Here is a 57,671-nt window from a genome sequence, read left to right as displayed (position 1 = left end):
TCCATCGTTATTGTATTAGAAAGGTTAACGGGGTTAAAATCTCCTTCTCCACCGCCGCCCCCTCCGCCACCACCATTACCCGGGTCTGTGGGTGGATCTGGAAACCATTGATCTTGACAAACTGTTATTTCACTTGAATCAATTAAGCTATAATTGCTTCCACAGTTCCCTTGTGGCCAATTACAATCAGGACTATAAATAATATGTACTGTGCCTGAATTACAGTTAGTTGGCCCATCAGAAGCCCATGTGCAGTATTTTAGTTCTGTATGACATATAGATTCCCAATATGAAATTTTATTTGGGAAAGCTATAGATTCCCTATTTAAGGCAAGCATTTTTCTTTTTTGGTAACTTTGACTGACCTTGCCTTCAACATAATCGAGCAAATAACTTTTTCCATTTTCAAAGTTTGTTAAAAGCAGATTACCTGTGAACTTATCAATGGCTAACTTTGAGGAATTGTTTGGTGCTTTAGCCTGGTAATAAAATGCCTTGTAAAATTCTTTTTCGTTTTTTACAATCAAATAGTGTGCAGATCCAAGTTCAATTACAGTCTTAGTTACATTATTCTCTTTTACATAAGCTATTAAAGGGAAGAACACATAAGAAACAGTATCGTTTACAACTTGTGAGCTAGGATGTTCCCAATCGGGTATCCAAGAGTATTTTTGATTAACATTTGCAATTAGCTTTTGCTCAAATTTTGAACTATAAAACCTATCTTTAATGGCGCTAAGCCTCTTAAAATAGTCTGGTGAATTTGCCGAGAGGGTTTTACCAACGATTGCATCACTTACTAATCTGTCCTTTGCACATCTGGACATTATTAACGCAATTAGGCAAAGAAGAATGACTGAAATAGTTTTTACATTCGTTATCCTTCTCCGGAGAGGAACTATTTTTTTTTTTGTTTTCATAGTGCGGAGAATTGTTAACATTTCATATATAGACGTAAATATATACATTAGTGTCTATTTTGTAATATGTTAATCAAAAAATAATATATAGATTAGATCATTGCCTTTTACGAAGACTTTATGAATTCCAATTACAAATTATTAGTTAATGCTTCTAGTTCATCCCACTTTATTGCTAAATATATTTCTAAGTAATGCAAGATCTGATCATGAACAGCGAATCTAATTATCTGGTTTACGAGAGTTAAATTTCATCGTTAATGAACACAAAACCACTGTGTTTCAGGTTTGTTAATGTCGATTTATCTAGATTGCATCTGTTTTTTTGATTTCTCCGGCTCTTGGAATTGACAACGTTCTTCGTTAAGGGGTGTGATATTTTAAAGCAACTTATTTACAATTTATACAATTTCTGTGGGTATTGTTCTGCGTAATTTAGTATTAAATTTAAAATATAACTATTAGACTGGTAAGTGGATAGATCATTTTTAACTGTTGCCAATCCATCTGATAAATAATTTTTATCTGTAAAATAACCCATTCCATAGAATTTACCATTTTCTACAACTAAACAGCTAAACTCGTCCTCTTTTCTGCCATCATCTACCAATGCAAAACTTGGCTGTTGGTTTTGAACATCAATTAATGCTGCATTGAGTTTTTTATTATAAACGCTAACAGTTTCTATTCCACTGCATGCACCAAAACATTGGCCATTTTCATGCGCATAACATTTGGTCGCTGTTTTTTGTAAATAACAAAGCTTTGCACAAAGCTGGTATTTATTTATTAATTGATTTAAAAAATTGTACCCCTCCAGTAAACTGTTAAAACTTTGCAGGGCGTTATTGTTTTTTTTATGTTTATCTATCGCTAAGCGTAAATAGCCATTTTGATCTTCAAAAACATATAAATCATATTTATGCTCATAACGTTTCATTGCCCGGTTGTTTTCAGGCCAGAGACGTTTAATTTCATTGGCTTCTAAAATTAGCGCCATCAGTTCGGTGCCGCAAATTACGTGGTCTACATGATGGATGGTGCGTAAAAAATCCTGACGTTGGCGGTTAGGTGTATTACCGGTAAAGTGGCTGGTTACGCGTTTCTTCAGGTTTTTAGCCTTTCCAACATAAATGATTTTGCCTTTACTATCTTTAAAATAATATACACCTGGCCGGTCTGGCAATCTCAAAATAGAAGTTTTATCTAAATGCGGGGGTAAAACCTGTTCTTTCGATGTTTTCTTCAGCATGTCTGCTATGATGCCTTCCTGATCGTATTCTAGTAATAAATTGAACAATATACTGGTAGCATCTGCATCACCCGCGGCCCTATGCCGGTTTTGAATTGGTATCTGCAGCGCTGTACAAAGCTTTCCTAAACTATAAGAAGATTTACCAGGAATTAGTTTTCTGCTCAACCTTACTGTACACAACTTTTTGCATTGTAAATCATAGCCTGAAGCTGCTAAATGATGCTTTAAAAAAGAATAATCAAAGTTTACATTGTGTGCTACAAAAACCTTATCATTCAAGAGTTGATAGATTTGTAAAGCAACATCATCAAATGTTGGTGCGTTCATCAGCATGTTATCGTCAATACCAGTAAGCGCCGTAATGTAAACGGGGACCGGCTGCTTAGGATTAATGAGTGTAGTATAAGATTCAACGATTTTGTCGTCATCATGAATGTTAATGGCAACTTCGGTAATACCATTTGCTGAGGCATGACCACCGGTGGTTTCAATATCTACAACTGCGTATAACATTAAGAATAATTTGAATTACAAATTTATGCTAAAATAATTAGTATGGAAATTATTTTGATTATTTCTTTAGCATAAAAAAAGCGACTAAGTATTTAACGTAGTCGCTCTGCCTTTTTGTATGTAACCGTTATTTAAGTTTATTAAGCAATTTGCTTAAATTAGGTTTAATACCAACAGATATCGGTACGGTATTAAAAGTCCTGTTCTGGATTTTACTGAAACCATACATATAACTGGCTTCCACAAATAAATTAGCGCCACCAATATTATATTCAATACCGGCACCACCTTCGGCAATACCTAAACCATTTGATTTATTTTCCTGTATGACCTGTAAACTTGATGAATTAACTGATGCCTGAGGGGTAAGAATAAATCCTCCTCCAGCACCCGCAAAGCCATAAAATGCCCACTTGTTTACAATTTTACGATAACCTAATGCTACATTTAGCAAATAGGTGGTTGCCCTTCCTTTTTGCAAGGTATAAGTATATCCTGCATCGGGCGTAATCTGGTTAAAAGTAAAAGCATGCAAACTTACTTTCGGATAAAGAAATAATCCGCTATCGCCCAAACCCAGATTTAAGCCTAAAGATGTTGAAAACTTAGGCTTGAAATAGTCTGAGGTTTCACCCATGGGGAATGCAAATCCAATGCCACTCATCGAGTAGAGTTTGTCAGGCCTGTTTTGTGCCATTATTTTGGTTGATGCCAACATAAACAGCAGTAAAAGGGTTGTTAGTAGTTTTGGTTTCATATCTGTTTTTTTAGTTTTCCATTAATGCACCTACTTTTCGAAGTAAATCTGCAATGTTGAAGGGTTTTTGCAAATAATCATCAGGATGATATTTTTGAGATGTAATGTAATTTTCATCATACCTCGCTGATGCCATAATAATAGGTATGCCTGCTGTTTCAGCATTTTGTTTCAGTTCTTTAAACACGGCACGCCCATCCATTCCATTCAACATAATGTCCAGAATAATCAAATCGGGTCTAAAATCTTTAATGGTTTTAAAAATATACCGCGGCGAAAGTAGTGGGTAAACCTTATAATGTTCAGTTTCTAATACTTCCTGGAAAACTTCTAATACATCTGGATCATCATCCACAACCAACACTCTTTTCAAAACAGATCAATCAATTATTAATAAATAGATTATTCTAATACAATGTTTTGGCAGTAATGTTTCAATCTACTTCAAAATATAGAGAAGAAACTGATAATGGTTGGCCAAACACTACAAAATTGTACCTGGGTGAGGATTTTTCTGTAAGGAATTGTTCTTGAGAAAATTTGCAAAGGGTTCTATATAGCTTTCTGAAACTGTAAAGGATGTTTCACTGGAAAGCAGTACTTTATCATCAAGAACACTTTTAATGTGCTGCTTCGAAATCACAACAGTAGGCGTAACCTGAATAAATGAAGAATTTTCTTTCAATATTTTTAAAGTTTTGGTAAAGTTATATTTCGAACTTAAAAAAGTACTTTTTGTAGTTTTAAACTGAATATCTTCACCTATCTCTTCTGTGGCAATGAGCTCATTCAGATCTATTCTTATCAAATCGCTATTTTCGCCTTTTATCGGGATATAGAAGAAATGATCATCTAAAATTGAAAAAGGATGTTTTGCTTTTGTACCGGTTGGATAAAGGTTATTTATTGTTTTGGCTAAATGTATAATGGAGTAGGGTTTAAGCAAATAAGCATCAGCCTGAACTTTAAAAGCATCGATAGCATACCTTGAGTGTGCAGTGGTAAAAACCAGGTATTTCGTTTTTTGCCTTAATAAACCCGCCAGTTCTATTCCGGACAGCGAAGGCATTTCGATATCCATAAAAATAATGTCGACAGGATTAGATAGCGATATTTCTGCAAGGGCTTGGAGTGGTTCAGTAAAAGTTTGGATAAGCTTTAAATCTGGTAGCTTTTCCATATATGCCATTAAATTCTCCAGGCAATGATGATCATCATCAATAGCAATACAACTTATTGACATTTTTTATAGGTTTAATTATTGCAAAATACAATTTCATCAAGTAAAATGAAAAAAAAACACATTATGGAAGTACTTTTATGTATTTGAGAAACAAGATGGCTTTTTTTGGCAATGTATGATTGAATTTAGGGGCTGATTACGCTGCGAATGGTTTTAAACTTCATATTTTTTATTTTTATAGGGATCCCTTTTATGATAGCATCTGTTTTTTAGGTAAGAAACAGCACAGCGCAGAAAATTATTGAAAAAAATGTTTAATTAATTGATTAATAATATATTGTAATTTGGATAGTTGCTATTAATAGCTTATATTTAGTAAGCAGAATAATTATACCTAATTCTCTAAAACAACATTTCCATGAAAAACAGCATCCGTATAACGAACAGATTAAACGTATCCATTACAAAAAAGGTTATTGAACTCCAGGAACAAGGTTACGATTGCGATTTTCTCCTGCTGGCTAATGGTAGTTTGCTATGCATGCAAACAAACTTAAAGTATCCGGTAAGCACGGTAGCAATTAAGCAGAGAGAGCACGGCTACGATTTCTTCAGTCATTCTTACAAAAATGTGCACACCATAGAAACAGGTAATGGGGAAAGAGGAGTATTGCTTACTGAAAAGATATTTTAACCGACTATTTGTTAGTATTCTGATCCTTGGAGATTATTTATCATAAACGTTTACTCTTCGTTTTAGCATTTCACCTTACCTAACAATATAAATCTGGTGGTTAAGCAAAATTCGCTGTACATTTCCTGAAAAACTTTTCGTTCTTCTTTTTTGTTTAAGTTTTTATTAGATATATTTAAACAAAACAATGACTTACTCCATCGCAGATCTTGAGCAGCTTTCGGGCATTCATTCTCACACCATTAGGATCTGGGAGCAGCGTTACAATGCGTTGAGTCCGTTGCGATCTCAAGGAAATACACGGTTTTATGATGATCAGCAGCTCAGAAAACTGTTAAATATTGTAAGTTTAAATAAAAGTGGCTTAAAAATCTCTAAAATCTGCAGCCTTTCTGATAGCGAAATTGACGAACTTCTTGATCAACAGTTTTATTATTCTTCTGGCGATAAGGATGATGATTATTACGTAGGTGAATTGATCAGGTACGGACTAGCTTTTAATGAGCACGCTTTCAACCAATTAATTGATGAAAGTATTGACCAATTTGGACTTGCTGACTGCTACCGGAAAATAATTTATCCATTGTTATTACGCCTTGGATTAATGTGGAGAAAAGATGATATCTGCCCTGCGCATGAGCATTTTTTATCCAATATTATTCGCCAAAAAATATTTACCCATATCAATTATCTTTCCTTACATGGGCATTCTGGTCAGAAATGGCTGCTTTTTTTACCTGAAGATGAGGATCACGATATTGGGCTGTTGTTTGCCAGCTATATGCTGAGGATGCAACATCATCATGTTATTTTTCTAGGCAGCAAAGTTCCTTTGGATTCGATTAAGCGCATATTTTCAACCTTAAATGTAGACCATGTTATGCTTTTTATGATCAAATCGCGATTGGCGCCTGCAGCACAACATTATATAGATCGATTGTCTGAAATATGCTCAACCGCAAAAATCCATCTTGCTGGTAATAGTGAGGTTATCGGCAAGCTAAACCATATCGATCACATCAACTGGATTAAAACACTTGATGAATTTGAAAAAACTATAGCATCACCTCTTAATACATGAAAGAACTCTTTGATCAATTATCTGGCGATTGTAGCCGGCTTACCACTAAGTTATACAGCACCAGCTTTTCTTATGGCATTTATTTTCTTGGTAAAAAAATACGCCAACCCATACATGCCATTTATGGCTTTGTGCGTTTGGCAGATGAAATTGTAGATAGCTTTCATCAATATGACAAGAAATTTTTATTGGCAAAATTTAAGGAAGATACTTTTGAAGCCATTAACCTGGGCATTAGCTTAAACCCTATTTTAAATTCATTTCAAAAGGTTGTAAATCAATATCAGATAGATGAAGAATTGATTGTTCTTTTCCTGAAAAGCATGGAGATGGACCTTTCTACACAAAAATACACGCCAGAACTTTATAACGATTATATTTTAGGTTCGGCAGAGGTAGTAGGGTTGATGTGTTTAAAAGTTTTTACTCATGGAGGTGATGTAGATTATGAGTATCTGAAACCTTACGCAATGAAATTGGGTTCTGCATTTCAAAAAGTTAACTTTTTAAGGGATGTTAAAGCTGATCACCAAACACTTAGCCGAAATTATTTTCCCAATGTTAATCTAGCATTATTCTGCGATCGACAAAAAAGAGAAATAGAAAAAGAGATTGAGGCCGAATTTGCCATGGCATTAACCGGTATTAAGCTGCTGCCTGCTACTTCAAGAAATGGTGTGTATTTGTCTTATATCTATTATAAAAAATTATTCGCGAAAATAAAGCGCTTGAGTGCCGAAAAGATCATGACCGAACGGATCAGGATTTCGAATACCCATAAAGTGGGTTTGATGTTCGATTCGATTATCAGAAATAAGTTAAATGTAATTTAAATGGAAGAGCAAGTTATTCTGGTAGATGTGAATGATGTGCCGAAAGGGCAGATGGATAAAATGGAAGCACACGAAAAAGGTTTATTACACCGCGCCTTTTCTGTTTTTATTTTTAATTCTAAACGCGAATTGTTGCTCCAGCAAAGAGCGATGAGCAAATATCATTCGAGGGGCTTATGGACGAATACCTGTTGCAGCCATCCGCGGATCGGCGAAAGCAATATAAATGCAGCTAAAAGAAGGTTAATCGAGGAAATGGGTATGGATTGTGAATTAAACTTTCTGTTTAAATTTACCTATAAGGCATCATTCGAAAACGGTTTAACTGAACATGAAATAGACCACGTTTATTTTGGTATGAGTAATGAATTGCCGGTGATCAACAAAGAAGAAGTAGAATCTTTTAAATATATTGATTTGGATACTTTAAAAAAGGATATTGCAGTGAATCCAAGTGCCTATACACCGTGGTTAAGAATCTGTTTGGATGAAGTAATTGCACATGCATCAACGGCTAAACAAAAAACGGGCATATAGCCTAAGCCATATACCCGCATCTAAATTAACGCTCTCGAGGACAAATATAGGTCATGTTTAGAAAAATCCAAATATTTTAATTGAATAATAACATTTCTTTTACTTTAAGATTATAGTTCGTAGAACAAGTAGATAAGTCTTATTTGTTAATCTATTAGTATCTAGTGTTTTATGATTTAACTGCCGAAGACTTCATGCTGAAATATTTTTTGATTTATTTATAAATTTTCTGGCATTTTTCACAAAAATAAGTCTGACGGTGTGTTTTACCCAGTTCCTTTTTGTTTATTTTGTGCTTGAGAGGGCATTCTTTCTGACTATATACCTCCCAATGTTTACTTAATGCATTCTCCTTTTTCCATTTTAAAAAATCAAAACTATAATTCCTGGACTCATTAACCAATGCCTTCAATTTTGCAGTTGGTAAATCTTCAATTTTGTTTAAGGGATGTATACGGGCACGATATAAAACTTCATTTTTAATAATGTTGCCCACTCCACTAAAAACCTGCTGATCAAGCAATACGTCGCAAACCAGTGCGTTGGGTTTTTCTTTTAACTTTTTAATCGCTGTGCTGCTACTCCATTCATCAGCCATCACATCGTTTTGCCAGGTATAATGTTCGTTAACATTTCCTTCCAACAGGTCGACTTTGCAGGTGTAGAAATTTAATTCATCTTTTTTAAAGATAAGCCCCAGTTTTACGGCCGTTTTTTTACGTTCGTTAATTAAATAGCTGCCAAACAGCATAAAATGTATCCGGACGGTGAAATCGTTAAAGCAGATCAAAAAATGTTTTCCCCAGCTCTTAAAATCTTCAACCTTTTGATGGAGTAATCTATCCTTATCAAAATTTTTTACATTACCAGTAACTTCAAGCACTTCAGGCTTGCCCAGATGGAGCTCCTTGATTAAATCTTTTAATATTACGATTGATGGACCTTCGGGCATATTATTCTTCCTCTAGTTTCTGGAATTTATATTTATCTTTAATGTTGCTGTTAAAATATCGCCCTTTTGATCCAGATGCCTTTAACATCTTGTAAGCCTTTTCTGGAACATTTTGGTACAGATAAACCATGTTGGTTACAAAAATGATTTTTAATGTTTTTGTAACTTCATCATAACTGAAATATTTGATTACTGATGATGGCATAAAAACAGGTTATTACTATAAAACAGCAACCATTATAATTGGTTTCAATCATTTTTAAGTGCTGATTCTTCTTTTTGAACTTTGATTTTTTCTTTTTTCAAATCAATACGGATAATGTTATATAAACTCATGTAAACATTGGCCACCCATACTATCGAAAAAAAAGCAATGACATAGCCGCGCCAATCTGGATAAATTAAAGTGAATTTGGTAATAAAAAGCAAAATCAAGGTTACATAGTGACTAAAGCAGTATTCACATGTAAATACATAAAAAAACTTTCTTTTCACCAACTTATTGCAGTTTTTAGAACGGTCTACACAAAATTCGCGTGCCTCTCTGAAGATCTCTTCCTTGGTAACTGTCCAGGCGATACAGGCTACAGGCAAAGCCATAAAAAAAAGGTAATAAAGGTTTGTTTCCATAGTTATTTAATCGGGATATAAATACAACCTTAATCCCTTGAAAATGTTTAATTAGCCATAAACATTTTAACTATATTTATGTTAATTAGATTATAGCTAATTCATAATGTTATGGAAAGATCAGAAATCATATCTCTACTTGAGGTAATCAATCAACAGGTTAGTTCTTCTGTTTTGGGTGGGATGGAAGAAGAATATGAAGAATTAGAAAGTATGGGCTTAATTAAAATTAACCGCGAATCGGTGCAATGGTCATCTGCCATCACTCCTGCAGGCATTGCTTATTTGGGTCACGATTAAAATCGAATAGAATAATAAGATCATTGAGTTTGCAAAGCTATCAGTAGTTATTCATATCTGAAAAGGTTTAACTATGAAGAGGTGAATTAAAGGCCTTTGGTTCCTTAAGACATCGTCATTGTGAGAAGGCTTCGTCGTTCCTTCTCAACAGTGAAAATATTATTTAGTTATTATCGTCAATGGTAAGTATAATTATACGTAAAATAAGATGCCTGAATTTAATCGAAACCAATAGAAAATATTACTGGTTCAAAAATCCCCTTTAGTTCTTCTTTTAATTTCTAAAAGACTATTGAAGATTAGCCATTAGATTCCATTTAGGATCTTTACGACTAAACTTTGACCAATTTATTGTTGTAAATCTGCTAAATTTGCACCAAGTTTAGAATTGTGCATAAATAAATAAGTTACCATTCTATCTTCAAATATGAACGATTTACAACTTAGAACGGTAAATGTAACCAGATACGTTACGCCTTTGCGCGAAGGTGGCTCTATGCCTGCCATTGCAGAGGCTGATGATAACTTTTTATATGTACTGAAATTTAGAGGAGCAGGGCAGGGCACCAGGGCTTTAATTGCCGAACTGATTGGCGGCGAAATTGCCCGCTACCTGGGTTTGCGCGTACCTGAGTTGGTTTTTGCCAATTTGGATGAAGCTTTTGGGAGAACAGAGCCCGACGAAGAAATTCAGGACCTGCTAAAAGCCAGTGTAGGTTTAAATTTGGCATTACACTATCTATCGGGAGCAATAACATTCGATCCAACGGTAACTACAGTAGATGCCAAACTCGCTTCGCAGATTGTATGGCTTGATTGTTTTTTAACCAATATGGATCGCACCTGCAGAAATACGAATATGTTACTGTGGCATAAAGAACTTTGGCTAATAGATCATGGCGCTGCATTGTATTTTCATCATTCCTGGCAAAATTGGGAGGAACAGGCCATTAAACCTTTCATTTTGGTAAAAGACCATGTATTATTGCCATGGGCCTCTGAGTTGGAAAGTGTAAATGAAGAATTTCGTAAATTACTTAATCCTGAAAAGATAGCCGCCGTAATTAATCTGATTCCTGATGACTGGCTGGAAGGCGAAACGAACTTTGATAGCAAAGCAGCCCATCGCGATGCCTATAAACATTTCCTTTTGACGAGGTTAGCGCATTCAGACATATTTTTAAATGAAGCACAGCATGCAAGGGAAATTCTTATTTGAGTATGCTGTGATTCGCGTAATGCCAAGGGTAGAACGTGAAGAATTTATTAATGTTGGCATTATTTTATTTTGTGCCAGGCAAAAGTTTTTGAAAAGTGTTTTTGCCCTGGATGAGAAAAGAATAAAAGCTTTATCCGCGGAAATAGATCTAAATGAACTTCACGAAAATTTATGTGCTTTTGAAAGAATAAGTACGGCTGCTGCAGGATCAGGTCCCATTGGTCAATACGACCAGGCTTCCCGTTTTAGATGGCTTACGGCAACCAGAAGTACGGTAGTGCAATGTTCAAAAGTACATCCCGGCTTTTGTGATGATGCCGAAGAGACTTTACTGAGGTTGCACCAGGAACTGGTTCTGTAGCGCCATGCGCATGGCGCTAAGCGTTTGAATTAACTTTATGAACAACTATTTTCTGTTCCTGAACAATCTATCAATCTGACAATTAATCAGTTTACAATTGGCAGTCTTCAGTTATCAAGCAATCAATTTAACAATCAAGTAATTCAACAATTAAAGAGTTTCCACAATTAACACATCTACCCTTGCCAAAAGAATATTTTAAAAAGCTTCAGGATTTGCTTGATACCGAGCGGAACGAAGATTTACAATCATACTTAAAACTTACTGAAAATACTTCTGCCGCTGATAGGAGGGCTTTGGGTTTAACATGGTACCCCATTGCTATCAGAAATACTGAGATAGGGCGTGGCGATTATTTAACGGTAGAGCTGGAAAGGACTACCCATCAGGATTTTTCTCACCAGTTCCGTTTTGGTGCTGCTGTGGTATTATTTTCAAATCACGATGCCAAAGAAGATCGGCTGGAAGGAATTATCAATCATCAAAGTGGTAGCAGGATGAAAATCAGCTTCCGTGTTGATGAGCTGCCGGACTGGACGAGAGACGGGAAACTTGGTGTAGATTTACTATTTGATAATAACAGCTATGATGAGATGCAGAATGCCCTTAAGCAAGCCTCAAACTTAGCCGAAAATGAATCAGAAAATAAACTGATCCGCATTTTAACTGCAGGAGAGAAGCCGTCATTTCAGGGTGAGGAGAAGTTTATTATTCCCAATACGCTAAATGATTCGCAGCAACTGGCGGTAAATAAAATTATTGCGGCAGATCATCTGGCTGTAGTTCATGGCCCACCAGGTACCGGGAAAACAACAACACTGGTGCATGCTATAAAATCATTAATTAAACATAACGACCAAAAAATTCTGGTGGTAGCACCAAGTAATACTGCCGTTGATTTACTGACGGAGAAGTTAGCCGCCGAAGGACTAAAAGTAATCCGTGTGGGTAACCCCGCAAGAGTTTCTGAAAGATTGCTGGCGGCTACGCTCGATCATCAAATGGCCGATCATCCGGAGATGAAAACCATTAAAGCTTTAAAAAAACAGGCCAGTGAGTATAAAAACATGGCCCACAAATACAAGCGGAGTTTTGGCAAAGCGGAACGCGAACAACGCAAGGCCCTGTTTGATGAAGCACATAAAATTGGAAAAGAGGTAGAAAAAACGGAACAGTATATCATAGATAATCTGTTTAACAAAGCACAGATTATTACCGCCACTTTGGTAGGTGCCAACCATTATACGGTTCGGAATTTAAAGTATAATACCATTGTAATTGATGAGGCAGGCCAGGCTTTGGAGCCCGCTTGCTGGATACCGATTTTGAAAGCACAGAAAGTGATACTCGCTGGAGATCATTTCCAACTATCGCCAACCATAAAATCAAATGAGGCAGCCAGAAATGGCTTAAGTAATACATTATTAGAAAAAGCAGTAAATCTTCATCCTGAGTCTGTTGTGTTGTTGAATGAACAATACAGGATGAACAAGGATATTATGGGTTATTCATCTCAGGTATTTTATAAGAATGCTTTAAAAGCTCATCAATCTGTTGCAGATCGTTTATTGTTTACTGGCGATGAACCGATCCAGTTTATTGATACGGCAGGCTGTAGTTACGATGAAAAATTAGATGGAACCAGTACCACCAATCCAGATGAAGCCGCATTTTTGATTAAACATTTAACGCATCTGGTTGCAGGTTTAGGAGATCAAAGCTCAATGGAAATCTTTCCATCAATTGCCATTGTTTCTCCATATAAACAGCAGGTACAGCTATTAAATGCCTTGGTTCAGGAAAATGAAATTTTGATTCCATATCGCGATAAAATTGCTGTAAATACCATTGATAGCTTTCAGGGACAGGAACGGGATGTAGTTTATATTAGCTTAACGAGGAGTAACAGCGATGGAATTATCGGCTTTTTATCTGATACGAGAAGAATGAATGTGGCCATGACCAGGGCCAGAAAAAAGTTGGTTGTGATTGGCGATAGTGCTACGTTATCTAAATCAAATTTTTATGCTGAGTTTATCCGCTACACAGAAGATCTGAATGCCTACCATAGTGCATGGGAATTTATGGACTTATAATTTAAACTTTTTCCAGTTTCTTTTCTTCTTCAAGCTTGCCCGATATACTTGCACCTGCAATTAATAATTCGTGCGTAATGGTTTTGGTGTATTCCGTGATTTCAGATTTAAAATCTTTTACTGATGAACCGGAACGGATTTCTTCCAGTCTTTTTTCCCATTGGCCCGTAAGTTCTGCCTGTGCAATTTGTTTATCTTTTACCACTTCGTAAACAGCCAAGCCTTTATTGGTTGGTACAAGATTCCTTTTTTCCCTTGTAATGTATTCTCTTGTAATTAAAGTTTCAATAATGGATGCACGTGTTGCCGGTGTGCCCAAACCACTATCCTTCATGGCATAACGTAATTCCTCATCTTCAATCTCCTTACCACATGTTTCCAGCGCTTTTAATAACGAAGCCTCGTTATACATTGGCTTTGGTTTAGTCTGTTTTTCTAAAAGAGATTTTTCAGTAATAGGCAATTGTTCGCCAACAGCAACTTTTGGTAATGCTGCATTGTCTTCATCTTTCTTATCATCTTCAGGATCGTTAAAAACAGCGCGCCAGCCTGCAGAACGGATTACTGTTCCATTGGCTACAAAAGTAACGCCTGATTGAATGGTTATTTTGGTTAATTCCTTAATACATTCCTGGTGGAATGCCTCCATCATACGTCCTACAACCATATCGTATACCGCTTGTTTATCCGGGCTCAATCCATAAGCCTGTTCGCCTGTAGGTAAAACTGCATGGTGATCGGTTACTTTTTTAGCATTGACACTGCGTTTATTTAAAGCAATGGTTTGCAGGAATTGCGCCTGTTTTCCAAAATCAGCATGATCGGTAAATTTTGCAATCAGATTTGGTACCCCGGCAAAAACATCATCACCAATGTAGCGTGATCCGGTACGGGGATAAGAAACCAATTTACTTTCGTACAGGTTCTGCAGAATATTAAGGGTTTGATCGGCAGTATATCCTTTTTTCTTATTGGCTTCCTGCTGCAAACTGCTTAAATCATGCAATAGCGGAGGGGGTTCTTTTCTTGGTTTGGCTTCTACAGCTGTAATGTTGCCGCCCGTTGGAAAGCCAGATGCTACATCTTCTACCAGTCCAAATAACTTTTCTACTTCTTCCTTTTCCTTATAATTTGAGGTTGATATAGCTTTAAAAACCTGTTCATCTTTCGCTAATAAAATGCTGATCTGATAATAGGTTTGAGGAACGAAGTTTTTAATCTCTAAAAAACGCGCACAGATCATCGCCAGGGTAGGTGTTTGCACCCGTCCTAAAGAAAGAACTGTTCTATTACCTGCAGATATACTCAGTGCCTGCGTAGCATTCATTCCCACCAACCAATCAGACTCTGAGCGGCAATGGGCGGAGTTAAATAAAGTATCGTAATCTGTTCCCGGTTTTAAATTTCTGAATCCATCTTTTATGGCCTCATCTGTTTGTGAAGAGATCCAGAGGCGTTTGAATGGTTTTTTACATTTCAGGTAATAATAAATGTACCTGAAGATTAACTCACCCTCGCGTCCCGCATCCGTTGCCACTATGATTTCGCTGGCCTCATCAAAAAGTTTTTTTATGGTATCTAATTGCTTACGCACTGCCGGATCCTCTACAAAACCATCTTTTGTTTTAATCTTTCTAACGGCAAGCTTAAACTTTTGTGGAAGCATGGGTAAATGCTGCTTCCTCCAGCCAATAAAACCATAATCCTGAGGAGGAGCCAATTGTAATAAATGCCCGAATGCCCAGGTAAAAGAATATCCTTTACCTTCAATGTATCCATCTTTTCTGGTGGTTGCTCCAAAAACTTTAGCAAGTTCACGACCAACAGAAGGCTTTTCTGCAATTACAATCTTCATGAATGGGCTTATCTTTTCAAGCACAAAGATGATTAAAATATTGGCAACAGCTTAAAAAAATTACTCACAATGCCATTTAATCACAGTTTTGGTAAACAATTATCGGATAACTTTGTCCATCATTTAGATCGGCAGTTTTATATCGGATTGATTAACAATTCAGTATTAGCTATATCTAATCCCTGCAATTATTTTAATGAATGGATAAAATTTACGAACTGAAAGGAAATAAAATTAAAGTCGTGCTTGAGCCAAAGTTAATCCGTGTGTACAGTAATGCAGCGCTTTGGTCTTATCTTGAGGGAAAAGCTTCTATCAGGTTAAATCGATTTGAGCTTTTGGTAAACACAATTAAGGCTGATTATGAGCAACATTTTGGCAAGAAACTCGCTATTTCTAATGCCTCGCTCATTGTGGAAATTCTCGTACATGTATATTGTGATTATTTGGGATTATACTTCAACCGTATTGTACAAATAAAATGGATTCAGGCGATTGTTAAAAAACTGCTTAAGCGTGCCGAGGTTGTAGATTGCGGCGAGAAATCGGTTGATAGCAACCGTTGGGTGTGGGATTTGCTTGCAGGGAGCCAATCACTTTTCATCAGCATATTACCTAAAAAACTAAACGCGAAAAATATTAAACATCATTAATCCATTTTGGTTGCAAAAACCTGTGGTTGGTTTAAGGCCACGCTGGCTGCAAGCGTTTCGTTTAAGAAGGAAGAATAATATAACTGATCTGAATTATTGATAAAAAGCACTGTTCGATCTGAAATGGTGTTAATCACATGATCTGCCAGTTTAGCCGGAACAGCAGGGCAGCCCTGGCTTCTGCCCAATCTCCCCAATTCATCTATACTTTTCTGACTCACATAACTTGCACCATGTACCACGATTGATCTTTCTCTCGCATTGTTGTTAAAACCTTGATCCATGCCATCCAATTTAAGCGAACGACCATGTTTACCAGAATAAATCTCGCCAGTTAAATAAAAGCCTAAACTGCTCTGGTTTGAGTTGATGTTATTCGAGAATGAAGAAGGTTTATCGCCACCACTGTTTGATCCATGTGCCACCCATGTATTTAAAATTAACTTTCTACTGGCCAAATCGATAATGTACAGTCGTTTTTTAGTGCTTTCCTGATCGAAATCAGCAATGGTTAAAATAGATTTGGTACGTAACAAACCAGAATATTTCATGTTATAAAACCCGGTTAATGCCTTTTCGAAAACCTGTTCATTTAATCCCACAGAATCTAAATGGATTTCGTGGTAGATATTAGTGATGAATTGGCTGTAAAGACTGTCTGCAGCTATATTTCTAATGGCATCTTGTTGTGTTTGGCGGCGATCTATCGCTTTCCAACTTGTTCCGACAATGCTCATACCCACTAAAAAAATCGTAGCAATGTCCAGGATGTATTTCTTCATTCAGTTTGGTTTAGTTTGAAACAGCTTTTGTTTAAACGGTGGCGATGTGTAAATATTGCACACGCTCAGTTTGTAGTGCTAAAAATACATTATGTTTTGGCGAATTGTTGCCTTTTGGTAAAATATATAGCTTTTAGGAATGTAAAAAACTGTTTTTATTTTGAACCAGATTTTTTTGCGAAGATGATATGCTGAAATATTACCTTTTTCTTTTAATCTATTTACCTATTTTTGTGGCCTAATGTAAACAAGAATGCCAAACGAAGAAAATGATTATTCCTTCTGGACTAAATACAAAAAATTTGCCTCAACAGAAATTTTGATGTACCTGATTATGATTATCGGTATTGGCCTCGGAATTATTTTTTTAAGCTAAGCGCTAATTTTAAATAATCTGCAGCATTTACATCGTTTATAAATTTCGAAAATTCAGCGTATTTTTCTGCTGGAAATGTTCCATCGTTTAAAACAAATTTTCGGTAATAGGTTAATTTATTTCCTGTTAAACTTGCTTTGCAGGTATACTCGCCAAATACACTTTTAAAAGTTTTATTTTGCCCAATAATTAATTCTGAATTTACATTATCAGGCAGGATATAGATAATCGTGTCCTCATCCGTATAACCACGGTTAATGTAAACAGGTAGTGTTCTGTTTTTTATTTCAGCGATAGATCGTTTTACATTAAAAGCATTGAGCTGTAAAAACATTTTATTCCCGTTCACGGGTGCATAATTTCTGATATTGACAGTTATATCTTCCACCAGCTTAGGGTTGATATCTTTTTTCTGAGCAAACAAAACCGTTTCAAAATCGATATTGTCGATATTGTACGTTTCTTTTAATAATTTATGCTGCTCTGTTACGGGTTTGCCAATCAGTGGTTCCTGGTTTTCGTATTGTGAGCCTGCATAAACAGTGTTCATCTTGCCAGATATACTTCCATCTGGTTGAATCTTTAACTCAGCCTTACGTGTCTGTAGGTTTTCAGCAGTAGTTAGTTTTGGCGTATGCAATAATTTTCCACCGTCTTCGGTACAGGCGAGCACCAGTCTATCATCGGTAAAACCGCTTAAAAAACCAAATGGGATTTTTTGGCTGGTACATTCCAGCCAGGTTGTATCGCCCTTTAATGGCATACACAAGATAATATGATTACCTTGATCCATACTGGCATATGTGGGATCCATGCTTTTCTTTTCAGTGCCAGCAGATACCACACAATAATATGAAGCTATATTGGCTGCCTGGAGTAAACTTTGCATGTAATTGACCAAAGCTTTGCAATCGCCATAACCCAATCGGTCTACTTCACTTGAGGCAATGGGCTGAAAACCACCAATACCAATCTGAACGCTGATGTACCTTGTTTTATCCTGTAAATACTGATAAATTTTACGGGCTTTATCTTTGTCTGTTTTTTCGTTTTTGACCAGATCTTTAATCATCCCGATCGTAGCAGGAGGCAGGGCTTTACGTTCAGCCAATAAGTCGTCATAGATCCACTTGCCAAGTTCCTTCCAATTTGTATAACTGCCTTTATGATTATAATAGTAGAAAGTTTGTGGTGCTATATGGATATTGGTAGTGTAAGTTTCGCGTGCCGGGCTGTAGTGTTCAGGTCTTGCAGCCAGCATGTTATTTACTGTCCAAATCGTTTTTTTCTGCTTCTCATCAGTTATAACTTCTGGTGTTCCGTTATAATTTTGAGTTTTAATTCTTATCTGGTCTGTTGGTTTGCAGATAAAAGTATAAGTACTTTTTTCCACTGAAACATCATCTACCGGTTTAGGATTCCAATCGGGAATAATTAAGTTTTGTTTATTTCTAACTTCATAATTGTAAACCAGCGTGTAAGGATATTCATTTATTGAAGGTAAATAATGTTTAACGCGGCTATCAACAAAAAGTGAAAACCCATCTGCGGCGCTCATGTCTGAAAAATCATTTTGGGAAAATTTTCGGGTCAGTTTCCCTACACTATTGTAAACTTCTCCCTTAATGCTTTTAATCGAAATGTTTTTGTCGTAATAGATGACCAAACGGGCTTCATCTTCACCATTTGGGTTAAAAACGGTAATGGCCTTTTTTACATTAAGTATTACATTATCAGGAGCGCGCATGTCCACAGTTGTTTCTTCTTTACGGATACAGGCATTGGCGCGGTTACGGAGCTTTGATGGAATTAAATCAACATCATAGTTATCTTGTGCAAAGCCTGAAACTGATACTAAAAACAAGGAAATGCAACTGAATAAGAATTTCATTTTAATTTGCCTTTTTTAATAAAAATTCTGTTTTTTGATTCTGGATGATTTTGCTGTAAAATTCTTTTAGATAGAGGTATTCATCTGGCTGATAAATTGCATTATTAAACTGTAATATCTGACTCATTGAAATGGTATTATCTTCCAGTTTTGTTTGTAACAAATACTTTCCTCCGGCGTTTGGCAAAGCAATAGCCATATCTTTCGGTTTTTCCAGCAATTGGTATTTTTCTGGTAAAAGCACATTAACGGTGATGCGCTCGTCAGACGCTGCACCTAAATCAACAGGGTAGGTGCGTTCGTTTAAATTGAAAGGGTTTTTCGAAATGGTATTGATAAAAAACGGGCTAAAATAAAATTGATCTTTGTTTGAACCATCATTGATGGTAAACTCTAACTCATATTTCTCTATCAAAGAATTTTCAACGCTATCCAGGTTCGAAATTTGATGATCCAATATTTTTATTCTGGTTAAACGCTCATCAAGTTTCTCTACATACTCATCCTGAGCATTGTATTTAAGTATTTCTTTACGTTTTGCATATGCTGCATAACCCATTGTATAAGTGGTTAACGTGCCCACAATTTTTCCATCAGTGGTCATTTTTCCATCCATGATGTAAGTGGTAGTTGTTCTTTGACTGGCCGTTAAATCGATCCAGTAAGAAGGCTTTTTTAAATTGATTACCCTTCCCTGGTCGTTTATGCACCTTAAGGGGAGCAAACCGAAGGGTAATAGTGGTTCAGTAGCATCTAATAAATAACTTTTATCTGCAATATTTACTTTGGCAATGAGGTAGTTAAAATCGCTCATTACCGGATATAGCTTGTTTACCGTTCCATTATCTCGGGTAGAAAGTATCACGGCTTCTGCATCTAAACCTGCGGCAGAAAGTGCGGCAATTAAACTCAGATTAACATCAGCCACATTGCCTGACCAATTTTCCAATGCCCTTTTGATATTATCTTCTGCATACTTTCCATAGTAATTATTCCACTTGATCTGTTTTTTAATATAATTATAAATGGCTTTTGCTTTATCTAGATCTGTTAAACTTCCCTTTGTGATTTCCGGAATGAGGTCTTTAAAGACATCTTTCCTTTTCATCTGATCGCCCAGTGTTTTATAAGACGACAGTTCGTAATCAATATCTTTCCAGGTTTTGGTATAAGAAGTTTTACTTCCATTCAAGTTCTGAACATCAGAAAGTTCGAAATAAATGGCCGATTTGAAGTTGCTGGGCGCGGTCATATTATCTTCCTCAATAAATGCCGGGATGTTTTTCATCATGTAATTGATTTTGGAACAATCGATAGGTACGCCCGATAGCCTTAAACATTCTTTGCTCAGTTCTGATTTTTGATCAGTCAGTTTTTGAAAACCACGTAACGATACATTGTAATTATAAATACCCGGAATATAAACCAGATATTCGCTAATTACCTTCGGAATGTTGCTTTGAAATTCCCATGTTCTGAAATTAAATAAGTTGGGCGATCTTAATCTATAACTATATTCAATAATTGCACCTTCTTTTAGGTTTGGAAGTGTAAACTTGGTGAATCTGGTATACTTCGACCTGTTTTCCGTGAAAATGGCCTTTTTATCCATGATGGTTTCCACAAAATTATTGTCTACATAGTTAAATGTAGAAGCTTTTAATTCACTGATTGTTTCTTCTCGGGATTCATCTTTATAAGTCGGAATAACAATGTTGGCCTCTTTAAACCCTTCTTTATTGTAGATTTTGATTTTTACATGGTGCTCAAAAATCAGTTCCAAATTTCCAGTAATATCATCTCTTTGTATAGATGCAGTGCCAAATTCCTTTAAAACTATTGCATTGGCATTACTATCTAATTTCTTTCTGTCGAATTCATAATCGTCATAAGTAATCGATCCGAATTTAAAGTCTTGAGCGTGAATGGTTAATGATAAAAATACAAGTAATAACAGAGCTAATGCCTTATTCATCTGAGCGTGTGTAAATTTTTGCAATTTAATCTTAGCAACCAATATTCTGAAATAATTTGACAATTAAATTTATAAATTAATAAGGCTGTTTTACAGAACTAATGAAACCTTTTTAGCACTTTTGAAAAAAAAGAATTTGACATTCCGATTCAAATCTAATGTCGCCAATCTCACATCATAAGAAATGAAATTAAATTTAAAGCGCCCTTTAGCATTTTTTGATTTAGAAGCTACCGGGGTTAATGTTGGAGCTGACAGGATCGTTGAAATAGCGATTTTAAAAGCCATGCCAGATGGTTCTGAACTAATTAAAACCTGGCGCGTAAATCCAGAAATGCCAATTCCTTTGCAAACGTCGTTAATACATGGTATTTATGATGAAGACATTGCTAACGAGCCTACTTTTAAAACTTTAGCTGCAGAAATTGCTGAATTTATTGGGGATAGTGACCTGGCTGGATACAATTCAAACAAATTTGATATCCCAATGCTTTTGGAAGAATTTTTAAGGGCTGAAGTAGATTTCGACATGAACAACCGCAAATTTGTTGATGTACAGAATATATTCCACCAAATGGAACAACGTACCTTAAAAGCAGCGTATAAATTCTATTGTCAGGAAGATTTAATTAATGCGCATGCTGCAGAGGCTGATGTAATTGCTACTTACAAAGTTTTACTTGGCCAGCTGGAAATGTATAAAGAAACTGAGTTTGAGAGTAAACAAGGTGTAAAGAGCATTCCGGTTGTAAACGATGTGGATGCACTGCATATCTTCACTAATATTAATAAACCTGTTGATTTTGCTGGTCGTTTGGTTTACAATGATAACGATGAGGTATGTTTTAACTTTGGTAAGCATAAAGGTAAAACCACTGAGCAGGTATTTTCAGTAGAGCCCAGTTATTACGCCTGGATGAAAAATGGCGATTTTCCATTGTACACAAAGAAGAAGTTAGACGAGGAATGGGCAAAATTCAATGCGAAGAAAAATGAGAACAAGCCAGCACGACCTCAGCATAATACTTCTGCAAATAAACCTCAATATCAACAAAAACCTCAGCCGAAGCCGGAAAAACCTGCAAAGCCGATCGATACGGATATGTTGGAACAACTGAAAATGAAGTTTGGTAAGTAGCAGACTGGACAATTATTAAACGCTATGCGCATTGCGCCAGGCCCTAAGCTCAAAAAATGAAATCTATAAAAATATTTAGCCTGTTATTTTGCGCAGCAATTTATGCAAGTGCACAAACTACGCTGCCGATAGAACCCGTTTTTCATAAAGCCTACCAGAAAGAAACCAGGAATGTAAATGGTAAACCCGGGAAGAATTATTGGCAAAATACATCTAAATATGATTTGAATATAGATTTTAATCCTGATAGTAGGTTGTTAAAGGGGAAAGTTCAGGTAACGTATACCAATAACAGTCCGGATACTTTGAAGGAAATCTGGTTTAAGCTGTACCCAAATTTATATAAAAAAGGAACACCAAGAAAATCAAAAATGGCGGCGTCTGATCTTGGTGATGGAGTGGCTATTGAAAAGATGGCAGCGAACGGAAAATCAATTACTGACTTTAAAATTGATGGAACAAATATGACTGTTAATGTTCCTGCGGTTGTACCAGGGAAAACGATTAGTTTTTCAATTGATTATAGTTATACTTTAAATAAAGGATCGCATGTACGTACAGGACAAGTAGATGATGGTTCATATTTTATCGCTTACTTCTTTCCGCGTATTGCCGTTTATGATGATATTGATGGCTGGAATAAATTCCCATATACGGGTGCTGAAGAATTTTATAATGACTTTGATCAGTTTAACGCTTCCATTACGGTACCAGGTAGTTATGGTGTGTGGGCAACCGGTGATCTGAAAAACCCTTCAGAAGTTTTCCAGAAGGATATTGTTTCCAGGATGTTAGCTGCAGAAAAAAATGATGCTGTAATTGATGTAATTACCGCTAAAGATTTAACCGATAAAAAGGTAACACAACCTAAATCCTCTAATACTTTTAAATTCGAAGCCAAAAATGTGACTGACTTTGTTTTCGCTTTGAGCGATCATTATTTATGGAAATCGAGCAGTTTGGTGGTTGATCCTAAAACGAAAAGAAGGACGCGTGTAGACGCTGTTTTTAACCCCATGCATAAAGATTATTATGAAGTGATAGATTTTGCGCGTAAAACGGTGGAAGCCATGAGTTATACTTTTCCGAAATGGCCTTTCCCTTACAACCATGAAACGATATTTGATGGATTAGACCAGATGGAATATCCAATGATGGTAAATGATAATCCGGTAGACAATAGGGTTGATGCCATTACCTTAACGGATCATGAAATTTTCCATACCATGTTCCCTTTTTATATGGGCATAAATGAAACCAAATATGGCTGGATGGATGAAGGTTGGGCAACTATTGGCGAGTGGCTAATATCACCAATGATTGATCCTACCATAGTAGACGAGTATGGTGTGCAGCCTACCGCTTCATCTTCTGGAGGGAAAGATGATACACCGATTATGACTTTAACGCCTGATTTGAAAGGTTCTGGCTCTTTTACCAATTCTTATCCTAAACCGGGTTTAGCCTATTTGTATGTTAAAGATTATCTGGGTGACGAACTGTTTACGAAAGCTTTGCACACTTACATTCAAAACTGGAATGGTAAACACCCTATGCCATATGATTTCTTTAACAGTATAAACGAGGGTAGCGGTAAAAATTTAAACTGGTTTTGGAAGGCTTGGTTTTTTGAAGATGGTGTAACAGATATGGCCATTAAAGCTGTAGATAAAACTTCAGGTGGATATATGGTAAGTATTGAAAATAAGAGTGTTAAGCCATTGCCTATTGATTTGACGCTAACTTTTGAAAACGGTACAACTGAAAAAATTCACAGTACGATTGGTGTATGGGAAAAAGGCGACCGAATGGTAAACCTTGAAGTGAAGACTACCAAAAAACTATCTAAAGTTGTGATGGGAAATCCGCACACACCAGATAAGGTTAAAAGTGATAATAGTTTTTCGGTGAATTAAAGCGGGTACGGTGAATTGATATTTAATGAGCTTGTTTAATGCGCATATTCGAAACCTTTAAGCCAGAAAGTGAACTAATAAGGAAATATGTAAGCTATTATTACCTGCACATTACCGATGATCAACATGAGGAAAACGAGTATATCTGCTACCCTCATTATAACAATACCATCTCGTTATACAGCAGTCATCGTTTTAAATACGAAACAGACCATGCCACTTTAGAATTCGATATTGAGTCGAAACCTCTTCAAATTTATACCCCGATCAGAGAACGGCCATTAAAGGTTACGCAAACTGGAGCTGTTTTTAAAATAGCCATTGTTTTTAACCCCTTTGGAATTAATCAATTTTTAAATGGTTCATCATTATTGGCATTCGATGAAAATTTTTCGTTTTTTGAGGAGGAAGAAATTAAGCAGTTATTCGGAACAAGTAATACTGAAAAACTTATTACTTTAGTTGATCATATGCTTATTAAGCGATATGCTAAAGTTGAGAACTTATACATCGAAAAAGCAATAGACTTATTTCGCGATAACGTTGATGATATTTCAATTGATTCGATTGCTGAAAATAAACTAGGCATCAGCAGAAAACATTTAAACCGGCTATTTCATAAATATCTTAATATCAGTCCACAGAAATACAGGTCGATTGTACGTTTTAGAGAATTAATGTCGAATAAGTTAAGTAGTAACAGTGATCAGAACCTATCTGATCTTTCTCATCGGGCAAACTATACCGATCAATCTCATTTTATTAAAGCCTGCAAATTGCTCACAGGTGTTGCTCCAGCCAAGTTTTTTAATGATGGAAAGATTATTGGTAAAGAGGATACCTTCTGGAAGTTTAGCAGTTAGCCAAATGTCCCAATTTTACAATTATGGCATCCAATTCTCTCTTAAATTTGAGGATCTAAATCAATAGTCATGAAGAAAATTGTGATCCTGTTTTTGTTTTTAAGTATTGGTTTAAAACTAAATGCCCAAACCTACACCAGGTTAACTGATAGTGCATTAAACCTGATGTGGGCTGCAAAGGATACTGTAGATTACAGAAAATCTCTTAACTTATATAAAAAGGCATTTATACTATTTCCAAAAGAGGTTGGCGACCAGTCTCTCTATAAAGCATCTGTTTTAGCTTCAGAACTTAAAGATACTAATGGTGCATTCGAATATATAAATCATTTCCTGGCGCTAAATAATGATGAAAGAACGACATGGGATTATTTAACTTTTGAATATCCTCAAAATGAATATAAAAATCTTTTTAGCGATAGCAGATGGCTAATCGTATTGGCGAAAGCGCAAAAGATGAAGGCAGTTTTTTTTAAAACGTTGCACGATCGGCAGGATGAATTCCAGGCAGGCCCCTTAAAACAGGATACTTATTTTAAAGCTAAGGATGGCAAACAGGTTTATCAGAAGATTAAATCCTTCAATGCCTATCAGGCAAAAAAGTACGTTGGTTATTCCGTCGAATTTAAAGTGACAGATAGCTTAATTACCTCATATTATGTTAGTTTACCATCACGCTATAATCCGAAAAAAAGCTATCCTGTATTGTTTTTTCTTCATGGTGCGGTAAGTAGTAATGGCCTTTCAGGTTTTCAAAATGCATCCTCGGTTATGGATGGCTGGAATAGATATTATACTAAATATGCCGCTGTGAATGAGGTAATAATGGTTTATCCAAAAGGTTCAAAGAGATATAACTGGATGTATCCCGATGATGGTTTCTTCATGGTACCGGCAATGCTAAGGGAGATTAAAAAATCCATCAATGTTGATGATGATAAAGTTTTCGTCACCGGGCATTCAAATGGAGCAACAGGTTCTTTTTCTTATTTAATGAAGCAACAAAGTCCGTTTGCAAGCTTTTATGGATTTAACACACAGCCAAAGGTTAGAACCGGAGGCACATTTGTGCGCAATATTTTAAACAGATCGTTTTTTAATGTGTCTACGGATGAAGATTACTACTTTCCACCAGATGCAAATGATTCTTTAAATGTAATCATGAAAAAAATGGGGGCAGATTATCAGGATCACCGATATAACGGGTGGCCTCACTGGTTTCCGCAATTTGATGAATCTGAACCTGCTTACCAGTTGTTATTTAAGGATTTAAAAAGCAGAACCAGAAATCCATTTCAAAAATCCATTTATTGGGAATGCGATGATGTGAAATATGGCAAAACAGACTGGATCCAGATTACAGCATTGGATACGACCACTAAACCAGCAGACTGGCACAAAAGAATAAATTTTGATATATTTAAAGTAGTTGATTATGATCAATCAAAAGATACAGTTATTACAACCGATACATTATTTAAAGCATTTAACTTTCCAAGAAAATCGGGGGCAGTCAGGGCTACTTTTAGCAATAACGAATTTCATATAGAAACATCACGGGTTAAATCGCTGACCATCTTTCTATCACCAGAAATGATTGATGTAGCTAAACCGGTATCTATTTTTATAAATGGAATTAAACGAACTGAAAAAATGGCTGTTTATGATAAAAAAATCATACTGGATAATTTTAATAAAACTTACGATCGCAAGGCAGTTTGGATTGATCAGATAGAAATTTTAATATCAAACTAATTTTCTGGTTTCAGAAAATCGATATTCCTTTTCAGTCCGGTAAATTTAGTGCGCTTAACTGCCGATCCTTTAAAAACCTTTTTAAAAACATCATCTGTAATTTCGGTCAGGTCTTTTGCGTTCAAATCCAGTAATCCATTCCCGGGCTTAAAGGCCTCTTCATTGTGCGCTTTAGAGAAACGGTTCCAAGGGCAAACATCCTGACAGATATCGCAGCCAAACATCCAGTTGCTCATTTTATCTTTAAACTCATTTGGGATTTCATTTTTGAGCTCAATGGTGAGGTAGGAGATACATTTCGTTCCATCTACAACCTGAGGTGCAATAATGGCATCAGTAGGGCAGGCATCTAAACAACGGGTGCAGCTTCCACAGTAATCAGCCTGGTAAGGATGATCGTAATCCAACTCAAGATCAACTATCAATTCCGCAAGAAAGAAAAAGGAACCGTCTGTTTTGCTAATCAGATTAGAATTTTTACCAATCCAGCCAATACCCGATTTTTTCGCCCAGGCACGGTCTAAAACCGGGGCAGAATCTACAAATGCCCTTCCAGAAACTTCTCCGATATTTTCTTCTATAAAATGAGTAAGTTCTTTTAATTTCTCTTTGATTACGGTATGGTAATCCTGTCCGTAAGCATATTTGGAAATTTTCGGTGCGTTCTGGTCTGACTGCGTTTCTTCAGTATAATAGTTTAATGATAAGGAAATTACCGATTTAGCACCATCAACCAGTAATCTGGGATCAAGGCGTTTATCAAAATAATTTTCCATGTATTTCATTTCACCATGCCGGTTTTGGTTGAGCCAATTTTCCAGTCTTGGTGCTTCCTCCTCAAGAAATTCAGCTTTAGCAATACCGCAGGACAGGAAGCCCAAGCGTAAAGCTTCTTCTTTAATTAGCTGACTATATTTTGCAGAATTGTTGTACACCGGATTGCAAAGATAAGGCTTAGCATTTAAAACATTTTTATTAATCGCTTGTTCTACATGCAGAAACTAAATTAATTAATTATGGTTCACCTGATTGGTGTAACAACTAGAAAGGGAGAGCTTTTAGAATACTAGCTATGGAAAATATAGATCCACAACATACGGAATCAGGAGCAGCTCCGAAACCGATTGAAAAAGATTACGAAAGTCACAAAGAAGATCCAGGACCTGCAAAACCAGCGGTTACAGAAAAAGATGAGAATGGAGCAGGGCAAGCGCTAAAATGGGTAATACCAATAGCTATAATTATCGGTCTGATTATATGGTTTGTGATGAGAAAATAATTAGCTTTAGATTAAAAATGAAATGCCGGTACATTAATTTGACCGGCATTTTTTTATAGCTCTTATTTTAAAAGTTTAACCTGGTAAAGGTCTTTTCGCCTGTCTTTTAGTACTTTTACCGTTCCATAATGATGCAGTTCGTCTAATAAATGGAGATCCACATCTACCACCAATACCATCTCTGTATTCGGTGTTGCCTCTGCTTTAATGGCATTGGTTGGAAAAGCAAAATCGGAAGGGGTAAAAACTGCTGATTGGGCAAATTGAATATCCATATTATTCACTTTAGGTAAATTGCCCACGCAACCTGCAATGGCCACGTAACATTCATTTTCTATTGCCCTTGCCTGCGCACAATGACGAACGCGTGTATAACCGTTTTGGGTATCAGTTAAAAAAGGTACAAATAAAATCTGCATGCCCTGCTCGGCATAAATCCGGCTCAATTCTGGGAATTCTACATCATAACAGATCAAAATACCTACTTTACCACAATCAGTATCAAAAACCTGCACCTTATCGCCGCCAATCATGCCGTAATATTTTTGCTCATTTGGCGTGATGTGGATTTTCCTATACTCATCTATTTTACCTGTGCGGTGGCAAAGGTAGGTGGCATTGTATAATTTGCCATCTTCAATGAGCGGCATACTACCTGTAATAATATTAGTGTTGTAGCTCAATGAATATTCGTGCATTTTCTGCACAATCTCTTCCGTTTTTTCAGCAAGCTTGCGCATGGCCTCAATTTCTGGTAAGTGATTGTATGGCTGGAGCAGCGGTGTATTAAATAGCTCAGGAAACATCACGAAATCAGATTTGTAACCGCTCAATGCATCTACAAAAAATTCTACCTGTTCGTAAAAAGCTTCCATATTTGGAAATAAACGCATTTCCCACTGCACTAAACCTAAACGGATGGTCATTGCCGAGCGGGCCGAAGCATCAATACCCTGGTAATAAATGTTATTCCATTCTATTAGGGTAGCATATTCTTTTGATTCTTTATCGCCTGGTAAATAATTCTTTAATACTTTTCTGACGTGAAAATCATTCGAAATCTGAAAAGTAAGTGTAGGGTCGTAAATTTCTTTTGCCTTTACCTTATCTATATATTGTCTCGGGCTTAACTTCTCCGCATATTCATGGTAACCAGGAATTCTTCCGCCGGCAATAATGCTTTTGAGGTTAAGGCTTTCACAGAGTTCTTTCCTGGCTTCATATAGTCTTCTGCCTAAGCGGAGCCCACGGTATTCAGGGTGAACAAAAATTTCGATACCATAAAGCGTATCGCCATTTGGATCATGTGTGGTAAAAGAATAATCACCAGTGATCAATTTATAGGTGTGCCGGTCTCCATATTCGTCGTATTCTACGATAATAGCCAATGAGCAGGCCACAACCTTATCATCAACTGCAATACAGAGCTGCCCCTCGGGAAAAATATTTATAAGTTTTGCGATGCTGGATTTTGGCCAGATGGAACCTCCCATACTGTCGTAGGCCTGTTGCATTGATTCTTTAAGATCTGCGTAATCTTCGAGCGTTAGTTTACGTAATTCAATATTCATAATGTTTGATTTCTATGTTATGAACACTAAAAGGGCTTAAATGTTCAAGTGGACTGTATATTTCTTTGAAGATCCTGAAACAAGTTCAGGAGGACGCAACGTTTGATTTGATGAAATAGTAACCCGAGTAACGTCACCCTGATCCGATAGCTATCGAATTTATTTTACTGCGTAGCTTTCCGCTTCGCTCCAGGTCAGGGTCTTAATGAGTGTATAAAGCATTTAAAACAACTTCCCCGTTTGCCCAGGATAGTTTTTCTTTAAATGTTTGTAAGCCGCTTCGGTAACTTCTCTACCACGTGAAGTGCGCATGATATAGCCTTCCTGGATTAAAAATGGTTCATAAACCTCTTCAATGGTGCCTTCATCTTCTCCAACAGCCGTGGCAATAGTTTTTAATCCCACTGGGCCACCTTTAAATTTGTCGATAATGGTGACCAGAATACGGTTATCCATTTCATCTAAACCATGTTCATCTACGTTTAGTGCATCTAACGCATAACGGGCGATTCCTGTGTCGATACTTCCATTTCCTTTAATCTGCGCAAAATCTCTTGTTCTGCGTAAAAGCGCATTGGCTATACGGGGCGTACCACGGCTACGGCGGGCAATTTCATAGGCGCCTTCGTCACTTATAGGCGTTTTTAATATTTCAGAAGAGCGTAGCACAATTGTAGTAAGTAATTTAGCGTCGTAGTAGGCCAAACGGGCATTAATTCCGAAACGGGCTCTTAAAGGCGCTGTTAACAAACCAGAGCGTGTAGTGGCGCCAACCAACGTAAAAGGATTAAGCGATATCTGGACGGAACGTGCATTCGGACCAGTCTCGAGCATAATATCGATTTTAAAATCTTCCATTGCGGAATACAGGTATTCTTCCACAAGAGGAGATAAACGATGGATCTCATCAATAAAAAGGATATCGCCTTCATCCAGGCCAGTTAATAAACCAGCCAGGTCGCCAGGTTTATCCAATACCGGACCAGATGTTACTTTAATACCTGTAGCCATTTCATTGGCAATGATATGAGAAAGTGTAGTTTTACCTAATCCCGGAGGACCATGCAATAGAACATGATCTAAAGCCTCGCCACGAAGTTTCGCTGCCTGAACAAAAATCTTCAGGTTTTCCATCACTTTTTCCTGCCCCGTAAAATCTTCGAAAGCCTGCGGCCTTAAAACCCTTTCAATATCACGATCGGTAGGGGTAAGGTTGCTTGCTTCAGGGTCCAGATGCTCATTCATACAGCAAATATAAAATTAAATGCTAAAAAAATTAGGATTTTTTAAATTTATCTGAAACAATAAGATCCTTTGATCCAGAAGTGTATTTATAAAAGCCTTCACCCATTTTAGCCCCTTTTTTACCTGCTGCCACCATATTTACCAATAATGGACAAGGAGCATATTTAGGGTTACCGAAACCATCATGTAATACTTTTAATATGGCCAGGCAAACATCCAGACCAATAAAATCGGCTAACTGTAAAGGACCCATTGGGTGAGCCATTCCTAGTTTCATCACGGTATCAATTTCGTGCACACCAGCAACACCTTCATAAAGCGTATAAATGGCCTCGTTAATCATGGGCATTAAAATGCGGTTAGCCACAAAACCAGGATAATCATTTACCTCAACAGGAACCTTTTCCAGGCGCTGTGATAGCTGCATAATGGCACTGGTCGTTTCATCACTTGTGGCATACCCCCTTATTACTTCTACTAATTTCATCACCGGCACAGGATTCATAAAGTGCATTCCGATCACTTGATCACCTCTATTGGTTACGGCAGCAATTTGTGTGATGGAAATAGAAGAAGTATTAGAGGCGAGAATAGCGTGTGCAGGCGCATACTCATCTAAATCCTTAAAAATCTTCAGTTTTAAATCTACATTTTCCGTAGCGGCCTCCACAATTAAGTCAGCACTTTGAATACCATCTTTTATTGAGGTATATGTTACGATATTATTTAAGGAGGCTACTTTCTGCTCTTCTGTTAAGGTTCCTTTGGCAACCTGTCTGTCTAAATTTTTGGTGATGGTTTGTATGGCCTTATCCAATGCAGCTTGATTGATATCAATCAGGTTAACCTTATAGTTAAATTGTGCAAAGGTATGAGCAATACCATTTCCCATGGTGCCAGATCCTATAACTGCGATTTGTTTCATCCTTTAGAAGATTAAAAAAAGAAAATTATGATTAAATGATCGTTAAAAAGATCAACAGCAAAGCCGATCTCTTGATTTTTATAAGTAACGTTATGGAGCCAACCTGGTTTTGGTCCAGCTTCCTTTTACCAGTTCAAAGTTTATCCTATCGTGCAGCCGACTTCTTCTTCCTTGCCAAAACTCTATTCTTGTTGGTTTAACAATATAACCGCCCCAATGCGCTGGTTTAGCAACCCCCTTGTCGGCACTTTTAGCTTTAAGTTCTTCAACTTTTTCTTCTAAAAATGTCCTGTTTGGAATAATCTGGCTTTGCGGGGAAACTACAGCTCCAATCTGGCTGGCAATCGGTCTGGTGTTGAAATAGGCTTCCGAAGTTTCTTTATCCAGTTTTTCTACTGTCCCTTCAATTCTCACCTGTCTTTCCAATTCAGGCCAGAAAAACACCAATGCTGCATAAGGATTACGTTTTAATTCTTTACCCTTGGCACTCAGATAATTGGTGAAAAATCTAAAACCATTTCCATCTACTCCTTTTAACAGCACAATGCGGGCATCTGGACGGCCAGCTTTATCGGCTGTAGCCAAAGTCATTACATTTGGTTCGTATATCTGGGCATCAACCGCATGTTGAAACCATTTTTGAAACTGGACAATCGGATCTTGATCTACGTCAGATTCGTCTAGCGAAGCGCTTTTGTAATCTTGGCGCAGGTTTTGTAGAAATTCATTTGTAACTTGCATTTAACAAAAATAGGCATCTTTTACGGTGTAACAAATGATTATCATCATGCTGAACAATATAAAACCAAAAACCGGCCGCTTGCTGATCTCAGAACCATTTATGGCTGACCCTAATTTTAAGAGATCTGTGGTATTATTAACCGAACATGGTGATGAAGGAACTGTAGGTTATATTCTTAACCAGGTAGGAAATCTGGTATTGAACGATGTAATACAGGATTTATGGGATTCAAAAAATTACATTTATTTCGGTGGTCCTGTTGCTGCAGATACCTTACACTTTATCCATAGGTGTTATGATAAATTACACAGCGGTGAGCCCATTGGTAATGGTTTATACTGGGGCGGAAATTTTGAAACACTTAAAATCCTGTTAAATACCAATGTGATAAACCAGGATGAAGTGAAATTTTTTATGGGTTATTCAGGCTGGGATCATGGTCAGCTTGATCGTGAAATAACGCAGAATGCATGGATGGTGAGCGATATTTTTAACCCTGATCTTATTTTTAGCAATGATGATGAAAGGCTTTGGCGGGATGTAATTGTAAATCTCGGACCAAAATATGCGCATGTAAGCAATTTTCCAATTGATCCGAGTTTGAATTAAGTTTAACTGATAACGATCAACAGGAAATTGTAAACTGTTTTATCGCCATATCACTTTTTGAACGCTTTTATGGGCTTTGCTTATAATTTCTCCATATAATTCTGGCTTTCTCGCTTCTAAATAGCGATAACCCCCAGCCTGAATTATCTTTTCTGGATTTAACTCTGCTATCACAAAAGAATCCTCTAGTGATCTACATTCGGCAATTACATCACCAAAGGGATCAATAATCATTGAGCATCCGTTTTTTAACTGGTCGTCATCCATCCCGATAGGATTAGAAAAAATTGCATAAATGGCATTATCATAAGCTCGTGCGGGCAGCCATTTCATTAGCCACTGTCTTCCTTTTAAACTATCAAATTCTTCACGCAGCTGTTTAGCATTTGTTTCTTTATCCTTCCATAATTCTGGATCAACGAAGCCTGCACCTGGTCTTGTAGATGGCGTACACATGGTTACATGGGGCATAAATATAATCTGAGCACCAAGTAATGCAGTGGCACGTACATTTTCAATTATATTATTGTCATAACAAATCAGAATTCCACACTTCCATCCATGAATATTAAAAATGGTATAGTTTGTTCCAGCAGAAAGGTTTGGATTGATAAAAGGGTGAAGTTTTCTATGTTTTGTTACAAAACCTGTTTCATCAACACAAACATGCGCTTTATATAAGTTTTCTTCGTGATCTTTTTCGAACAACCCTGCCAATATTGTAATCTGATATTTCTTTGCGATAGATATCAATACGTTTATACTGTGGCCATCGGGAATAGTTTCCGCTAGCTCCAGCATCTGCTGTTTACTTAAATTTCTGGCAAAAGTATAACCTGTAATGGAGCATTCATGAAAATTAATGACGTTGGCACCTTTTTCTGCAGCTTCCTTTGAAAGTTTTTCTATAACACTCAGATTATATGCTTTATCGTAACTTTTGTTTTCAAACTGTGCAGTAGCAATTTTTAAATTTTTCATTTCGTTATCATAATTGTTAATACGAAGATGAGTAGAAAGCTATTTTAAAAATTGGAAAAAAGCGACAATATGTTAAAGCAAAAGAAAATTAACCGCAAGTAAATTACTGTTGCTTTGGTATTGAAGTGGCGTTAAACCGGTAAATTTCTTAAAGATGTTATTTAAATGTGATTGATCATAATAGCCACAACTATAACTAATTGATGAAATATTTGTATGCTGATTTGCTTGTTTGAGGCATTTAAGTAAGTATCTGAACCTGACAATATCAACAAACTTTTTTGGACTTAAGCCGATGTGTTCACGAAATTTTCTTTCCAGCTGTCTTTCAGTTGCAGGAACTTCTTTTAGCATTTTCGTTAAACTGCTCATTCCTTTCCGAGCATAAATATGCTGGAGCGAAGTAAATATTATTTTATCATTATGAGTATTTTGAATATGCAGCCCTAACAAAAAATCTTCAATCAAATGAATAGCTACAACATTTTCAGGTTGTTCCTGAATTCTTTCTAAAAGTAAACGGCCAGAATGACCAGTTAATTCATCAAACGAAATGGTTTTATCATTAACCTCAAAAGCAGCAATATTAAACAATTTAAATAGGGCAAATGGTTGTAAAACAACAATTAGCATATCTGTTTTTGCTGTAGTGGATAAGGTGTTAAAATGCGTAATCTGTCCGTATACAAAACATTTAGGCTGTATATTAAAATTACCATCCAATTTGTTTTTCTGTGAAAAGGGTATTTTCCTGTGAAAAACAATTCCGGGACTTCCATCAGAAAAAAATCTAAAATCATGTTTTATACAGACATCGCTTGAAAGAATCAGGTAGTGTCTAACAATATTGCTCAGAGCTGGTGATGGCGGTATTTGCATGAATTACATCGAAATTAAAATAGATAAAAGGTATTTTAATTCTTCTTTTGATTTCCAAACGTTAGACTTTCTGCGCTTATCACATTTCCAGAGCACTCTCTTCCACTTTTCTTCTCAGTTCATCCTTATAAGCCTGCATTTTAACCGTTAAAGATTCATCAGCAGTTGCTAAAATCTGAGTAGCCAATAAGCCTGCATTTTTAGCAGCATTTAATGCCACTGTAGCCACAGGGATGCCATTCGGCATTTGTAAGATTGATAAAATACTATCCCAGCCATCAATGGAGTTTGATGATTTAACCGGAACACCGATTACGGGTAAAGTAGTGATAGAAGCCATCATTCCTGGCAAGTGAGCGGCACCACCGGCACCGGCAATAATTACTTTTAAACCACGTCCTTGCGCTTCTTTAGCATAATTAAACATGCGTTCTGGTGTTCTGTGGGCGGAAACCACCGTGATTTCGTAATTTATTCCAAATTCTTTTAATACATCTGCAGCATCTTGCATTACAGGCAAATCTGATTTGCTCCCCATTATAATTCCTACTAAGGCCGAATTTGAATTTCCTTGACTCATATCTATTTATATTTCTTTTTTACTTCTTCTAAAATTTTGTATTTCCACCTCGCTATTAGTTCCCCCCTTCAGGGCGCTAGGGGGCTTATGCAATTACCTTCAATGTTTTTTGTACAAAACGTGCTTTTTCAATTGCTTTTTCCCTGTCGATATCAACAATGGTTACATGGCCCATTTTACGGAAAGGTTTAGTGTACTTTTTGCCATATAGGTGAACATAGACGCCGTCAATAGCTAATATTTTTTCAAGATTTTCATACCTGGCTACACCTTCAAAACCTTTTTCGCCAAGTAGATTGATCATAATAGCATTGGTAATGCTGCTTGTATCGCCAAGTGGCAGGTTATAAATGGATCGTAAATGTTGTTCAAATTGAGAAACATAGTTGCCCTCAATGGTTTGGTGACCGCTATTATGTGGACGGGGAGCTACCTCATTAACCAATAATTCGCCATCTTTACATACAAACATTTCCACCGCTAAAATTCCGGTAATGTTCATTGCTGAAGCAATGTTCTTGGCGATGTTTTCTGCTTTGTGTTGCAAACTTTCAGCAAATGTTGAGGGTGAAATCAGAAACTCAACCAAATTGGCTTCCGGATTAAATTCCATTTCTACCATAGGGAAAGTTTTTACATCGCCATTGGCATTACGGGCCACGATAACGGCTACTTCTTTTTCAAAATCGACCAGTTTTTCTACAATGCAAGGTGCATCGAAAGCTTTCTCAAGATCTGCCGCACTATTGATTTTCATTACCCCTTTGCCATCATAACCATCTTTACGCAGTTTTAAAATATATGGAAAAGGGATATTACAGTTCTCCATATCTTCCTTTGTATTTACAATCTGGAAAGGAGAGGTGGGAATATCATTTTCTTTAAAAAACTGTTTCTGAACACCTTTATCCTGGATTAAACGGATCACCCTCGATTGAGGAAAAACTTTTTTACCTTCTTTTTCGAGCTGCTCAAGCGCATCGATATTTACCTTTTCAATTTCAATGGTAATAATATCAGCTTTCTTTCCAAAGTTGTAAACGGTGTCAAAATCGGTAATGGAGCCGTTTTCGAAATAATTGGAAATGTGTTTACAGGGAGCATCAGGATCTGGGTCTAAAACTAATGTAGTTACATTGTAATTGATTGCTTGTTGAATGAGCATTCTGCCCAATTGTCCGCCACCTAAAATACCTAATTTTAATTCGCTAATCTGTTTTGCCATGCGCTTGAAAATAATGCTACTTTTGTGCAAAAGTAACCATAATAAATTTTATTGATGAATGCTGATGCAATAATTATTGGGGCAGGTGCTTGTGGATTGATGTGTGCGGTGCAGGCAGGCTATTTAGGCAAGAAAGTAATTGTGCTGGAGAAAAATGAAAAGCCAGGTGCCAAAATTTTAATTTCAGGAGGAGGTCGTTGTAACTACACCAACCAATATGCATCAGCTGAGCAATTTATATCTGCCAACCCGCATTTTGTGAAATCAGCTTTTACACAATGGACGGTAGAAGATACCATTGGCTTTTTCGAAACCTATGGTATTGAAGGCAAAGAAAAAACTTTAGGGCAATTATTTCCAGATCATAAAAATGCAAAAGATGTGGTAAAGGTTTTTACTTCAATTTGCGAAGATTTTGGGCAGGAAATTCGATGTAATGCCGATGTAAAGGATATCGAAATATTGCCTGAAGCTTTTAAAGTAAGCTATGAGAAAAATGGAAAAACAGTTGTTTTAACAGCTGAAAAGCTGGTAATTGCTGCAGGAGGGTTACCGATTCCGAAGATGGGGGCAACCGATTTTGCTTTACGTTTTGCCAGGAAACACAACTTAAAAATCATTGAAACCGCACCAGCGCTGGTTCCATTAACCATTACCGGAAAAGACGAAGAGTGGTTTGCACAACTTTCGGGCAATTCTGTTTTTTGCGAAGTCAGCAATGATGAAATTTCGTTCGAAGAAAATATCCTTTTTACCCACTGGGGATTAAGTGGGCCGGCTATTCTGCAAATTTCTTCTTTTTGGAGAAGGGGAGAAACGATTAATTTAAATCTGTTGCCACATCAGCATATTATTTCGCTATTGGATGATGAAAGAAAAAATAACGGTAAAACTTTATTGTCGACATTGTTAAACCGGATTTATACCAAGAAGTTTACCGATGCGTTGGGTAAATTTCTACCTTTAAGTAAACCAGTTGCAGCTTTAACGAAAGCAGAGATTGATTTAATTGAACAAACCATCCACCATTTTAAGGTTAAACCCGCAGGCGATAAAGGTTACGATAAAGCCGAAGTGATGCGCGGTGGAATTGATACGAATGAAATCTCTTCTAAAACCTTGGAGTGCAAAAAAATCCCGAACCTGTTTTTTGGTGGCGAATGTTTAGATGTTACGGGTTGGCTGGGTGGCTACAACTTTCAATGGGCCTGGGCCAGTGGTTTTGTAATTGCGCAGAATTTATAAGACTTGTTGTCGACAACTGAATGTTATTGGTTTAAATATTATTTTGGAAATGAGGGACTGTAATACTTAGGATTGTACAGCCCTGCCATCGTTCCAAGTCCTCACTCTCGCTCCGGGCTTTACACTTTATCAGGTTTATTTAACTTAAAACAGTAGGTCTTTGGCGAAAAGTTCAGACGCAACAAAATCATTTAGGCTTTAAAATTTACGATTAAATTTAGTAAATTTGATATACTATGGAATCGTTAAAAGATATAATTTCAACAAATGCTGATATTTTAGGCGGTTTACCTGTCTTTGCAGGTACTAGAGTTCCGGTTGAAACCTTATTTTTCCATGTCGAAAAGGGAATCACCATTAACGAATTTTTAGAAGATTTTCCAAGTGTTTCTAAAAAGCAGGTTATTAGTGTCTTAGAAGTTGCTAATAAATTGATAACATCAGATCATATAGATAAAATCTATGAAATTGCTTTTTGATGAAAACCTTCCCAAAAGATTAAAAGAACATTTCGAAGAACATGAGATTTATACTGTTCGTGACATGGGTTGGAATGGTGTTAAGAATGGAGAATTACTGAAGTTAATGATTGCGGATGAATTTGATGTATTGATTACTTTTGATAAAAATCTTCAGTTTCAACAAAATTTTTCAAAATATACACTTCCAATAATCGTTTTGAATGCATTTGATAATACTTATTTGACATTAAAAGAATTTATACCTCAAATTTTATTATTACTGAAATCGAATCTTAAAGTTGGTGCTAACATAATCACCTACAAATAAACATTTGGCATAATTTCCCATGCCCATGGTTTTTTAAAGGTTTTGAAAGTTCTCAGTTGAGAAAAATATAATACCTCACTTGTTTTTCTGTTAGCAATATCCCTTCTGTGCAGATTGCCAACGGTAGTAAATAATTCCCGGGTTTTAAAATCATAAACCCTTTCGGTCATATCGCCAGTATTTTGATTAAAGTAAAGATTGATGGCGCTCGTTAAAAACCAATCTTTGTTTTCAAATTTAAAGGTATAGCCCAACTCCCAGCGCCACTCAGAACCACCCTGAAAACGAAGATAAAGCTGTTGGTCTTTAATCGCAATCTGCTGGAGCGGATCGCCCAGTTTACCACCTTCTTCTGAGCGCAAGATAAAATCATTGTTCTGCGTAGATAAATTTAAAGTACCTGTTGATTTATCTTTAAAAAATATGGCCAATATTCTTGGTTTCTGGGTTTCTTTAATGATATCTGTATTGTTGTCTCCATAAACACGAGTTTCATCAATTGATCTGTTAAACTCAAAAACTACTGCTAAATCGTCTGTTGCATCGTTGTTTAAATCGCCATAAACCTGATCGATAACCTTCCAGTTTGACGGGGTAAACTGTTCAACAGAAGTACCTTGTGTTTTAATCTTAGGGAATATAAATGTTTTTTGCGCAAAGCTGATTTGCACGCAAAGCATCAGGACGTAAAAACAAAAAACTTTCATTCAGGTAGAAAAAGGTGTTGATGTAAGGATAAAACGTTTGGTTTCCGTTTTTAGTTTAATTCAGCAAAGTCTGTTGTCCATCATACTGTTTTAATTAACTGCCTGATTATTTTACTTTGAAATCGTAATATAGCTATTAATTGATTTGACGTTTTGTGCAAAATAGACACTGAAATGAATTCAGGGTGACGGCACTAGTTAAAAAAATCACTTACTTTTGCAGAAAAACAAATCCTTTTGAAAACCGAAATCCTTGCCATTACGCCACCGTTTACCCAACTGAATACCCCATATCCGGCAACGGCGTATATAAAAGGTTTTCTGAATACCAAAAATATCAGCGCAACACAGGCTGATTTGGGTATTGAGGTGATTTTAGAGCTGTTTTCTAAAAAAGGATTACAAGATTTATTCCATCATACTGAGCAGATTGTGGAAGATCAAAAAACCACAAGCGACAATGCCAAACGTATTTTTGCCTTACAGGATGAATATCTAAAAACCATCGATGCAGTGATTGCATTTTTACAGGGCAAGAATCCAACTTTGGCATTGCAGATCTGTAGTGATGATTTTCTGCCCCAGGCTTCGCGTTTTGCTGCTTTAGAAGAGTTGGATTGGGCTTTTGGCGCAATGGGTACACAGGATAAAGCGAAACATTTGGCTACACTTTATCTTGAAGACATATCTGATTACATAGTAGAGTGTGTTGATGAAAATTTTGGTTTTAGCCGTTATGCAGAACGTTTAGGCAGAAGCGCTAATTCCTTTGATGAGCTGTACTACGCTTTGCATAAAGAACCTACGTACATTGATAAGATCCTGATATCGGTTTTAAAAGCGAAAATTGAAGCGGTTGAGCCTAAATTATTTTTGATTTCGGTTCCCTTTCCAGGTAATTTATACAGCGCTTTCCGCTGTGCGCAATGGATCAAAGCCAATCATCCTGAAATTAAGGTTTCTATGGGTGGCGGTTTCCCAAATACTGAATTAAGATCTTTATCAGATCCACGTGTTTTTGAATTTTTCGATTACATCACCTTGGATGATGGCGAGCTTCCGATTGAATTATTATATCATAATATCATACATCCTATCCCTGCAGAGGCTCACTTTTATAAAAGAACTTTTCTACTCGAAAATGGCAAAGTAGTTTACCGCAATGATGCTTTCAGAAACGATTATAAACAATCCGATGTAGGTACACCAGATTATACAGGCCTGCTTTTGGATAAGTATATTTCGGTAATTGAAATTGTCAATCCAATGCACCGCATGTGGAGCGATGGACGCTGGAACAAACTCACCATGGCACATGGCTGCTACTGGGGAAAATGCACTTTCTGCGATATTTCGCTTGATTATATTAAAGTTTACGAACCTGTTGCCGCCAAATTGATTGTAGATCGGATAGAAGATCTATATGAAAAGACCGGGCAGAATGGTTTTCACTTTGTAGATGAAGCGGCACCGCCGGCACTGATGCGTGAGGTGGCCCTCGAAATTATCAGAAGGAAATTAGCTGTTACCTGGTGGACCAATATCAGGTTCGAAAAAAGCTTTACACAGGATCTGTGTCTATTGTTAAAGGCATCAGGATGTATCGCGGTTTCAGGCGGATTGGAAGTGGCATCCGACCGTTTGCTGAAATTGATCGATAAAGGTGTAACGGTAGAACAGGTGGCCAGGGTAACGCGTAATTTTACCGAAGCGGGGATTATGGTACATGCTTATTTAATGTATGGTTATCCTACCCAAACGGTACAAGAAACGATTGATAGCTTGGAAATGGTGCGCCAATTGTTCGAAATGGGCATATTACAGTCAGGTTTTTGGCACCAGTTTGCCATGACGGCTCATAGTCCGGTGGGAATGTATCCTGAAAAATTCGGCGTAGTTAAAGAGACCGAGGTCATCGGAACTTTTGCCAATAACGACATCAATTATACTGATAGCACGGGAATTGATCATAATAAATTTAGTTACGGATTAAAAAAATCGCTTTTCAATTTTATGCATGGAATCTGTTTTGATTATGAGCTGCAGGATTGGTTCGATTTCAAAATTCCAAGAACAAAAATTCCCGCTGATTTTATTGAAAAAGCATTGCATGATGGCGATCAGTTTAGTACTAAACCTACTGCAAAAGTAGTATGGATAGGAGGAAGGCCCTCTTCAGCATATTTTACAAAATCGAAAAAAGGAAATATCTGGGAAATGGCCTCACTTACTTTTCACGATAAAAAGGAAACTTTTACCGTTCAAACGAATAAAAAAGAGGGCAAATGGTTAACTGACATGTTGAATAAAATTTCGATCTCAAATGAAAAGGTATATACTTTTCAAGAGATTAAAACCGATTTTGAGTCTGAATTGGAAAATTTTGAACTTTTCTGGTATTCTAAGCCCATAAATACCTTGCGGGAATATGGTTTGTTAGTATTGTAAAGTGTTTATATTCATTCCAGCTAGCGTAATTTTTTTGACGATCCAATCTTCTTGCTATTGCTGCGCTCGTTAAAAACGAGCGAGCGCAAACATGAACGGTTTTTGAGTGCTTCGTCACCCTGAACTTGATTCAGGGTCTATTTGGATTAAATATTCAGTTTCCGATTTAATAGGTGGGATAAGTGTAGCCATTAACTACAAATCCAATTTTGAGTCAGAGTTGGAACTTTTTTGGTATTCTAAACCCATAAACACCTTGTGGGAATATGGTTTATTAGTACTGTAAAGTATTATGCTCATGCCAGCCTAGCGTAATTTTTTTGACGATCCAATCTTCTTGCTATTGCTGCACTCGTTAAAAACGAGCGCAAACGTGAGTCTATTTGGATTGAAAATATTAGTTTCCAATTGTATAGCTTTGTTAAGCGTGGTGACGAAATGCAAATTTTAAAAGATTCTTCACTGCGTTCAGAATGACATGTATAGGCGCATTGATAAAGGTAAAGAGTTTAATTAAAACTTACATAGGTATTGCTACATCTTCATTTTAAAATGCGTCAGGAAGTAAATGATGCAAATAAGTACAATTGAATTTAGAATTAAAAGCAGCCATGAAATGACTGATTTTCTATCTTTCATTACCGCAATAAAAGAAGTGATATAAGCCATTGCAATCAGGGCCAGAAACAAGTTTACGGTCTGGATACCCAGGATATAATACCCGCTATAGGAGAAAACCGCTACGCTTAATATTAAGAATATAACTGAAGCGGAGGTATAGAGTTTGTTTGGTTTCATATTAATTTAATTTACTATATAAAGAACATCAAACTAAAAGTTGATATTCTTTAATAGCTTAAAAATGTATTACTTAATCACAGTGCGGAACGGTGAAAGTCCAGGTTTCTGATTCTCCGTTAGGAATAATATAACCATTTCCTCTTGTGTTCTCAAACCATAATTTACCCCTTAGTTTTTCCCTGGTTCCTACTTCGTTTAAGGTTGCGCTATCATAAAGCCGGCCATTGATCATTACATATTTGATTTTTTCCGAGTTGCGGATGTCATCTAAAGGATTGGCATCCATAATGATCATGTCTGCCAGTTTACCTACCTCTAGTGAGCCAATTTCTTTGTTCATGCCTAAATAGCCTGCACCATTTAATGTTGCAGCCCTGATGGCCTGCAGCGGACTAAATCCACCTTGAACTAACATCCAGAGCTCCCAATGCGCCCCTAAACCCTGAATCTGTCCATGCGCGCCAAGGTTAACCTTTGTACCGCCATCTGCAATTTGTTTGGTGGCTTTGGCAACTTCAATGTGATTGTAATCACTGTATTCAGATGTGGTTCTGCGTCTCGCCCGTGCATCAATAATGGAACGGGGAGTGTAAGTCATCAATTTTTCGTTTTCCCAAACGTTAGTCCTGTCGTACCAGTAATTTTCGCCCCATTGTCCGCCATAAGCAACAATTAGCGTAGGGGTATAGCCCACTTCTGTATTGTTCCAAAGGGTAGTGACATCCTTATACACTGGCAAAACCGGAATACTGTGCTCAATGCCGGTATGTCCATCTGCAACCATGTTCATGTTCGTGAAAAATGTTGAACCACCTTCAGGTACAACTTCCATCTTTAACTGGCGGGCCGCCTCCAAGATTTGTTGGCGCTGCTCTCTGCGGGGTTGGTTGTATGATTTAACTGAAAATGCACCTACCGCTTTTAAACGGCGCAGGTTGGCCAGGGCATCATCCAAACTATTAATCACCACTTTGAAATCGCCATCTGCACCGTACAATATAGACCCTGTAGAATAAACCCTCGGGCCAACCATTCTGCCTGCCTTAAGCATTTCACTTTGGCTAAAAACCATTTCGGTATTGCTCGATGGATCGTGCGAAGTGGTTACACCGAAAGCCAGATTAGCCATATAACTCCAGTCGCTCTGCGGTGTTATTCCGTCCGGACTGGTACGCAGGTGGGCATGAACATCCACTATGCCAGGCATAATTGTTTTACCATTAACGTCAATTACTTTGGCATTGCCCGGAATGCTTATTGCATCTGCTTTTCCTATTGCCATAATTTTATTTCCATCGGTAATGATGGTTCCGTTTTCAATAACTTCATCGCCTTTCATTGAGATGATCCTTGCTCCTTTAAGTGCAACTAGTCCGGTAGGGATGTCAGACTTTAATACCAGATTAATGTCTATGGCAGAAGCTTCGGTTTTAGGGGTGCTTCCGTCAAAATTAAAGGCACTGTTTACGTCAATGGTAAAATATTTTGGGCCTAAGGTCCAATGCAGGCTTTTGCTGTCTGCGCTCCATTGCATGTATGTTCCGCCATCAGTTGTTACTTTAGTAACCGGAATGGCCTTATTTCCTGCAGATGCATCCTGCGCCGTACCGATATTGATCATCGGTGTGATGTAAACGTTAAATAATTCATTAAATGCCAGCCACTTATTGTCTGGACTAATCACAAACTGATTCGCATATTGAGAAGTAAAATGAGTTTTTTCGTTTGCGCCGTTCAAGTCGATGCTTTTTAGTGCCTTTTTACCATCAGCATAACTTTGGAAATAAATACGGGTATCAGTATTATTAAACTGTGGACGGATTCCGTTATCCAAAATCAAAGTTTTAGCGCCACCACTGGCCGGCATGATAAAAATTCCCGTGCCCCGACCAAAGTTATAACCTAAAACGTCGTTCCCACTTCCTTTTCTGAAAACAATTTTATCTCCTTTGGTAGAATATTGTGGAGAATAATAAAATCCTTTTTCATCGCTTAGCATAATGGTTTTCCCCGATTTTACATCCGTACGTTTGATTGCTCCACGTAATTCGTCATTCCAAGTGGTATAAACCACGTATTTTCCATCAGGGCTAAAGGCGGGTTCAAATTCAAAATCCAGGCCATTGGTTAACCTTTCTGGTGTTCCTGCTGGTAATTCCTGTTTGTATAAGTAGCCAGCAGCATTAAAAACAACTATTTTTCCATCTGGAGAAGTAGTTAACTGCCTTAGCATTTTTGCAGAAAAGTCGTTACTGAAAACCTGCTGTTCAAAATGTAAGGCTTTTTGAACAGTTTGGATCGTATTGGCCTGAAAGGGTATAATAGTATTGATCAACGTACCAATTTCTGTTTTTCTGATTTTTCCTTTCGCATAAAAAACGATGCTTTTGCTATCAGGTGTCCAGGCGAAATTAGGATAAACGCCAAAAATGGCCCATGTTTCCTGCTGATCATGCGATAAATCCTCATTTATTGGCCACTCTTCTCCCGTTTTAAGGTTCTGAACATACAAGGTAGACTTCAACCTTACCCTTTTTACAAAAGCAATTAAATTCCCATCGGGAGAAACCTGCGGACGGCAAGCGCCGCCCTGCTCATCAATTAAAGTATTAAGTTTTCCTGTGGTTAAATCGAGCTGACGAATGGCATAAATGGTTCCATTGGGATCTTTACTATATTCGAAATTAGGGCCTGGACTCACATCTTCACTAAAGTAAACGTATCTTCCATCCGGCGAAACATTTGGCTCGCCCGCATCCTGCTGGTCATTTTTGCGTTTAGTTAACTGCACGCCATCACCTCCATTTATATTATACATCCACATTTCGCCTGCTCCGAGAGAACGACTAGCTGTAAAATGCTTACGCGCAATAATGTATTCGCTGTTTGGCATCCAGGTGGCATTGTTTAATAACCTGAAACTTTCTTTGGTAATTTGTTTTTTACCGGAACCATCCCGGTTCATGATCCAAATGTTATCTCCTCCGCTTTTATCGCTTGTGTAGGAAATATATTTTCCGTTAGGGCTAAACCGAGGCTGAACATCCCACGCCACACCTCCGCTGATCAGTTTTGCTACGCCACCACTAATAGGCATCACGTAGATATCACCAAGTAAATCAAAAACAATTTCTTGTCCGTCGGCACTTACATCGAGGTTCATCCAGGTACCTTCATCCGTATTTAGCGTGAAATTTTTTGTAGTGCCCTGGTATTTTTCGATATCCCATTTTTTTTCCTGGGCATAAGAACTGAAAAATAATAGTGAAAGAGCGGATAGAAAATAGAAGTGTTTCATTATATGTTTGGATGGTTATTTGAATAATTCGTGTATTTTTCTTTGTAGTATTTTTTTATCAGGTAGTTGTGTTTTGTATTCTGCTACTAAAGTAGGAGAAAGACTTCGGCTCAATGCATATTCTACAACTTCATTATCTTTATCTTTGCAGAGCAGAATACCAATACTTGGATTTTCATTTGACTTTTTAACATCTCTATCTAAAGCTTCCAGATAGAAATTTAACTGGCCTAAATGTTCGGGCTTAAATTTATCTACCTTTAATTCAAAAGCGACTAAACATTGTAATCCCCGATGGTAGAAAAGAAGGTCAATATAAAAATCACTATTGCCGACCTGTATTTTATATTCTTCACTAATAAATAAAAAGTCTCTGCCGAGTTCAAGAATGAAATTTCTCATTTCCTGAACTAATTTTTTTTGTAGGTCGCTTTCGTTATGAGGCTCTGGGAGATTTAGAAATTCGAACACATAAGTATCCTTGAAACTATTTTCTATATCATCATTTAAAACTCTCAGCACTGCTGAGAGTTTTAAATCGTTAGAAATAGATCGTTCAAAAAAGCTACTGTTTATCTGTCTTTCCAGCTCTCTTGAACTATATTTTTCTCTTAAACAAAGTTGTATATAAAACTCCTGCTCTTCGATAGATTTAGTTCTTGATAAAATAATCAGGTTGTTGGTCCAATTGATTTCCCTCACCAGTAGTGAGAGTTTTGGATAATCTTTATAGCTTTCATAAAACTGTTTCATCCGCCAAAGATTTTTATCCGAAAAACCTTTTAAATCAGGTTCATTCTTTGATAAAAATTCAGCTAGTTGCTTTACTACTGATTGTCCCCATTCGGCATTTTTAACTCTGTTGTGTATATACTCCCCAATATTCCAATATAGGTTTATTAATGTAGAATTAACAGTTTTCAATGCCACTGACCGGGCATTTTTAATTAAGCTGACAATATCTGCAAACTGCGTTTCTAACATTTAATCCTTCTTATTTAGCAAAGTTAATAATCTTTTCTAAAGATGATTTTTTTCCAATTTCCAACAATAATAAGTGGCGATTTTGGATTAAATGTATAGTTTTGATACCGCCGATTTATGACAGCAATAGAGATTTTACAAAAATATTGGGGACACCAGGCTTTTAGGCCTTTACAGGAAGATATTATTTCCTCCGTTTTAGAGGGGAAGGATAGTTTAGCGCTATTGCCTACCGGTGGGGGAAAATCCATTTGTTTTCAAGTGCCGGCTTTGGTTAATGAGGGTATTTGTATTGTAGTTTCTCCTTTAATTGCTTTGATGAAAGATCAGGTAGAGAACCTGAAAGCGAAAGGTATAGAAGCCATTGCCATTTATGCCGGGATGGGCAAACGTGAAATCGATATCTTACTAGATAACTGTATTTACGGAAAAATAAAGTTTCTTTATCTATCCCCTGAGCGTTTATTGTCTGATTTAGTGCAGGTTCGTATTTCCTACATGAATGTGAACCTGATTGCGGTTGATGAAGCGCATTGTATTTCGCAATGGGGTTACGATTTCCGTCCGCCGTACCAACAGATTGCCAAACTCCGCGAAATTTTGCCTAATGTTCCCGTGCTGGCACTTACCGCCACAGCAACTGATTTTGTAAGGAAGGATATTATCGAGAAACTGGAAATGAAAGACCCGCAGGTTTTTGTTAAAAGTTTCGCCAGGGACAATCTGAGTTATGTGGTTTTTGGTAATGAAGATAAATACAAAAAACTGATCGATATTTGCCAAAAGGTAAAAGGTACAGGTTTGGTTTATGTACGTAACCGGAGAGAAACTGCCGAGGTTGCTAATTTTATCAATAGGAATCAGATTAAAGCTGATTTTTACCATGCCGGGCTGGAACGTGACGTCCGCTTCTTGAAACAGGAAGAGTGGAAGAACAACAAAACCCGTATCATGGTGGCCACAAATGCCTTCGGGATGGGCATAGATAAAGCAGATGTTCGTTTTGTAGTGCATTTAGATTTACCTGAAAGTTTAGAGGCCTATTACCAGGAGGCTGGCCGGGCAGGTCGCGATGAAAAAAGAAGTTATGCGGTTTTATTGGCCAATCAATCGGATATTATGGGCCTAGAATCGCGATATTTAGACAGCTTTCCTTCACCGGATGAAATCAGAAAAACTTATCATTACCTGGGCAATTATTTTCAATTGGCATTTGGATCTGGGGAAGGCTTAAACTTTGCTTTTGATATTGCTGATTTTTGTAAACGATTTAATGTTAGTGTTTTAAAAACAATTTCTGCGCTGAAGTTTCTTGAACATGATGGCTACCTCACATTTTCAGAGAGTGTGTTTCTACCTTCAAGAATAATGTTTATCGCCAGTCATGAGGATATTTATCGTTTTCAGATCGAAAATAAAGCTTATGATGGCATTATAAAAACCATTTTGCGCTCTTATGGAGGTGCTTTTGATGGTTTTGTAAAGATTAGTGAAGCGGATTTAGCCAAGAGAACAGGCTTATCTTATAAAGATATTATCGCGCTACTGGATAAATTGCAAACGATTGAGTTGCTTACCTATATTCAGCAAACAGATCAGCCGCAATTACAGTATGTTAGACCCAGGGTAGATATGGATCATTTTGATCTTGATGTAAAATACCTGGAGCTGAGAAAGGAAATCTTACATAAACAGATCCATGCTGTGGTAAGCTACGCTTCGTCTAACTTGTGTAGAAGCATCCAGTTACTTCATTACTTTGATGAACACCATGCGACAAAGTGTGGCGTTTGCGACGTTTGCCTGGCTGAAAAAAGAGCCGAAAACCATCATTCGCTACGTGAAGAAATAGATTATGAAGTTATTTTTTTACTTCAACAACAACCTTCAAATCTTGATGATCTGGTAACTGGCATTAAAAATGGCAATGAAGCGGAAAGAATTGATGCCATTAGAGAATTATTAGATGCAGGTAAGATTAAAACGGACGGGAAGAAGTATTACCTTTAGATGTGAGATGTGAGATGTGAGATGTGAGATGTGAGATGTGAGATGTGAGATGTGAGATGTGAGATGTGAGATGTGAGATGTGAGATGTGAGAAAAATGGCTATCAAGTTAGCAAGAAAATCTTAGTTTTGTAATGAACTATTTAATGAATGCAATCAAACAACCAGTATAACCTTCCGCGAAGCGAAAAACAAATGATAGAAAAAGACAATAAGAAAACCATCCGCTCATGGGCTTTCTTCGATTGGGCAAACTCTGCCTACAACCTGGTTATCACTTCAACAATTTTTCCTGTTTATTATGTAGCCATAACCACCACAAAGGAGCACGGTGATGAAGTCACATTTTTTGGGAAAACATTTATAAACACGGTATTATCCAATTATGCATTGTCTTTCGCTTACCTGATTATGGTGATTTTGCTTCCCATATTATCATCTTATGCCGATGCTAAAGGTAAAAAGAAATTCTTTATGCAGTTGTTTACCTACATGGGTTCAATTGCTTGTATGGGATTGTTCTTCTTTAAACTTGAAACGCTGGAAGTGGGGATTATATGTTTCGTCCTCGCTGCAATGGGTTACGTGGGTGGGGTAATGTTTAACAACTCTTACCTGCCAATAATTGCATCTACCGAAAATCAAGATAAGGTTAGTGCACAGGGGTTTTCTTACGGCTATGTTGGAAGTGTTATTTTGCAGTTGATATGTTTTGTTTTCGTATTAAAACCCGAAATATTCGGTATTACTGATAAATCGCTGCCTGCCCAAATTTCTTTTTTACTTGTTGGGATATGGTGGTTTTTATTTGCTCAGATTCCTTTTAAGGTATTGCCAAAAGATTTACCCAATTCAACATTGGTAGGCAAGGGGATCATAAAAAGTAGTTTCGGAGAATTTGTAAAAGTATGGAAACAGTTAAAGCAAATGAAGTTTTTAAAAACTTATTTAATTGCTTTTTTCTTCTATTCGATGGGTGTTCAAACCATTATGCTTGCAGCAGCAGGCTTTGGCGCGAAGGTTTTAAAATTAGAATCGGGAAGTTTAATTGCCGTAATCTTAGTTATCCAGCTGGTTGCAATTTTAGGTGCCTGGTTGATGTCGCTTTTAGCAAAAAAAATGGGCAATATCAATGTGCTCATCATTGTTGTAGCAATTTGGATAGCTTGTTGTATTTATGGTTATTTTATTACCAATGCATATCAGTTTTTTGCCTTGGCAGCAATAGTTGGTTTAATTATGGGCGGAATACAATCCCTTTCACGTTCAACCTATTCAAAAAATATACCTGAAAATACGACAGATACAGCCTCTTTCTTTAGTTTTTATGATGCAACTGAAAAATTGGCCATTGTTATCGGTTTATTCAGTTTTGCTCTTATTGAGGGGATTACACATAATATGCGTCAATCAATCATTGCTTTGGCATCATTTTTTATAGTAGGATTAATCTTTTTGGTAATCTTAAGGAAAATCGAACGCAAAGAACCAGCAAAATTGTAAGTTTGCAGCCGTAAAGAATATGATGAAAGTAGAATTATTTGTGCCTTGTTTTGTAGATCAACTTTATCCCGAAACTGCTTTTAATACTTTAAGGTTATTAGAAAAATCGGGATGTGATGTAACCTATAATTCAAAACAAACCTGTTGTGGCCAACCGGCTTACAATGCTGGTTATTGGGATGAAGCTAAAGAAGTGGGCACGAAGTTTCTGAATGATTTTACCGAAAACACTTATGTAGTAGCACCATCAGCATCGTGCGTAGGGATGGTAAAAGGTGGATTTAATGATCTTTTTACCAATACGATTGTACATAACAAGTGCCGAAGTTTGCAATCAAACATTTGGGAGCTTTCTGATTTTCTGGTGAATGTGGCTAAAAAAGATTATTTCGGTGCAGAGCTTGAAGGTAAAGCGGTGTATCATGATTCTTGCAGTGCTTTACGCGAATGTAAAATCAAAGATGAGCCACGCCAGCTCTTGTCTAAAGTTCATGGTTTGGAAATGATTGAAATGGAGGATACCGATATGTGCTGTGGTTTTGGTGGGACATTTGCCGTTAAATTCGATGCCATTTCTTCTGCAATGGCCGAGCAGAAAGTGAATCATGCCCTTGCGCAAGGTGCTGATTATATTATTTCTACTGATTTATCATGCCTGTTACACCTGCAGGGCTATATTGATAAAAATAACCATCCAATTAAAACCATGCACATAGCCGATGTATTGTGTAATGGCTGGTTGGAGAGTACGGAATACTAGTTTGAATCTTTCCATGGCCCTGTGTTCCACAAGCCATCATCGTTAAGTTTTTTCGGTAAAAAAGAACTACTGTTTTTTGTCAATTAAACCTGACCGTCAGCGTTATCCCGATTAAAGAGAAATTTTAAATTATAGCGTATGTTCTATCGGGATTAAGCAGAGGGCGGGACTATCGCAACCGAAGAACTACTGCAATTGCTTTCCAAAAAAAATGTAAAAAATAAATTACATCGGCCTTTAAATAGATTGCTTAGCTAATCCACTAGTAGATTTTAACACAATTTAACACGTTTACGTTACAATCTAAAATATCTTTGTTAAACCTTTTCAAGGCTTTCGTATCCAACTCACAAAACAAAATCATAATGAAAAAAATAACCGTCGCTTTACTTGGGTTTTTATCGATTGTATCTGTGGCAAATGCCCAAAAGAAAAAAACTTCAGGCGCTATACAATTCGAAAACACGGTAGACCCTGCCGCTATGGCTTCAGCCAGTGGCATTCAGTTAACGGATCAGATGAAAGCGAGAATGCCTTCATCGAGCAAAACCAATTTTGAGTTATTATTTACGGCAACCAATGCCAGTTATATGCCGGTTGAAGAAACTGAAGATAGTAATGGCGCAGGTGGTGGCGGTGGAGGAATGGGTAGGATGATGATGCGTTTTGGTGGCGCAGGTGGCAACCGCGAGTATTATTACACCTTTGCTGATAAAAGCTTAACAGAAGTATTCGACCTGAACGATACCACTTATTATATGCCAGGTAAGTTAACGCTTTCTACTTCCGGACCAATTTCTTCGTTCAGAATGGGAGGTGGCAACCCTAAAGACAGCACAAAAGCACAACCCGCTCCGGCACCAAAAATTGACGTGGTTAAAACGGATTCGACCAAACAGATTTTAGGCTTTACCTGTCACCAGGCCATTGTAAGATCGACAAGGGCGATCAAAATTTTAGATATGGATAAAAATGTGGTGGAAGAAACCAAAATCTGGTATACCAACGATTTAGGTTTTGATTTTTCTCCAAATCCAAATATGTGGACAGAAGGTACGGTATTGGCTATTGAGGGAAGGGGAAACAGCACAATTGCCAAAAGTATTGAATATAGAAATGTAAGTGCTAAAGATGTTACTGCGCCTAAAAAAGCAAAATTGATTACCGCTGAAGAATACAAATCTAAAATGGAAAACATGATGAAACGTTTTAGACAGAACAGATCAGGTGGCGGAGGTCAGGGAAGAGCATTTGGAATGAATTAATTCATTCTGCGAGACTTCCGAAGTTTTATATTAAAGTCTTGAAAGTACCAGCTTTCAGGGCTTTTTTTGTATCATTTCTGAAAAGGTTGGCTTTAGTTTTTGCATCTAAATGGAGAATAACTATTATTGGGGTTAAATAACCTAGCCAAAAGTGATTGCAGTAGAAAACAAGACAAACTTATTAGCAACTAAACAGCATTTCGAAATTTTAGATGGACTAAGGGGAGTAGCTGCCATTGTAGTGGTAATTTATCACTTTATGGAAATCGTGATTACCAATTACAACAAAAATTTTCTTTCTCATGGCTTTCTTGCTGTGGACTTTTTTTTCTGTTTGTCGGGTTTTGTAATTGCGTATGCATACGATACCCGTGCGCCGCATATCGGAATTACACAGTTTTTTAAGTTAAGGCTTATCCGTTTGCATCCGCTGGTGTTTATCGGTTCTGTTTTAGGATTGTTCACTTTTCTAATCGATCCATATAGCGACCTTTATGAGGTTTACGGATTCGGAAAAACTTTTCTTTTGTTTTTATCATCCGCTTTTCTAATACCTTATCCGGCCATGCCAGAGCGATATACCAATTTGTTCTGCTTAAATGCGCCAGCCTGGTCGCTGTTCTGGGAATATATTGCCAATATTTTTTACATTTTCGTACTTTATCGGTTAAGCAAAAAATCACTGATGGCTTTGGTTTTTATAGGTGCAGTATGTCTTTGTTATGTTGCCGTAAATGCCACTAATATAGGCGGTGGCTGGGGCGGACAGAATTTTTGGGACGGCGGAGCGCGTGTGCTTTTTTCTTTTACAGCTGGTATGCTGGTTTACCGTTTAAATTGGATAATCAAAAATAAACTTGGCTTTTTAGGTATGATCGCGCTTTTGCTAGCGGCATTTTTAGTTCCTTTTAATGATAAATATAACTGGATTACCGAACCTATCCTTGTAATATTTTACTTTCCACTTTTAGTCGCATTGGGTGCAGGCACAACATTAAATCCATCATTTAAAAAGGTCTGTAATCTGTCAGGCGAAATATCATACCCACTTTATATGGTACATTATCCATTTTTATGGATATTTTTAACCTACGTAGACGATGTTCAACCATCAGCATCCTTACTGTGGGTGATTATCCCGGTTTCGGTATTGCTTTTAATCGTTTTCTCGTACCTGGTCATGAGGTTTTTGGATATTCCGTTGCGTAAGTATCTTAAACATAAATTTTTAAACGATAGCAGCAGATGAAATCTTTAAAACCTGCATTCTTTTTTCTTCTTCAATTCTGTTTTTTGGTTGCAATTCGTCAAATGATTATGCCTATAATGAAAAAGTAACTTCCATTTTTTTAAGACAAATGAAGCAGATCGATGAAACAGATCGTGTTTTCAGTGATACTTCGAAGATCTACGCGAAAGGTTTTCCTGATTCAATTTACTTATCAAACCAGGCTGAAAACCTCATTAATAATTCGGAAATAGACCTCCAGGATATGGCAGGTTTGCGACCCGGTATCGCCGCTACAAAATTTAACAAAGGTGTAATCAAATATTTAACTGCTATAAACGATTATGGCAAAATGGCAAAACAGCTGTTGCAGGCAAAAGCTTTTGCTGAGAGGCGAAAGTACCATGATCAGCTAACTGTTAAATACGAAAAACTGAATGCCTATCCTGATCAGTTATTGGTGATACAGCAGGCTTATTTACAAGAAGTAGGACTGCAGCCGAAGTAGATTTTGAGCTAAAATGATAAATAACGGTATAAATTTCGTACATTTGCACAAAATAAAATCACATTGTAAGTGATCTTTAAAACTCTTTTATTTAAAAATTAAATCATAGTTGTAGATGATTAACATTACGTTACCTGACGGTTCTATTCGTCAGTATGAGAAGGGTACTTCTTCCCATCAAATTGCACTGTCAATTTCTGAGGGCTTGGCCCGCAATGTATTAGCCGCTGAGGTTAATGGCGAAGTTTGGGATTCAACAAGACCGATCGAGTCTGATTCAACAGTAAAATTATTGACCTGGAATGATACCGCCGGAAAATCGACTTTTTGGCATTCATCCGCTCACTTAATGGCTGAAGCTTTAGAAGCACTTTATCCAGGTACTAAATTTGGTATTGGTCCGGCGATTGAAACTGGTTTTTATTATGATGTAGACTTTGGCGACCGCGAGTTTTCTTCGGATGATTTTAAAGCCATTGAAACCAAAATGATCGAACTGGCAAAGCAAAAGGAAACTTTTGTTCGCGAAAGTGTAAGCAAGGCTGATGCAGTAAAGTACTTTACCGAAAAAGGCGATGAGTATAAACTGGATTTAATTGATGGCCTTGAGGATGGTAAAATTACTTTTTATACCCAGGGTTCATTTACTGATTTATGCCGCGGTCCACATATTCCAAATACCGGTTTTGTAAAAGCAGTAAAACTGATGAATGTGGCTGGTGCTTATTGGAGGGGCGATGAAACTAAAAAACAGTTAACCCGTATTTATGGTGTAACTTTCCCTAAGGCGAGCGAGCTTACTGAATATCTTTTAATGATTGAGGAAGCAAAAAAACGCGATCACCGTAAATTAGGAAAAGAACTTGAACTTTTTGCTTTCTCAGAAAAAGTAGGAATGGGCTTACCGTTATGGTTGCCAAAAGGAACTGCTTTGCGCGAACGTTTGGTTAATTTCTTAACTAAAGCACAGGCTAAAGCAGGTTACGAGCAAGTAGTAACACCACATATCGGGCATAAAAATTTATATGTAACCTCAGGTCACTGGGAGAAATACGGTAAAGATTCTTTTCAACCGATTAAAACTCCGCAGGAAGGAGAGGAGTTCTTTTTAAAACCGATGAATTGCCCACACCACTGTGAGATTTATAAAACAAAACCACGTTCTTATAAAGATCTTCCGGTTCGTTTTGCAGAGTTTGGTACAGTTTACCGTTACGAACAAAGTGGCGAATTACACGGTTTAACCCGTGTACGTGGCTTTACTCAGGATGATGCACACTTATTCTGTATGCCTGAGCAGGTAAAAGATGAGTTTAAAAAAGTGATCGATTTAGTACTTTATGTATTTAAATCTTTAGGCTTTGAAAATTACACTGCACAAGTTTCGTTAAGAGATCCGGAGAATAAGTCGAAGTACATTGGTTCTGATGAAAACTGGAAATTATCAGAAACTGCCATCATCGAAGCTGCTGCAGAAAAAGGCTTAAACACTGTTGTAGAATATGGCGAAGCGGCATTTTATGGTCCTAAGCTTGATTTTATGGTGAAGGATGCTTTGGGTAGAAAATGGCAGTTAGGTACCATTCAGGTTGATTACAATTTACCAGAGCGTTTCGAATTGGAATATACCGGTAGCGATAACCAAAAGCATAGACCAGTAATGATTCACCGTGCGCCATTTGGTTCATTGGAAAGATTTATTGCCGTTTTGATTGAGCATTGTGCCGGAAACTTCCCGCTATGGTTAAGTCCTGAACAGTTCATTATTCTTCCTATTTCAGAAAAATATGAAGAATATGCAAAAAAAGTTTTAGATGAACTAAATAATTCCGATATTCGCGGGCTGATTGACTTTCGTGATGAGAAAATCGGTCGCAAAATACGCGACGCGGAAGTTAAAAAGATCCCATACATGCTCATTATCGGCGATAAAGAGATGGCAGAAGGTAAAGTTTCTGTTCGTAAACACGGTGAGGGAGATTTAGGCGAAATGACGTTGGAAGAGTTCAACAATTTATTAAGAAAAGAAATAACAGTTTAAATTAAAACAATACAAATTTGGCATTAGGAAGACCAGGATTTAACAGGGGGCCACGTCCACCTTTTAAGAAAAAAGAAGCAGAGCATAACATTAATCAGTATATAAAATCGCCTGAAGTGCGTTTAGCTGGCGATAATGTTGAACCGGGGATTTATCCTTTGGCGAAAGCTTTGGCGCTTGCTGATGAACTGGAATTGGATTTGGTAGAGATTTCTCCAAACGCTGTACCGCCCGTTTGTAGAATTATTGATTACAGTAAATTTGTTTACGAGCAAAAGAAAAAGCAGAAAGAAATTAAAGCTAATGCGAAACAAACTGTAATTAAGGAGATCCGTTTTGGTCCTAATACCAACGATCACGATTTCCAGTTTAAATTAAAGCATGCAGTAAGCTTTTTAGAGAACGGTGAGAAAGTTAGGGCTTACGTGCATTTTAAAGGTAGAGCGATTGTTTACAAAGAGCAGGGAGAGATTTTATTATTAAAATTTGCCCAGGCTTTAGAAGATGTAGGAAAAGTAGAATTGTTACCTAAATTAGAAGGTAAACGTATGTTCCTGACAGTTGCGCCTAAAGTAGCAAAAAAATAAAAATAGGTTTATAAATTAAAAAACAGGTTATGCCAAAAATGAAAACCAATTCCAGTGCTAAAAAGCGTTTTTCGCTTACTGGAACAGGTAAAATCAAAAGAAACAACGCATACAAAAGTCACATCTTAACCAAGATGAGTACTAAACGTAAACGTGCCTTAGGTCAAGCAAGTATCGTATCTGATGCTGATATGGGTAACGTTAAACGTATGCTTTGTATCGGAAAGTAATTTATTAATTCACCAGGTATCAGGCTTTAAGTTTCCGGTTAAAAGGAACGCCGCTTACCAAAAAACAACAACAACATGCCACGTTCGGTAAACGCAGTAGCTTCGAGAAGAAGAAGAAAAAAGATCCTTAATTTAGCCAAAGGTTATTGGGGAGCAAGAAGTAAGGTTTATACTGTTGCTAAAAACACAGTAGAAAAAGGTTTGCAATATGCATACCGTGACCGTAAAGTTAAGAAAAGAGAATTCCGCGGATTGTGGATCCAACGTATCAACGCTGGTGCACGTCAACACGGTATTTCTTACTCTCAATTAATCGGTAAACTAGCTTCAAAAGAAATCGGTTTAAACCGTAAAGTATTGGCTGATTTAGCAATGAATCATCCAGAAGCTTTCAAAGCTGTAATTGATGCAGTAAAATAGAAGTTTTCGCTTAAGCGATAATCATATTTAAAAAAGGTTCCGATGCAAATCGGAACCTTTTTTGTTGAATAGGCTTACGATGTCCACCTGCAATACAGCCATTCAGACCTCGTAAGTCTTGCAACGTGAATAATGGCATGATAAATCTTAAAGGTAGTTATGTATGATGGATTTATCCTAAAACGGGTCGTCATCTCGACTGGAGCAACGCGGAATGGAGAGATCTATCTAGATAGATTTAGCTTCGCTGAGCCTGCGGGTTTTCTACTTTGTTGCAC

54 protein-coding genes (1 of these 54 running past the window's edge) are annotated in these 57,671 nt (G+C 37.1%); 29 read left to right on the top strand and 25 right to left on the bottom strand.

The window, feature by feature from the left end:
- The 5 genes from OQX63_RS12995 to OQX63_RS12975 all read right to left on the bottom strand — a co-directional run.
- Positions 1 to 920, bottom strand: partial view of a hypothetical protein gene (locus OQX63_RS12995; RefSeq protein WP_265851297.1) — the 5' portion only. Its footprint begins 724 nt before the window's first position; the window shows 920 of its 1,644 coding nt (coding positions 1-920); it begins with the start codon at positions 918 to 920; its stop codon lies beyond the left edge, outside the window.
- Positions 921 to 1,314: 394 nt separating this feature from the next.
- Positions 1,315 to 2,688: an exonuclease domain-containing protein gene (locus OQX63_RS12990; protein ID WP_265851296.1), complete on the bottom strand. Its 1,374-nt coding sequence runs from the start codon at positions 2,686 to 2,688 to the stop codon at positions 1,315 to 1,317.
- Between the two features lie 127 nt (positions 2,689 to 2,815).
- A complete protein-coding gene (locus OQX63_RS12985) occupies positions 2,816 to 3,445 on the bottom strand; it encodes a hypothetical protein (RefSeq protein ID WP_265851295.1) in 630 nt (209 codons plus the stop codon).
- A gap of 10 nt (positions 3,446 to 3,455) precedes the next feature.
- Complete coding sequence (locus OQX63_RS12980) at positions 3,456 to 3,809, bottom strand: response regulator (RefSeq protein WP_265851436.1); 354 nt, start codon at positions 3,807 to 3,809, stop codon at positions 3,456 to 3,458.
- A 120-nt stretch (positions 3,810 to 3,929) separates the two neighbouring features.
- Positions 3,930 to 4,688 carry a LytR/AlgR family response regulator transcription factor gene (locus OQX63_RS12975; protein WP_265851294.1) on the bottom strand — a complete coding sequence of 253 codons (759 nt, stop codon included), beginning with the start codon at positions 4,686 to 4,688 and terminating at the stop codon, positions 3,930 to 3,932.
- A gap of 358 nt (positions 4,689 to 5,046) precedes the next feature.
- On the opposite strand from OQX63_RS12975, the gene OQX63_RS12970 reads away from it, so the two are divergent.
- The 4 genes from OQX63_RS12970 to idi all read left to right on the top strand — a co-directional run bounded on the left by OQX63_RS12970 (position 5,047) and on the right by idi (position 7,773).
- Entirely contained in the window at positions 5,047 to 5,322 is a 276-nt protein-coding gene (locus OQX63_RS12970) for a hypothetical protein (RefSeq protein WP_265851293.1), read from the top strand.
- 187 nt (positions 5,323 to 5,509) lie between these two features.
- Positions 5,510 to 6,403 (top strand): MerR family transcriptional regulator, encoded by an 894-nt coding sequence (locus OQX63_RS12965; RefSeq protein WP_265851292.1) that lies wholly within the window; start codon positions 5,510 to 5,512, stop codon positions 6,401 to 6,403.
- Positions 6,400 to 7,236, top strand: a complete 837-nt coding sequence (locus OQX63_RS12960) for a phytoene/squalene synthase family protein (protein WP_265851291.1) — start codon at positions 6,400 to 6,402, stop codon at positions 7,234 to 7,236. Before OQX63_RS12965 ends, OQX63_RS12960 begins: the two co-directional genes overlap by 4 nt.
- On the top strand, positions 7,237 to 7,773 hold the full coding sequence (idi, locus tag OQX63_RS12955; protein ID WP_265851290.1) for an isopentenyl-diphosphate Delta-isomerase: 537 nt from the start codon (positions 7,237 to 7,239) through the stop codon (positions 7,771 to 7,773).
- A 214-nt stretch (positions 7,774 to 7,987) separates the two neighbouring features.
- On the opposite strand, the gene OQX63_RS12950 is transcribed toward idi, so the two are convergent.
- The 3 genes from OQX63_RS12950 to OQX63_RS12940 are packed head-to-tail and all read right to left on the bottom strand — an operon-like array spanning position 7,988 to position 9,355.
- Positions 7,988 to 8,725 carry a DNA-formamidopyrimidine glycosylase family protein gene (locus OQX63_RS12950; protein WP_265851289.1) on the bottom strand — a complete coding sequence of 246 codons (738 nt, stop codon included), beginning with the start codon at positions 8,723 to 8,725 and terminating at the stop codon, positions 7,988 to 7,990.
- Position 8,726: 1 nt separating this feature from the next.
- Positions 8,727 to 8,930 carry a KTSC domain-containing protein gene (locus OQX63_RS12945; protein ID WP_265851288.1) on the bottom strand — a complete coding sequence of 68 codons (204 nt, stop codon included), beginning with the start codon at positions 8,928 to 8,930 and terminating at the stop codon, positions 8,727 to 8,729.
- 44 nt (positions 8,931 to 8,974) lie between these two features.
- Positions 8,975 to 9,355 (bottom strand): hypothetical protein, encoded by a 381-nt coding sequence (locus OQX63_RS12940; RefSeq protein ID WP_265851287.1) that lies wholly within the window; start codon positions 9,353 to 9,355, stop codon positions 8,975 to 8,977.
- A gap of 111 nt (positions 9,356 to 9,466) precedes the next feature.
- Between OQX63_RS12940 and OQX63_RS12935 the strand changes: the two genes are divergently transcribed.
- The 4 genes from OQX63_RS12935 (at position 9,467) to OQX63_RS12920 (ending at position 13,331) form a co-directional block, all read left to right on the top strand.
- On the top strand, positions 9,467 to 9,655 hold the full coding sequence (locus OQX63_RS12935; RefSeq protein WP_090987306.1) for a hypothetical protein: 189 nt from the start codon (positions 9,467 to 9,469) through the stop codon (positions 9,653 to 9,655).
- Positions 9,656 to 10,082: 427 nt separating this feature from the next.
- On the top strand, positions 10,083 to 10,874 hold the full coding sequence (locus OQX63_RS12930) for a HipA family kinase (protein WP_265851286.1): 792 nt from the start codon (positions 10,083 to 10,085) through the stop codon (positions 10,872 to 10,874).
- Complete coding sequence (locus OQX63_RS12925; protein ID WP_265851285.1) at positions 10,852 to 11,235, top strand: DUF3037 domain-containing protein; 384 nt, start codon at positions 10,852 to 10,854, stop codon at positions 11,233 to 11,235. The genes OQX63_RS12930 and OQX63_RS12925 overlap by 23 nt, the downstream gene beginning before the upstream one ends.
- A gap of 182 nt (positions 11,236 to 11,417) precedes the next feature.
- Positions 11,418 to 13,331, top strand: coding sequence for an AAA domain-containing protein (locus OQX63_RS12920; RefSeq protein WP_265851284.1), 1,914 nt, complete (start codon positions 11,418 to 11,420; stop codon positions 13,329 to 13,331).
- A gap of 1 nt (position 13,332) precedes the next feature.
- Here OQX63_RS12920 and topB read toward each other — a convergent pair whose 3' ends face one another.
- Positions 13,333 to 15,186, bottom strand: coding sequence for a DNA topoisomerase III (topB, locus tag OQX63_RS12915; RefSeq protein ID WP_265851283.1), 1,854 nt, complete (start codon positions 15,184 to 15,186; stop codon positions 13,333 to 13,335).
- Between the two features lie 200 nt (positions 15,187 to 15,386).
- Between topB and OQX63_RS12910 the strand changes: the two genes are divergently transcribed.
- The gene (locus OQX63_RS12910; protein WP_265851282.1) at positions 15,387 to 15,839 is read left to right on the top strand and encodes a hypothetical protein; all 453 of its coding nucleotides are present in this window, start codon (positions 15,387 to 15,389) and stop codon (positions 15,837 to 15,839) included.
- On the opposite strand, the gene OQX63_RS12905 is transcribed toward OQX63_RS12910, so the two are convergent.
- The 3 genes from OQX63_RS12905 to OQX63_RS12895 form a co-directional block, all read right to left on the bottom strand.
- On the bottom strand, positions 15,836 to 16,621 hold the full coding sequence (locus tag OQX63_RS12905; protein WP_265851281.1) for a murein L,D-transpeptidase catalytic domain family protein: 786 nt from the start codon (positions 16,619 to 16,621) through the stop codon (positions 15,836 to 15,838). The two genes, OQX63_RS12910 and OQX63_RS12905, sit on opposite strands and share 4 nt — an antisense overlap.
- A 359-nt stretch (positions 16,622 to 16,980) precedes the next feature.
- Positions 16,981 to 18,888, bottom strand: a complete 1,908-nt coding sequence (locus tag OQX63_RS12900) for a DUF3857 domain-containing protein (protein WP_265851280.1) — start codon at positions 18,886 to 18,888, stop codon at positions 16,981 to 16,983.
- A 1-nt stretch (position 18,889) separates the two neighbouring features.
- Positions 18,890 to 20,863, bottom strand: coding sequence for a DUF3857 domain-containing protein (locus OQX63_RS12895; protein ID WP_265851279.1), 1,974 nt, complete (start codon positions 20,861 to 20,863; stop codon positions 18,890 to 18,892).
- A gap of 184 nt (positions 20,864 to 21,047) precedes the next feature.
- On the opposite strand from OQX63_RS12895, the gene OQX63_RS12890 reads away from it, so the two are divergent.
- From OQX63_RS12890 to OQX63_RS12875, 4 genes are all read left to right on the top strand, one after another.
- A complete protein-coding gene (locus tag OQX63_RS12890; protein ID WP_265851278.1) occupies positions 21,048 to 22,001 on the top strand; it encodes a 3'-5' exonuclease in 954 nt (317 codons plus the stop codon).
- Between the two features lie 56 nt (positions 22,002 to 22,057).
- Entirely contained in the window at positions 22,058 to 23,917 is a 1,860-nt protein-coding gene (locus OQX63_RS12885; protein WP_265851277.1) for a M1 family metallopeptidase, read from the top strand.
- A 38-nt stretch (positions 23,918 to 23,955) separates the two neighbouring features.
- A complete protein-coding gene (locus OQX63_RS12880) occupies positions 23,956 to 24,780 on the top strand; it encodes an AraC family transcriptional regulator (protein ID WP_265851276.1) in 825 nt (274 codons plus the stop codon).
- Positions 24,781 to 24,849: 69 nt separating this feature from the next.
- Entirely contained in the window at positions 24,850 to 26,535 is a 1,686-nt protein-coding gene (locus tag OQX63_RS12875; RefSeq protein ID WP_265851275.1) for an alpha/beta hydrolase-fold protein, read from the top strand.
- On the opposite strand, the gene queG is transcribed toward OQX63_RS12875, so the two are convergent.
- A complete protein-coding gene (queG, locus tag OQX63_RS12870; RefSeq protein ID WP_265851274.1) occupies positions 26,532 to 27,470 on the bottom strand; it encodes a tRNA epoxyqueuosine(34) reductase QueG in 939 nt (312 codons plus the stop codon). The two genes, OQX63_RS12875 and queG, sit on opposite strands and share 4 nt — an antisense overlap.
- Before the next feature lie 137 nt (positions 27,471 to 27,607).
- On the opposite strand from queG, the gene OQX63_RS12865 reads away from it, so the two are divergent.
- Positions 27,608 to 27,814: a hypothetical protein gene (locus OQX63_RS12865; protein WP_265851273.1), complete on the top strand. Its 207-nt coding sequence runs from the start codon at positions 27,608 to 27,610 to the stop codon at positions 27,812 to 27,814.
- A gap of 62 nt (positions 27,815 to 27,876) precedes the next feature.
- Here the strand turns inward: OQX63_RS12865 and OQX63_RS12860 are convergent, their stop codons facing one another.
- From OQX63_RS12860 to pdxH, 4 genes are all read right to left on the bottom strand, one after another.
- A complete protein-coding gene (locus OQX63_RS12860; RefSeq protein WP_265851272.1) occupies positions 27,877 to 29,385 on the bottom strand; it encodes a bifunctional GNAT family N-acetyltransferase/carbon-nitrogen hydrolase family protein in 1,509 nt (502 codons plus the stop codon).
- Between the two features lie 222 nt (positions 29,386 to 29,607).
- Positions 29,608 to 30,630 carry a Holliday junction branch migration DNA helicase RuvB gene (ruvB, locus tag OQX63_RS12855; RefSeq protein ID WP_265851271.1) on the bottom strand — a complete coding sequence of 341 codons (1,023 nt, stop codon included), beginning with the start codon at positions 30,628 to 30,630 and terminating at the stop codon, positions 29,608 to 29,610.
- A gap of 31 nt (positions 30,631 to 30,661) precedes the next feature.
- Positions 30,662 to 31,555: a 3-hydroxybutyryl-CoA dehydrogenase gene (locus tag OQX63_RS12850; RefSeq protein WP_265851270.1), complete on the bottom strand. Its 894-nt coding sequence runs from the start codon at positions 31,553 to 31,555 to the stop codon at positions 30,662 to 30,664.
- Positions 31,556 to 31,645: 90 nt separating this feature from the next.
- Positions 31,646 to 32,296, bottom strand: a complete 651-nt coding sequence (pdxH, locus tag OQX63_RS12845; RefSeq protein ID WP_265851269.1) for a pyridoxamine 5'-phosphate oxidase — start codon at positions 32,294 to 32,296, stop codon at positions 31,646 to 31,648.
- A gap of 46 nt (positions 32,297 to 32,342) precedes the next feature.
- Here pdxH and OQX63_RS12840 point away from each other — a divergent pair, with 46 nt between their 5' ends.
- Positions 32,343 to 32,906, top strand: a complete 564-nt coding sequence (locus tag OQX63_RS12840; RefSeq protein ID WP_265851268.1) for a YqgE/AlgH family protein — start codon at positions 32,343 to 32,345, stop codon at positions 32,904 to 32,906.
- A 39-nt stretch (positions 32,907 to 32,945) separates the two neighbouring features.
- Here OQX63_RS12840 and OQX63_RS12835 read toward each other — a convergent pair whose 3' ends face one another.
- The 4 genes from OQX63_RS12835 to OQX63_RS12820 form a co-directional block, all read right to left on the bottom strand.
- Positions 32,946 to 33,887 carry a nitrilase family protein gene (locus OQX63_RS12835; protein ID WP_265851267.1) on the bottom strand — a complete coding sequence of 314 codons (942 nt, stop codon included), beginning with the start codon at positions 33,885 to 33,887 and terminating at the stop codon, positions 32,946 to 32,948.
- A gap of 72 nt (positions 33,888 to 33,959) precedes the next feature.
- Entirely contained in the window at positions 33,960 to 34,766 is an 807-nt protein-coding gene (locus OQX63_RS12830; protein WP_322974401.1) for a helix-turn-helix domain-containing protein, read from the bottom strand.
- 79 nt (positions 34,767 to 34,845) lie between these two features.
- Entirely contained in the window at positions 34,846 to 35,346 is a 501-nt protein-coding gene (gene purE, locus OQX63_RS12825) for a 5-(carboxyamino)imidazole ribonucleotide mutase (RefSeq protein WP_265851265.1), read from the bottom strand.
- An 85-nt stretch (positions 35,347 to 35,431) separates the two neighbouring features.
- Complete coding sequence (locus OQX63_RS12820; protein ID WP_265851264.1) at positions 35,432 to 36,571, bottom strand: 5-(carboxyamino)imidazole ribonucleotide synthase; 1,140 nt, start codon at positions 36,569 to 36,571, stop codon at positions 35,432 to 35,434.
- 54 nt (positions 36,572 to 36,625) lie between these two features.
- On the opposite strand from OQX63_RS12820, the gene OQX63_RS12815 reads away from it, so the two are divergent.
- The 3 genes from OQX63_RS12815 (at position 36,626) to OQX63_RS12805 (ending at position 38,605) form a co-directional block, all read left to right on the top strand.
- Entirely contained in the window at positions 36,626 to 37,816 is a 1,191-nt protein-coding gene (locus tag OQX63_RS12815) for an NAD(P)/FAD-dependent oxidoreductase (protein ID WP_265851263.1), read from the top strand.
- Positions 37,817 to 38,052: 236 nt separating this feature from the next.
- The gene (locus tag OQX63_RS12810; RefSeq protein WP_265851262.1) at positions 38,053 to 38,295 is read left to right on the top strand and encodes a DUF433 domain-containing protein; all 243 of its coding nucleotides are present in this window, start codon (positions 38,053 to 38,055) and stop codon (positions 38,293 to 38,295) included.
- Positions 38,279 to 38,605 carry a DUF5615 family PIN-like protein gene (locus OQX63_RS12805; protein WP_265851261.1) on the top strand — a complete coding sequence of 109 codons (327 nt, stop codon included), beginning with the start codon at positions 38,279 to 38,281 and terminating at the stop codon, positions 38,603 to 38,605. Before OQX63_RS12810 ends, OQX63_RS12805 begins: the two co-directional genes overlap by 17 nt.
- Here the strand turns inward: OQX63_RS12805 and OQX63_RS12800 are convergent.
- Complete coding sequence (locus tag OQX63_RS12800; protein ID WP_265851260.1) at positions 38,596 to 39,312, bottom strand: hypothetical protein; 717 nt, start codon at positions 39,310 to 39,312, stop codon at positions 38,596 to 38,598. The two genes, OQX63_RS12805 and OQX63_RS12800, sit on opposite strands and share 10 nt — an antisense overlap.
- 237 nt (positions 39,313 to 39,549) lie before the next feature.
- On the opposite strand from OQX63_RS12800, the gene OQX63_RS12795 reads away from it, so the two are divergent.
- A complete protein-coding gene (locus OQX63_RS12795) occupies positions 39,550 to 41,760 on the top strand; it encodes a B12-binding domain-containing radical SAM protein (protein WP_265851259.1) in 2,211 nt (736 codons plus the stop codon).
- Positions 41,761 to 42,294: 534 nt separating this feature from the next.
- On the opposite strand, the gene OQX63_RS12790 is transcribed toward OQX63_RS12795, so the two are convergent.
- The 3 genes from OQX63_RS12790 to OQX63_RS12780 form a co-directional block, all read right to left on the bottom strand.
- Positions 42,295 to 42,558, bottom strand: coding sequence for a hypothetical protein (locus tag OQX63_RS12790; RefSeq protein ID WP_265851258.1), 264 nt, complete (start codon positions 42,556 to 42,558; stop codon positions 42,295 to 42,297).
- Between the two features lie 73 nt (positions 42,559 to 42,631).
- Entirely contained in the window at positions 42,632 to 45,859 is a 3,228-nt protein-coding gene (locus tag OQX63_RS12785) for an amidohydrolase family protein (protein ID WP_265851257.1), read from the bottom strand.
- 15 nt (positions 45,860 to 45,874) lie between these two features.
- Entirely contained in the window at positions 45,875 to 46,843 is a 969-nt protein-coding gene (locus tag OQX63_RS12780; RefSeq protein ID WP_265851256.1) for a PDDEXK nuclease domain-containing protein, read from the bottom strand.
- A gap of 117 nt (positions 46,844 to 46,960) precedes the next feature.
- Here OQX63_RS12780 and OQX63_RS12775 point away from each other — a divergent pair, with 117 nt between their 5' ends.
- The 10 genes from OQX63_RS12775 to rplT all read left to right on the top strand — a co-directional run bounded on the left by OQX63_RS12775 (position 46,961) and on the right by rplT (position 57,393).
- The gene (locus OQX63_RS12775; RefSeq protein WP_265851255.1) at positions 46,961 to 48,853 is read left to right on the top strand and encodes a RecQ family ATP-dependent DNA helicase; all 1,893 of its coding nucleotides are present in this window, start codon (positions 46,961 to 46,963) and stop codon (positions 48,851 to 48,853) included.
- Between the two features lie 193 nt (positions 48,854 to 49,046).
- Positions 49,047 to 50,354, top strand: a complete 1,308-nt coding sequence (locus OQX63_RS12770; protein ID WP_265851435.1) for an MFS transporter — start codon at positions 49,047 to 49,049, stop codon at positions 50,352 to 50,354.
- A gap of 22 nt (positions 50,355 to 50,376) precedes the next feature.
- Positions 50,377 to 51,114 carry a (Fe-S)-binding protein gene (locus tag OQX63_RS12765; protein WP_265851434.1) on the top strand — a complete coding sequence of 246 codons (738 nt, stop codon included), beginning with the start codon at positions 50,377 to 50,379 and terminating at the stop codon, positions 51,112 to 51,114.
- A 365-nt stretch (positions 51,115 to 51,479) separates the two neighbouring features.
- The gene (locus OQX63_RS12760; protein WP_265851254.1) at positions 51,480 to 52,379 is read left to right on the top strand and encodes a hypothetical protein; all 900 of its coding nucleotides are present in this window, start codon (positions 51,480 to 51,482) and stop codon (positions 52,377 to 52,379) included.
- Positions 52,380 to 52,530: 151 nt separating this feature from the next.
- The gene (locus OQX63_RS12755; protein WP_265851253.1) at positions 52,531 to 53,628 is read left to right on the top strand and encodes an acyltransferase family protein; all 1,098 of its coding nucleotides are present in this window, start codon (positions 52,531 to 52,533) and stop codon (positions 53,626 to 53,628) included.
- 109 nt (positions 53,629 to 53,737) lie between these two features.
- Positions 53,738 to 54,115 (top strand): hypothetical protein, encoded by a 378-nt coding sequence (locus tag OQX63_RS12750; RefSeq protein WP_265851252.1) that lies wholly within the window; start codon positions 53,738 to 53,740, stop codon positions 54,113 to 54,115.
- 115 nt (positions 54,116 to 54,230) lie between these two features.
- Positions 54,231 to 56,156: a threonine--tRNA ligase gene (thrS, locus tag OQX63_RS12745; RefSeq protein ID WP_265851251.1), complete on the top strand. Its 1,926-nt coding sequence runs from the start codon at positions 54,231 to 54,233 to the stop codon at positions 56,154 to 56,156.
- Between the two features lie 17 nt (positions 56,157 to 56,173).
- Positions 56,174 to 56,743: a translation initiation factor IF-3 gene (infC, locus tag OQX63_RS12740; RefSeq protein WP_051691975.1), complete on the top strand. Its 570-nt coding sequence runs from the start codon at positions 56,174 to 56,176 to the stop codon at positions 56,741 to 56,743.
- 29 nt (positions 56,744 to 56,772) lie between these two features.
- Positions 56,773 to 56,973 carry a 50S ribosomal protein L35 gene (rpmI, locus tag OQX63_RS12735; RefSeq protein ID WP_029279105.1) on the top strand — a complete coding sequence of 67 codons (201 nt, stop codon included), beginning with the start codon at positions 56,773 to 56,775 and terminating at the stop codon, positions 56,971 to 56,973.
- 75 nt (positions 56,974 to 57,048) lie between these two features.
- Positions 57,049 to 57,393: a 50S ribosomal protein L20 gene (gene rplT, locus OQX63_RS12730; RefSeq protein WP_025144714.1), complete on the top strand. Its 345-nt coding sequence runs from the start codon at positions 57,049 to 57,051 to the stop codon at positions 57,391 to 57,393.
- Positions 57,394 to 57,671: the final 278 nt, after the last annotated feature.

This window comes from Pedobacter sp. PF22-3, assembly GCF_026239555.1.
Taxonomy (GTDB): Bacteria; Bacteroidota; Bacteroidia; order Sphingobacteriales; family Sphingobacteriaceae; genus Pedobacter.
Note: the sequence above shows the minus strand (reverse complement) of the source record. Positions and strands in the feature narration are given on the sequence as shown.

Excerpts from the sequence above, each read along its gene's own strand:
- OQX63_RS12990 (WP_265851296.1), bottom strand. The coding sequence starts at position 2,688 with ATGTTATACGCAGTTGTAGATATTGAAACCACCGGTGGTCATGCCTCA.
- OQX63_RS12985 (WP_265851295.1), bottom strand. The coding sequence starts at position 3,445 with ATGAAACCAAAACTACTAACAACCCTTTTACTGCTGTTTATGTTGGCA.
- OQX63_RS12975 (WP_265851294.1), bottom strand. The coding sequence starts at position 4,688 with ATGTCAATAAGTTGTATTGCTATTGATGATGATCATCATTGCCTGGAG.
- OQX63_RS12970 (WP_265851293.1), top strand. The coding sequence starts at position 5,047 with ATGAAAAACAGCATCCGTATAACGAACAGATTAAACGTATCCATTACA.
- OQX63_RS12965 (WP_265851292.1), top strand. The coding sequence starts at position 5,510 with ATGACTTACTCCATCGCAGATCTTGAGCAGCTTTCGGGCATTCATTCT.
- OQX63_RS12960 (WP_265851291.1), top strand. The coding sequence starts at position 6,400 with ATGAAAGAACTCTTTGATCAATTATCTGGCGATTGTAGCCGGCTTACC.
- idi (WP_265851290.1), top strand. The coding sequence starts at position 7,237 with ATGGAAGAGCAAGTTATTCTGGTAGATGTGAATGATGTGCCGAAAGGG.
- OQX63_RS12950 (WP_265851289.1), bottom strand. The coding sequence starts at position 8,725 with ATGCCCGAAGGTCCATCAATCGTAATATTAAAAGATTTAATCAAGGAG.
- OQX63_RS12945 (WP_265851288.1), bottom strand. The coding sequence starts at position 8,930 with ATGCCATCATCAGTAATCAAATATTTCAGTTATGATGAAGTTACAAAA.
- OQX63_RS12940 (WP_265851287.1), bottom strand. The coding sequence starts at position 9,355 with ATGGAAACAAACCTTTATTACCTTTTTTTTATGGCTTTGCCTGTAGCC.
- OQX63_RS12935 (WP_090987306.1), top strand. The coding sequence starts at position 9,467 with ATGGAAAGATCAGAAATCATATCTCTACTTGAGGTAATCAATCAACAG.
- OQX63_RS12930 (WP_265851286.1), top strand. The coding sequence starts at position 10,083 with ATGAACGATTTACAACTTAGAACGGTAAATGTAACCAGATACGTTACG.
- OQX63_RS12925 (WP_265851285.1), top strand. The coding sequence starts at position 10,852 with ATGCAAGGGAAATTCTTATTTGAGTATGCTGTGATTCGCGTAATGCCA.
- topB (WP_265851283.1), bottom strand. The coding sequence starts at position 15,186 with ATGAAGATTGTAATTGCAGAAAAGCCTTCTGTTGGTCGTGAACTTGCT.
- OQX63_RS12910 (WP_265851282.1), top strand. The coding sequence starts at position 15,387 with ATGGATAAAATTTACGAACTGAAAGGAAATAAAATTAAAGTCGTGCTT.
- OQX63_RS12905 (WP_265851281.1), bottom strand. The coding sequence starts at position 16,621 with ATGAAGAAATACATCCTGGACATTGCTACGATTTTTTTAGTGGGTATG.
- OQX63_RS12900 (WP_265851280.1), bottom strand. The coding sequence starts at position 18,888 with ATGAAATTCTTATTCAGTTGCATTTCCTTGTTTTTAGTATCAGTTTCA.
- OQX63_RS12895 (WP_265851279.1), bottom strand. The coding sequence starts at position 20,863 with ATGAATAAGGCATTAGCTCTGTTATTACTTGTATTTTTATCATTAACC.
- OQX63_RS12890 (WP_265851278.1), top strand. The coding sequence starts at position 21,048 with ATGAAATTAAATTTAAAGCGCCCTTTAGCATTTTTTGATTTAGAAGCT.
- OQX63_RS12885 (WP_265851277.1), top strand. The coding sequence starts at position 22,058 with ATGAAATCTATAAAAATATTTAGCCTGTTATTTTGCGCAGCAATTTAT.
- OQX63_RS12880 (WP_265851276.1), top strand. The coding sequence starts at position 23,956 with ATGCGCATATTCGAAACCTTTAAGCCAGAAAGTGAACTAATAAGGAAA.
- OQX63_RS12875 (WP_265851275.1), top strand. The coding sequence starts at position 24,850 with ATGAAGAAAATTGTGATCCTGTTTTTGTTTTTAAGTATTGGTTTAAAA.
- OQX63_RS12865 (WP_265851273.1), top strand. The coding sequence starts at position 27,608 with ATGGAAAATATAGATCCACAACATACGGAATCAGGAGCAGCTCCGAAA.
- OQX63_RS12860 (WP_265851272.1), bottom strand. The coding sequence starts at position 29,385 with ATGAATATTGAATTACGTAAACTAACGCTCGAAGATTACGCAGATCTT.
- ruvB (WP_265851271.1), bottom strand. The coding sequence starts at position 30,630 with ATGAATGAGCATCTGGACCCTGAAGCAAGCAACCTTACCCCTACCGAT.
- OQX63_RS12850 (WP_265851270.1), bottom strand. The coding sequence starts at position 31,555 with ATGAAACAAATCGCAGTTATAGGATCTGGCACCATGGGAAATGGTATT.
- pdxH (WP_265851269.1), bottom strand. The coding sequence starts at position 32,296 with ATGCAAGTTACAAATGAATTTCTACAAAACCTGCGCCAAGATTACAAA.
- OQX63_RS12840 (WP_265851268.1), top strand. The coding sequence starts at position 32,343 with ATGCTGAACAATATAAAACCAAAAACCGGCCGCTTGCTGATCTCAGAA.
- OQX63_RS12835 (WP_265851267.1), bottom strand. The coding sequence starts at position 33,887 with ATGAAAAATTTAAAAATTGCTACTGCACAGTTTGAAAACAAAAGTTAC.
- OQX63_RS12830 (WP_322974401.1), bottom strand. The coding sequence starts at position 34,766 with ATGCAAATACCGCCATCACCAGCTCTGAGCAATATTGTTAGACACTAC.
- purE (WP_265851265.1), bottom strand. The coding sequence starts at position 35,346 with ATGAGTCAAGGAAATTCAAATTCGGCCTTAGTAGGAATTATAATGGGG.
- OQX63_RS12820 (WP_265851264.1), bottom strand. The coding sequence starts at position 36,571 with ATGGCAAAACAGATTAGCGAATTAAAATTAGGTATTTTAGGTGGCGGA.
- OQX63_RS12815 (WP_265851263.1), top strand. The coding sequence starts at position 36,626 with ATGAATGCTGATGCAATAATTATTGGGGCAGGTGCTTGTGGATTGATG.
- OQX63_RS12810 (WP_265851262.1), top strand. The coding sequence starts at position 38,053 with ATGGAATCGTTAAAAGATATAATTTCAACAAATGCTGATATTTTAGGC.
- OQX63_RS12805 (WP_265851261.1), top strand. The coding sequence starts at position 38,279 with ATGAAATTGCTTTTTGATGAAAACCTTCCCAAAAGATTAAAAGAACAT.
- OQX63_RS12800 (WP_265851260.1), bottom strand. The coding sequence starts at position 39,312 with ATGAAAGTTTTTTGTTTTTACGTCCTGATGCTTTGCGTGCAAATCAGC.
- OQX63_RS12790 (WP_265851258.1), bottom strand. The coding sequence starts at position 42,558 with ATGAAACCAAACAAACTCTATACCTCCGCTTCAGTTATATTCTTAATA.
- OQX63_RS12785 (WP_265851257.1), bottom strand. The coding sequence starts at position 45,859 with ATGAAACACTTCTATTTTCTATCCGCTCTTTCACTATTATTTTTCAGT.
- OQX63_RS12780 (WP_265851256.1), bottom strand. The coding sequence starts at position 46,843 with ATGTTAGAAACGCAGTTTGCAGATATTGTCAGCTTAATTAAAAATGCC.
- OQX63_RS12775 (WP_265851255.1), top strand. The coding sequence starts at position 46,961 with ATGACAGCAATAGAGATTTTACAAAAATATTGGGGACACCAGGCTTTT.
- OQX63_RS12770 (WP_265851435.1), top strand. The coding sequence starts at position 49,047 with ATGATAGAAAAAGACAATAAGAAAACCATCCGCTCATGGGCTTTCTTC.
- OQX63_RS12765 (WP_265851434.1), top strand. The coding sequence starts at position 50,377 with ATGAAAGTAGAATTATTTGTGCCTTGTTTTGTAGATCAACTTTATCCC.
- OQX63_RS12760 (WP_265851254.1), top strand. The coding sequence starts at position 51,480 with ATGAAAAAAATAACCGTCGCTTTACTTGGGTTTTTATCGATTGTATCT.
- OQX63_RS12750 (WP_265851252.1), top strand. The coding sequence starts at position 53,738 with ATGAAGCAGATCGATGAAACAGATCGTGTTTTCAGTGATACTTCGAAG.
- thrS (WP_265851251.1), top strand. The coding sequence starts at position 54,231 with ATGATTAACATTACGTTACCTGACGGTTCTATTCGTCAGTATGAGAAG.
- rpmI (WP_029279105.1), top strand. The coding sequence starts at position 56,773 with ATGCCAAAAATGAAAACCAATTCCAGTGCTAAAAAGCGTTTTTCGCTT.
- rplT (WP_025144714.1), top strand. The coding sequence starts at position 57,049 with ATGCCACGTTCGGTAAACGCAGTAGCTTCGAGAAGAAGAAGAAAAAAG.